This is a genomic window from Sphingomonas populi, from assembly GCF_004208535.1.
In the GTDB taxonomy this organism is placed as follows: domain Bacteria; phylum Pseudomonadota; class Alphaproteobacteria; order Sphingomonadales; family Sphingomonadaceae; genus Sphingomonas; species Sphingomonas populi.
In genome coordinates this window covers 1-57,091 of sequence record NZ_SGIS01000030.1, presented here as the reverse complement: position 1 = coordinate 57,091, position 57,091 = coordinate 1, and the positions used below count along the sequence as shown (strand labels likewise).

Sequence of the window (57,091 nt, the reverse complement as noted above, 5' to 3'; positions counted from 1 at the left end):
TGTGGTCGCGACCTACCGTGCCGGTCTCGGTGATTTCGGCAAGGCGGTGCTGACCGTGTCGGGGAACATCAACAAGACCAAGTTCACCCGGCTCGACGTACCGGCTGTACTGGCCGCGCAGGGACTGTCCCTTATCGATCGCGCGCGACAAGGCGATTTCACCAGGGGTACGCCGCGCAACAAGCAGATCGTCAACCTCTACTGGACGCTCGGCGCCGTCTCCGCAAACGTGCGCGCGACGCGCTACGGCGAGGTCACCCAGGTTGCCGCCGTCCGCGCGGCTGACGGCATCTACCATGACGATACGATCAAGCCGAAGGTGTTGTTCGATCTGGAACTCGGCTACCAATTGACCCAGGGAATCAAGCTCTCCGCCGGTGCGAACAACCTGTTCAACATCTACCCGAACAAGCTGTCGGCGGTGAACCAGGGCAATACCGGCTTCGCGCTGTACAATTCCTATTCGCCCTACGGGTTCAGCGGCGGCTTCTACTACGGAAAGATCAACCTCAGCTTCTGACGCGCGGAGTAAGAACATGACGGATCGGCATTCGCGCAATGGACTGACGCGCCGCGAAACACTGGCGGCTGGCAGCGCCGGCGCGCTGATCGCGAGTGCCGCCGCAAGCGGTGCAGGCGGCGCAGGCAGGGCTGCACCGCCGGCTGCGAAGACGGTGATCGTCGAGGACGTGACCAACGTCGCGCTCACCATGTCGCCGGACGGTGGGCATGTCGCTTTCGATCTGCTTGGCATCCTGTGGACCGTGCCGGCCGCGGGCGGCGTCCCGACCAAGCTGACCGGCGCCTATGACGATCTCGGTCAGCCTGACTGGTCACCCGATGGCAAGCGCATCGCATTCCAGTCCTATCGCACCGGCAATTTTCACATCTGGACCGTACCCGGCACCGGCGGCGCGCTCGTCCAGCATACCGATGGCAGTTGCGACGATCGCGAACCGCGCTGGTCCCCCGATGGGAAGACCATCGCCTTCTCAAGCGACCGTGCCGGTGGCCGCTACGCTATCTACCTGCTCGACGTGGCGAGCGGTACGGTAACGCCGTTCTCAACTGGAAAATCGCAGGATTCGGAACCCTGCTGGTCGCCCGATGGCAAGCGGCTCGCGTATGTCGCCGATGCCACCCGGCTGATGATGGCGGACATAGGCGGCGGCGCGGCGCAAATGGTCGCGTCGGTGCCGGTCTCGACCGATCGCTTCCACGCCTCCGAACTGCACGCGCCGAGCTTTGCGCCCGATGGCAGGCTCGCCTTCACCCGCATCGACGGCAAGGGCGCGACGCTCGTCGTCGAGGGCAAGGACGTAATCGTCGGCGAGGATCTCTACCCGTTTCGCCCCGCCTGGATTGGCGCGGACTTCCTCTACGGGTCGGGCGGCAAGATCCGGCGCTGGTCGGCTGGCGACAAGAGTGTGGTCGCGATCAAATGCGCGGTTCCGGTCTCGACGCCGCGCTACGTCAAGAAGACGCGGGATTTCTACAGCGTCAAGCCCAAGCCGGTCGTCGGTATCGTTGGGCCGCAACTGTCGCCGGATGGGCGGCAGATCGTGTTCGGCGCGCTTAACGACCTGTACCTGCTGACGATCGGGGGGGTGCCGAAGCCGCTCGTCGCCGATCGCTGGTACAAGGTCGATCCCGCTTGGTCGCCGGACGGTATGTGGCTGGCCTATGCCTGCGATCGCGGCGGCACGCTCGACATCTGGCTGCGCGACATGGCGCGCGGCGTGGAGCGGCAACTCACCAACCTTCCCGATCAGGGCGCGGTTTCGCCGAGCTGGTCGCAGGACGGCAAGACGATCGCGTTCCTCGATCAGGACGGCGCGCTTCATACGGTCGATGTAGCGAGCGGTGCGGTGCGCAAGGTGTTCGGTGCTTTGTGGGAACCGGGCCGGCCGAGTTTCGGGCCGGATGGCAAGACGATCGCCTATGCCGCCTTCAAGCCGGTCAGCGCGCGATACCGCGAAGGCCATTCCGAGATTCTCACCGTCGATGTCGCGACCGGCAAGGGCACGTACACGGCGATCGCACCGGGCAAGTCGCTGGGCGTACGTGGCCTCGACGGCCCGGTGTGGTCGCCGGACGGCAAGACGCTGGCTTATGTCTTCGCCAGCACCTTATGGACGGTCGCGGTCAATCCGAACGGCAGCTTCGTGGGCGCACCGAAGCGCATTTCCAGCGACGTTACCGACGCGCCGAGCTGGAGCGGCGATTCACGGCATCTGCTGTATCTGAGCAACGGCAGATTGCAGATCGTGCCGGCGACTGGAGGCACGCCCGTCATCGTGCCGTGCCGGCTCGCTTGGGCCAACGCCAAGCCCAAGGACCGCACGATCCTGCGCACCGCGCACCATTGGGACGGCACCAGCGCCGGTTATGCCGGACCGGCCGACATCGTGATCGATGGCAATCGGATCGTCGCGATAACCGGGGCGGGTAGCGCAAGCGACGCCAACGCGAAGATCGAGGATGCGGGCGCGCTCACGCTCATGCCCGGCCTTGTCGACATGCACACGCACCGGCAGATGCAGGGCTATAATTACGGCGATCGCATGGGCCGGATCTGGCTGGCAATGGGCGTTACCGCGACGCGGAGCCCGGGGGCGCCTGCCTATCATATGGTGGAGGACCGCGAGGCGATCCAGAGCGGCAAACGCATCGCCGCGCGCCACTTCGCCACCGGCGAGGCTGTGGATGGCTCCCGTATCTACTACAATTTCATGCGGCCGGTCACCGAGCCCGGTCAGATGGCGTTGGAAATGGCGCGCGCCAAGGCACTCGATTACGACATGGTGAAAACCTATGTCCGCATGCGCCACGACATCCAGAAGGAGGTCATCGAACAGGCGCATGCGATGGGCATGCACCTGAGTTCTCATTATCACTATCCGGCCTTGCTCAGCGGCATGGATTGCATGGAGCATCTCGGCGCGACCAACCGCTACGGCTATTCGCGCACCATCACCAGCGGCGGCGGCGGCTATCAGGACGTCAACGGCCTGTTCGCCGCCGCGCACGCCGGCCGCACGCCGACGCTGTTCGTGGCGAGCGTGTTGCTCGGTGAGGACGATGGCCTCGCGCGCGACCGTCGTATCAAGACGCTGTTCCCGCCCTGGGAATATGCCAAGCTGATGCAGCGTGTCGCGGCAATGCGGGATGGCGATCGGGACACATTCCTAACCTCGCTTCGCCGTCAGGTCGCGCAAATCCAGCAGACGATGGCGCTGGGTGGCAAGGTGATCTCGGGCACCGACGCGCCGATCGATCTGGTCGCGATCAGTCTGCATCTGAACCTGCGCGGCATGGTGAAGTTCGGGATCGCACCCGTCGATGCGCTGAAGACCGCGACGAGCAACGCCGGGGCGTTCCTCAACGAGCCGCTCGGCCGCATCGCTCCCGGAATGCTCGCGGATATGATCCTCGTCGATGGCGATCCACTCGGACGGATCGAGGATGCCGCCGAGGTCCGCAAGGTGATCGCCAATGGCTATATCCATACGCCCGAATCGCTGATGGCGCCGTTTGCCGCGCCAGCACATTCTACCGTGCGCAATCACGAACTTCCGGCACGCGACGGGCATTCGCACCAGTATTGGGAAACGGCTGCGTATGTCGAAACCGGCCGCGCTTCCTGCTGTGCGGATCACTGGCATCCTCAGCTCAACGCCTGAATGATGGACGGAGGCCTTGATGACGCTGCCTGCGGGACAGCCGTCGGGCCGGGGCGCCGTGAGCGCGCCGGAACATGCATGTAGCTATTTGGTTCGACCTGTATGATGAACGGATCAAAGATCGTTGCCGGGTTCCTGATCGCTGTTGTTGCTTCCAGTGCCCCGGCGCTGGCGCAGGTGCCACCCTCGACGCGGCTCATCGCCACGGTCGATTTCTTCGGTGCTCGCATTGGCATGAACCGGGCCGCGTTGCTGGCCCATACGCCGGCAGCGGCAATCCTGGGGAGCCGCTGTACCACGTCTCCGTCCGATGATCCCAAGCTGCTTGTTCTTGAATGCGGCCTGCACACTCTCACGGTCGATTTCACCGCTGCCGGAACGGTATGGAAGCTCCGCGCCTCGTATGATTTCACCGACACTCCACTCCCGATCGAGGATACGCGAGCGGCGCTTGTTGCCCGATATGGCAAACCGACGGGCGTAAATCCTGCCGGCGGCCTGACATGGCTACGGCCGGGCACATCCAAGGCGAAGGCCGATCTTTGCGCAGGCGGTGCCATGCTGCTGTCCGCCGCGATCGAGCAAAGCGGCACACCCGGGGCGGCAGCCGCGCCTTTGCCGTCGATCAATCCGGGCTGCATGCCGATTCGAACCGCGATTCTGGCCCAACATGCCGGCCATCGCGGCGTGATCGTCGAGGTTCAGGATGCGCGACCGCGGCTCGCAGAGCTTGCACGGCTACCAATCGAGCCTGCGCCGGGTCGACGTTGAGAGGCCGTGCCAAAGCACAAGCCCCGGATCGGATGGATCAGGGCTGCGTTCGTCACTATCGCGACGCCTGCCTGTTCATCGGACGGGGGAGATGGCCAAACCGGCGCCATGCTGCTCGCCTTCACATCCGGGGCAGCCTGACCAATCCAAACCCCACATCACCACTTCGGCATCTGGCTGTTAATTGCCCAACCAATCGGCTGTAATCTCGCCTTTATGCCCCTCCGGCGCCAGCACGGCGCGCAGCGCTTCCAGCAGAGGCGGCAGCGCCTGCGTGAAGGCGTAGGGCGGGTTGAAGATATAAAGGCCCGCGCCGTTATAGATGTCGGGCTGATCGTCATCGTACAACCAATGCTCCACCGTCAGAAATTTCGGGATGCCGAGCTTGCGTAACTGCTCCTTCCACCGCCAATGCGTGGCGCGGTCTTTCAGCGGATACCAGATCACCGTCACGCCATGCGCCCATTTGCGGTAAGCGGCGGCGAGGGTGGCTGTGATACGTGCGCGTTCGTCCGGTTGCTCGTACGGCGGGTCGACCACCACCACGCCCCGCGCGGTTCGGGTCGGCAGCAACGCCAGCCAAAGCTCGTAGGCGTCGCGCTCATGCACGGCAGCGGATGTGTCGCGCATCACGCCGCGCAAGGTATAGGCGTCATCGGGGTGCTTTTCGTTCAGGATCAGGAAATCCTGCGGGCGAAGAAGCTGCGCCAGAATTCGCGGCGACCCGGGGTAGACGTGTGGCTCGGCCCCGACATTCACCGCCTGTACGGCGGCGCGGTAGTCGTTCAGCAAGGGGTTCGGGTCGACAAAGGCCCGCAGCACGCCCTGCATGGACTCGCCGGTGCGTTGGGCGTCCTCGCCGTCAAGGTCGTACAGCCCGCAGCCGGCATGGGTGTCGATCAGGGTCAGCGCGCCCGGTTTTTGCTGCAAGGCCCGCACGAGGGCGATCAATAGGCTGTGCTTCACGACATCGGCGCTATTGCCAGCATGGAAGGAATGGCGATAATTCATTGCGATTCAAAACCCTGAGGATCTACCGTATCCGTGCTGCCGGGCGCGGGTGCCGAGCGCGAGGCGATTGAAGTAACCAAGCCGGTGCTGGTATAAAGTCGGGCCGAAACCTTCAATGCACTTCTGCGCCGGCCCTCAAGCCCGCGTTAGCGATCGACACCAGAGGCGGAGACGTGAGGCTCCGGGTGCATGGGAATGCTCGATCATCGAGAAACCGGACGCGACTGGCATTACCGCGACGCGCCCGTTCGCATGATGACAGCGGAAAGGTCATATAGCACTGAATTATCAGAACTGCGGCGTTTTGACGCCTGCGTCTGCTTATGTCAGTAACGGACTTGCACCCGCTTAATTTAGAACAACGTGGATTGGTCGGGCACGGCTCTGGTCGCCTGTCGCCGGAAGCTCGTGGGACATGTACGAACCCGCTGGCGCCGGATGGGTGCCCAGATTTGAAGTGCCGTTGACCCACGGATATCTGCGCTTTGGTTGAGCCTGCTGCTGCATAGGCGGATTATCGCGACGCCTTTCAACCAAGGAGCGTACGATGATCACCAGCATCTCTGCGACGGTTCGCCCGTGTATCCGCGCCTGTCCCAAAGATCAGTCCGCATTGCCTCTCCGCTCGCTTAGGGTGCGTATCGGCGAGGCTGGCGCCTGGACTGCGCCGCCGACGAACGGCGGGCCCTTTGCGGAGAGCGATGATGACGGGCGACTCCTACGATCTGATCGTGCTCGGCTCTGGCGCCGCCGGATTGACCGCCGGGCTCACTGCTGCCGAATACGGCGCGCACGTCCTCGTCGTGGAAAAGGGCGAGAAGGTTGGCGGCACGTCGGCATGGTCGGGCGGGCAGATCTGGATACCGTGCAATCCGCACATGAAGGCGTTCGGCAAGGAAGACAGCCGCGAAAAGGCGCTGACCTATCTGGCCAGCATGTCGAACGGCCTGATCGATCCCGCGATGGCCGAGGCGTATATCGATGGCGGGCTGGAGATGGTGGCCTTCCTGGAGGATCGCACCCCGGTCCACTTTTCCGTGGTTCCGCATTTCCCCGATTATCATCCCGAGCAGCCCGGCGCGGCCTCGCGCGGGGGGCGCACGCTGGAGTGCCCGGTCTATCCCTATGGCGAACTGGGCGCGTGGCGCGACAAGGTCGAGACGTCACCCTATTACTGGCCCAATATCTATTTCACGGTCGGCGAGACATCGTTGGCGCAGGCGGTGCCCGATCCGCTGCCGCGCGAGGAAGCGGCGCGCCGCGCCGCCAATGACGAGCGCGGGCTTGGCCACGCGCTGGTCGGGCGGCTGCTGAAGGGCTGCCTCGATCGCGGCGTGGCGTTCCTGCTCGGCACCGGCGGCAGCGATCTGGTGATGGAAGAGGGGGCGATTGCCGGCGTCCGGCTCGCCGACGGGCAGGTGTTGCGCGCGGCGAACGTCCTGTTGGCGACCGGCGGTTTCGAACACAACGAGGCGTTCAAAAAGGCCTATCTGCGCGGCCCGCTGCAAAATGCCGCGTCGATCGACACCAACACCGGCGACGGACAGAAGATGGCGATGCGCGTCGGCGCGATGATGGGGTCGATGCGCGAGGCGTGGTGGATGCCGATCGTCGAGGCACCGCTCAACGCGAAGGGCATGATGCTGTTCACGGGCGAGCGCACGCTTCCGGGCACCATCATGGTCAACCGCGAGGGGAAGAGGTTCTGCAACGAAGCCGCCAATTACAATGCCTTCGGAAGCGCGTTCCATGAGATCGACCAGAACAGCAGCAGCTACCTCAACCTGCCGTGCTGGTGTGTGTTCAATCAGGCCTTTTACGACAGATGGGGCTTCCTCGACGCGCAGTTGATCGGCACGGCGGGCAGCCACGGCAAGACGCCGGCGGACTGGATCGCACGCGGCGCGACCCTCGCCGATCTGGCGCGCGCGCTCGGCATTCCCGGCGATACACTGGAGGCTACGGTGGCGCGCTGGAACGCCAGCGTGGACAGCGGCGTGGACGAGGATTTCGGGCGCGGTGACAGCTATTACGATCTGTATTGGGGCGATCCCGCGCACAAGGGCCGCAAGGAAGCCACGCTCGGCCGGATCGACGGCGGCCCATATTATGCGGCGGAAGTGAAAAGCGGCGCGCTCGGCACCAAGGGCGGCGCGCAAACGGATACATTGGGACGCGTACTCGATCTCGATATGCGGCCGATCCCCGGCCTGTATGCCGCCGGCAACGCGATGGCGAGCATGATGGGGATGACCTATGGCGGTGGCGGCGGAACGCTCGGCCCCGGCATGGTGTTCGGATATCTCGCAGGCAAACACATCGCCGGGCGCAACACCGGCGCGCCCGCCGATCGGGCGATCGCGGCGGTGACGTGACGCGCACTACCGCCGCAGCGAAGCCGGTCGGCTTGGGCGGGATCATCTGAACAGGTGACGATACTGCGGCCGAGCCCCGGTGCGGGGGCAACGGCATCAACACGATCGCGACGAGAGAGGACAGCATGGACATCAAGGGAATGGCGGCAATCGTGACCGGCGGGGCGTCCGGCCTTGGGGGTGCGACCGCCACGCTGCTGGCCGGGGCCGGCGCCAAGGTCACGATCTTCGACGTGAATGTCGCTGTGGGCAGCGCCCATGCGGAGGCGATCGGCGGGCATTTCGTCAAGGTCGACGTGACGGACGAGGCGTCCGTCGCAGCGGGGCTCGCCGATGCGGAACACGCGCACGGCAAGGCGCGCATTCTCGTCAATTGCGCAGGGATCGCCCCGCCGGCAAAAGTGATCGGCCGCGACGGGGAGGCCGCCCCGCTCGCGGATTTCACCAAGGTCGTCACGATCAACCTGATCGGGACGTTCAACGTCCTGTCGAAATTCGCCGCGCGCATCCATGACGCAGACGCGATCGGCGAAGAGCGTGGCGTCATCATCAACACCGCCAGCGTCGCTGCGTTCGAGGGGCAGATCGGGCAGGCGGCCTATGCCGCGTCGAAGGGCGGGGTGGCCAGCATGGCCTTGCCGGTCGCGCGCGAACTCGCCCGGTACGGCATTCGCGTGATGACGATCGCGCCGGGCATCTTCTGGACGCCGATGCTCGCAGGGCTGCCGCAGGAGGCGCAAGAGTCGCTCGGCCAGCAGGTGCCATTCCCCAGCCGCCTCGGCAAACCGGAGGAATATGCACGCCTGGTCGAAAGCATCATCGCCAACCCGATGCTGAACGGGGAAACGATCCGGCTGGACGGCGCGATCCGCATGGCGCCCAGATGAGCGCCGCTGCGGCTGACGCCAATGTCGGCACCACGCCGATCCGCGAGGCGCACCGGTTCGACGAAGCGGCGCTGATCCGTTGGATGGGCGCGCATGTTGCGGGGTTCGACGGCCCCGTCGCCGTCGAGCAATTCAAGGGCGGGCAATCCAACCCGACCTACAAGCTGGTGACGCCCGGCCGATCCTATGTGCTGCGCCGCAAACCGCCCGGCCCGTTGCTGAAAGGCGCTCACGCGGTGGAACGCGAGGCGCGTATCCTAACGGCGCTCGGCAGCGTCGGCTTCCCGGTGCCGACGGTGTACGGCCTGTGCGAAGACGACAGCGTGATCGGCAGCGGATTCTACGTGATGGAGATGGTGGAGGGACGCATTTTCTGGGATGCGAGCTTCCCCGGCGTGGCCGCGCAGGAACGCCCCGCGTTCTTCGACGCGATGAACGATACGATCGCGCGGTTGCACCAGATCGATTACCGCGCGCTCGGGCTGGAGGATTACGGCAAGCCGGGGAATTATTTCGCCCGCCAGATCGGCCGCTGGTCCCGCCAGTATCTGGAGGATGCGGACGCGGGGCGGAATGCGGATATGGATGCGCTGGTGGAATGGCTGCCCGCGCACATTCCGCCGGGCGACAAGACGACGATCGTCCACGGCGATTTCCGCTGCGACAATATGATCTTCCACCCGACCGAACCGCGCGTGATCGCGGTGCTCGACTGGGAGCTGTCGACACTGGGGCATCCCCTGGCTGACTTCGCCTATCATGCGATGATGTACCAGATGCCGCCCGATATCGTTGCCGGCCTCGCCGGTGCTGATCTCGCTGCGGGGAATATTCCCAGCGAACAGGCGTATGTCGCGGCCTATTGCCGCCGAACCGGGCGCAGCGGGATTCCAGACTGGGAATTCTACATCGCGTTCAACATCTTCCGGCTCGCGGCGATCTTTCACGGCATCGCCGGGCGCGTCATCCGTGGCACTGCGGCATCCGCCCATGCCAAGGACCGTGCAGCGAATTTCCCCAGGCTGGCGCAACTGGCGCGGGCCGCGATGGAGCGGTGCGGATGAGCGATGACCCCGTTCTGCTTGCGATCGACCACGCGATTGCGACCGTCACGCTCAATCGTCCGGGTGAGGGCAATGCGATCGACCTGCGACTGGCCCGTGCGTTGCTGTCGGCGGCGATACGATGCGACACCGATCCGAATATCCGCTGCGTGGTGTTGACCGGCAACGGCAGATTGTTCTGCGCGGGTGGTGATATCGGATCGATCGCGGCGGCGGGCGATGGTGTCGCGGCGTTCGTCAGCGAGCTTGCCGGCATTCTCCATATGGCGGTGAGCCGCCTGATGCGGATGCGCAAGCCGCTACTGGTGCTGGTGAACGGGCCGGCGGCGGGCGCGGGTTACAGCCTCGCGATCGCCGGCGACATCGTGATCGCCGCGACGTCGGCGCATTTCACGCCGGCTTACGGCGCGGTCGGGCTCAGCCCGGATGGCGGCATGTCGTGGCTGCTGCCTCGCCTTGTCGGAATGCGCCGCGCGCAGGACATCCTCCTTTCGAACCGCCGGATCGGCGCAGCGGACGCGGCTGCGATCGGTCTGGTGACCCGCGTGGTCGACGACACGGCGCTGGCGGCCGAGGGCTCGGCGCAGGCCGCGCTTCTCGCCGGTGCCGCGACGCAAGCGATTGGCGCGACGCGGGCGCTGCTGCTTTCCAGTTATGGCGAATCGCTGGAAGGGCAACTCGAACAGGAAGCGCGCGGCATTGCCGTAGCCAGCGCTGGGCGGGAGGGTCGCGAGGGCGTCAGCGCCTTTCTCGCGAAACGAAAGCCCGAGTTCGACGGCTTGCCCTAGGCTCGCGGCATGTGCCGCCGACGTTTGCGAAAAGACGACATACCGGAGAGAAGACAATGTTGAACCGCCGCATCGTGCTCCGCTCGCGCCCGACGGGCATACCCGATCCCGACACATTCCGGGTCGAGGAGGTGTCGGTTCCTGAGCTTGAAGACGGCCAGGTCCTGCTCCAGAATCGCGTCTTCGCGATCGACCCGGCGGTTCGCGGCATGCTCGACGACGTCAAGAGCTACCTGCCGGCGGTGCCGATCGGCGGCCTGATCCCCACGATGGTGCTGGGACGGGTGATCCAGTCGCGCAACCCGGATTTTCGCGAGGGCGATTATGGGCGGGCGTTCGTCGGCTGGGAAACCCATTCCGTCGTTTCGCCCGGCGCGGTCGGGATCGAGAACGTGCGTATTGCCGATGATCTGCCGCTGACGGCCTATATGGGGGCGTGCGGCTGGTCCGGGATCACGGCCTACGTTGGCCTCAAGCTCTATGGCGAGATGCGCGCAGGCGACGACGTGCTGGTGAGCGCTGCGGCGGGCGCGGTCGGCTCGGTGGCGGGGCAGGTGGCGCGGCTTTCCGGGTGCCGGGTGGTCGGCACGGTCGGCACCGATGCGAAGGCGCGGATCGTCACCGATGTGCTGGGCTTCCACGGCGCGATCAATTACCGCGACTGCGACAGCCTGGATGCGGAAATCGCGCGGCAGTTTCCGAACGGCATCGATCTCTATTTCGACAACGTTGGTGGCGTCACGCTCGATACGGTGCTGCCCCGGATGAAGGCGTTCGGCAGGATTCCGGTGTGCGGGATGATTGCCAATTACAACCATCAGACCGATCCGTACCGCCTGCGCAATATCTGGCAGGTGCTGGTCAATCGCATCACCATGCGCGGTTTTCTTGCCTATGAGGCAGGCGATATGATCCACGAAGCGGAGGATGCGCTGGCCGGCTGGGTCCGTTCGGGCGAGCTGATCGCCACCGAAAACGTCTCGACCGGGCTCGAGGCGTCGGTCGACGCTTTCATCCGCCTGATGTCCGGCGATACCACGGGCAAGACGCTGGTCCGCCTCGACGACTCGGTCTCGACCCTGGCGGACTGGCAGCGCGCGGGCTAGCTGCCGGGTCGCATCAGCACGCGCCCGAAGGGATGGCTCTGCGCGACGAAGCGGTGGGCGGCAACCGCGTCTGACAAGGCGAATTCTGCGGCAACGGGCATGGTCAGCGCGCCGCGATGGACCTGCGCGACGATATCGGCGAGCAGGGCATGAACGCGCGGCGTATGCATGTCACGGCCGAACGAAATGCCGACGACGTGGAGCGCCTTACGGATCAGCTCGAAGAAGCCGAAACTGGGTAGATCGCCCGCTGCTGCGCCGATCACGGCATACCGCCCATGCGCGCGGACGGCCCGCATCAGCGCGTCCTTGCCTTTGCCGCCGGCCAGATCGAGCACCAGATCGACGCCACGCCCGCCGGTGAGCGCAAGGCAGCGTTCGCCGATGTCCTCGCGCGTGTAATCGATGCCGTGGTGCATCCCGAAGGGCGCAATCCGTGCGAGCCGCTCCGCACCGGCGGCGGTGCCGATCACCGTCGCGCCCGCGCGTGCCGCAAGCTGAACCGCCGCCAGCCCGACCCCACCCGCCGCACCTTGAACCAGCACGGTGTCGCCCGCCTTCGTTCCACCATATTCGAACAGCGCATCGTGCGCGGTGCCGAACGCGATCGGGATGGTCGCGGCCCCGCGCAAATCCATGTCGTCGGGCACGGGGTAGGCATGATGTTCGGGCACCGCGAACAACTCGGCGTGGCTCCCGTTCCAGTTGAAGCCGATCACCCGGTCGCCGGGTCGAAAGCGCGTGACGGACTCGCCGGTCGCGATCACGGTCCCGGCGGCCTGATACCCGGGCACGAACGGAATGCTGCTGGGCGGCGTCACCAGCCGGTTGAGGAGATCGCCGCCTTCGAGCGAAATCCACGCGACGGCGATCAGCACCGACTGCGGCGTCACGACCGGGTCGGGAACCTCGCCGTATTCCATCACCTCGGGTCCGCCATTGTGGCTGTAATGCACGGCTTTCATGGCGCTGTCGTCCAGATGGTCAGGCCGAAGCCCGTTTGGCGTCGCACGCGGCTGCGAATTGGGCGGGGTCGTAGTAAAAGGGCTTGATCTCGCAGCACTTCGTATCCCGGAAGCGGAACATTTCGCACAGTTCGGCGGGCGCGAGCGACGGATCGGCAAACCGCATCGTGATGACCGCGATGGCGCAGTCCGCCTCGGCCATCACGCTGGAGCGATCGAGCCCGACCACGTCGACCATGGTCATCACCTTGACGAACAGATCGTACAAGCCGGTCTTGCCCCGGTAGGCGCCGGCCATCGGCATGCTGTCGGCCTCATAAGCGACGAAATCCTCGGTCAGCATGTCGGCGGCGGCTGCCCAATCGCCCGCGCCGGTCACGGTATACAGGCGTTCGACAAAGGCGATGGTTTCCTCGCGGGACATGCTCATGATGCTGTCGGCTCCTCTCGTTCGCCGCAGTGTGGCGACCCGCGCGGAATGCCGAACCTAGCGAATCTCATAGCCCTATCCTTGGCTTGCCGCGCGCATGATCCGGTCGCTATTCGTGCTGCCATGACCGATTCCGATCCGATCTGGCAGCCGCTTTGCCCTGCGGCCGATTTCCCAGAGGCAGGGAAACTTGCCGCGCAGTTGGGCGGCTGGAGCGTACTTGTCGTACACAGCGATGATGGCTTCCACGCAGTAAACGATCGCTGCACGCATCAGGCGGCGATGCTCTCGCCCGGCAAGGTCCGTCGCGGCGCGATCATGTGCCCGCTGCACGGCGCGCGGTTCGAGGCGGGGAGCGGACGGTGCATCGGCGGCACCTACCCCGATCTGCGCCGTTTCGACATCCGCATCACCGACGGCATCATCGAAGTGGCGGTGCCCGCATCGCCCCCCGGCCCGAACGAGCGTCCGGCTCCGCCAAGCTGAAACCGGCGCGACACCCCTCTCACCTGTCGCAGGTTCGCGGGGGGCTCCGGCAGGTTAGCCTCTGTCCCAAAGCATAGGGAGAGGCGATCATGACGTTTACCGGCGGGTTCGAAGACCGTCTGGCAATCCGGGAACTGCTGGAGACCTATGCCGACGCCGTGACCCGGTGCGACGCCGCCGACTGGGGCGCCACCTGGGCGGAGGAGGCCGAATGGTCGCTGCCCGATTATCCCGAAATCGGCACGATCTCGGGCCGCGCCGCGATCGTCGCGATGTGGGTCGAGGCGATGAAAGCCTATCCCGGCATCATGTTCGAGGCGTGGCCCGGCTCCATCGAGATCGAGGGCGATCGCGCGACGATGCGCAGCTACACGTCCGAAGTCTACGACCAGAACGGCACCACCATGCGCGATCGCGGCGTGTATGAGGACGTCTGCGTGCGGATCGCGGGCCGCTGGTACTTCGCGTCCCGTTCGTTCCGCAACATCCACCGCCAGCACGCGCCGAAGGGATGCTGAGCGCGAGGGGCGGTCGAAGCGTGATGAATCGCTTCTGGCGGCTCGACCGGCACCCGGTCGGTAACGATGCGTTCGTCGAGTCGCTGAGCCTGTGCAGCGAGGAAATCGCGCCGCTGGCCGAAGGCGAGGTGCGGATCGCGGCGCAGTGGCTTTCCATGGACGCTGGCACCCGCATGTGGATGAGCCCGCGCACGGACGGGTATCAGCCGCCGCTGCCGCTCGGCAGCAAGATGACCGGGCTGGTGCTGGGCCGGGTCAGCGAGAGCCGCGATCCGGCGTTTCCGGTCGGCACGATGGTGCGTGGCTTCGGGCAGTGGGCGGAGCAATCGGTGGTCACGCCCGCGCTTGCGGCACTGGAAGCGGTCGATGACAGTATCGCCGACCCGCGCCAGCATTTCGGTGCGCTCGGCCTGAACGCTTCGACCGCATATGCGGGCGTGGCCGAAGTGCTGGGCGTGCGGGCGGGGGAGTGGCTCGCCGTTTCCGCAGCAGCGGGCGCGACCGGCAGTCTTGCGTGCCAGATCGGCCGCAACCTGGGTGCGCGCGTGATCGGCATCGCCGGTGGCCCGGCCAAATGCGCGTATCTGCGCGAGGCGCTGGGCGCGGAGATCGCGATCGATTACCGCAGTCAGGATGTCGCTGCCGAACTGGCGCGTGTGCCAGGCGGGGTACACGCCTTCTTCGACAATGTCGGTGGCGCGATCCTCGATGCGGTGCTGCCGAACATGGCGCATTATGGCCGCATCGCGATTTGCGGGCTGATCTCCGCGTACGCCAGTGACATGCCGATGGCGGGACCACGCCATTTCGACCAGATCCTGATGCGCCGCCTGCGGGTGGAAGGTTTCTTCATTCCCGATTTCCTCGACCGCGCGAGCAGTTTCCTGTCGCGTTTGCGGGCGTGGCATGATGGTGGCACGCTGGCGCTCCACATCGATGAGACGGTGGGGATCGAGAACGTGCTCACCGCTTATCGGCGGATGTTGACCGGCGGCAGTCTCGGCAAGGTCGTGGTCAGGCTCTGATACCGATCACCCCGTCACCGCGAGCGACGGGCCGTCCGCCTACGACAGCCCGCACTACCGGCACGCGATCCGCTGGACCGCGCTTCGGGCCTGAGCGGCGTCACATCGCCGTGACGCCGCCATCGACGGTGAATTCCGCGCCCGTGATATAGGCGGATTCGTCGCTTGCGAGGAACAGGTTCATGTTGGCGATGTCTATCGGCGTACCCATGCGCTGCATCGGAATGGCCGCCACGATCTGCTGGAACCCCGCTGGATTGTCGCGTCGTGCCACATCCTGCATCGACGTCTCGATCATGCCGGGGTGGACCGAATTGCAGCGGATGTTATCCGCCGCGCATTCGAGGGCGACGACCTTGCTGAACATCCGCACGCCGCCTTTCGCCGCTGCATAGGCGCCGCACATCGATACGCCGACGAGCCCGGCGATCGACGACAGGTTCACGATCGATCCGCCCTGGCCGACCTTGCGCATCAGCGCGACCGCGCGCTGCGTGCCGTAGAACACGCTGTCCAGGTTGACGCTGTTCTGCATCGCCCAGTCGGCGGCCGAGAGCATATCGAGTGGCTTCAGGATCGCGATACCGGCGTTGTTTACCAGCACGTCGAGCCGACCGTGCTGCTGCACGATCGCCGTGAAAATCGCATCCCAGCCGGCTTCGCTGGTCACGTCATGGGCATGGGCCTGCGCCGTTCCGCCGGCCGCGCGAATCTCCTGCGCGACGGCGTGCGCGCCGGCCTCGTCAAGATCGGTGAGGTGGACATGGGCGCCTTCCTCCGCGAAGCGTTTCGCGGTTGCGGCACCAAGGCCGCGTGCATTGCCCGCGCCCGTCACCAATGCGATCTTGCCGTCGAGACGTGCCATCATTCCTGCTCCTTAAAAACAAGGGGGTGCCCGCAGCGAACCGCCCGGCACCCCCGATTGCCCCGAGGGGCGGGTCACATCAGAATTTCACGCCGATCGTCGCGCCGTAGGTGCGCGGCTCCAGCGCCATGCCGAACGACCACAGGCCGGCGACCGTGAAGGCGTGGGTCGTGGTCTTCTGATCGGCCAGGTTGCGACCGAAGACACGGACATACGCATCGGTGGACGACAGCTTGAAGTTCACGGTCAGGCTGGCGTCGATCAGATCCTGCGTGGTGGTGCGTACGCGCGGGTCATTCCCGTTGACGATGACGCCCGCCTTGCCGCCGATATTGGCGGGGGTGGTGGACGCGGCCGAAAGCTGCTCGTCATAAGGGCTGATGTGGCGCCAGCTCAGCGAGGTTTGCACCTTGCCGAAGCTCGTCGGGATTTCATATTCCGCCGCCACCGAGCTGGTGAACTTCGGCGCGTAGATCAGGTTGTTGGTGGAATAGTCATACGGTCCGATGCCGCTCGCCGGTGCCAGCACGCCGCCCGGATATGCCAGCCCCGCCGGCAGCACGCCGTTCGCGATGAAATTGCGGAAGTGCGATTCCATATAGGCGGCCGAGGTCATGATCCGAAACTGCGGGGTCACGCGGAACGTGCCGTCCATCTCGATGCCTTTGATGATGGCGCCACCGGGGACGTTGCCGGTGATCGTCTGGTTGCCCGTCGGGCCGCCGGGCAGGGTCAGGTTCTGCTGCATGTTCTTGTAGTCGGAAACATAGCCCGCGAGGTTGATTTCCACCTTGCGGCGGAACAGCGCGATTTTCGTGCCGATTTCGTAGGAGTCGACCGTCTCCGGCTGGAATGGCGTGCTCGCCGTGTCCGCCGTGGCGGCGCGGGGGCTGAAGCCGCCGGACCGGTAGCCGCGCGACCAGGATGCATAGAACATCGTGTTGCTGTCGGGACGGTAGTCGACACCGACCTTCGGCGTGAACTTGTTGAAGCTCGCGTCACCGGTGCCGACCGGCACGAACTGGCTGGCGGTGGCGTTGGCCGGATCGACCAGCTTGCCGCCGGCAAAGCCATTGAACAGCTTCTTGTTGTCGTGGCTGAAACGACCACCGAACGACAGGCGGAACTTGCTTGCGAAGGCCCAGTTGAAATCGCCGAACGCGGCATAGCTGCGGGTCTTGCCCTCGACATGCTGGGCGTTCGTATCGAACTGTGTCGGCGGCGTGGTCGGCGCGAAGGCCAAGACGCGAGACCATTGTGTCAGGTCATATTTCGAATCGAAGAAATAGCCGCCGACGACATAGTCAAACCCGTCGAACAGTTTTCCAGAAGCACGCAGTTCCTGGCTCCACTGGGTATAGTGCTGGCGACGGTCCACGTAATACAGATCAACGCTGGAGCCGTCGAAATCCTGCTCCTGCTCCTCACGGGTGTGGCGCCAGCCGGTAATCGCGGTCAGCTTGATGCCGCCGATGTCGTAGTTCATTTCGAGCGTGGCGTCTGGCGCGTGATAATGGCTGTCGGCCGCCTGGCCGTAAGTGGTGTACAGGTCGGTCGTGGTGTTGCGGTTGCATTCCACCGCCGGCTCGAACGCGCAGAAGACTTCGCCCGTTTTGGCGATGTTGCTCACCACCGGGTTGAAGCTTTGCACCACGTTTTCGACGGTGAGCTGCGCATCGAAGGTCGAGCCCGCCGGACGAAACAGCACGGTTGCGCCGTACGAGTCGCCCTTGCTCCAGCCGTCAGAGGTGTTGCGGGTGACGTTGTGGTAGTAACCGTCGGTCTGGTTGTGGAAGTAGAAGCCCTTAACCCCCCAGGTTTCACCGTCGCCGTAGTTGAGGATTGCCTTGCCGGACCAGGTGTTGAAGCGGCCATAGGTGAATTCCACCTTGCCGCCCGGCTCCATCGTCGGCTTCGACCGGGTGATGCTGACGACGCCGCCGATCGTGTTGGCACCGAACAGCGTACCTTGCGGGCCGCGCAGCACTTCGATCTGGGCGACGTCGAAGGCATCCTGCAACTGGCCCGTGTTGGTGCCGATGGTGACGCCATCGACGACCACGCCGACGGTGGGCGTCTGCGACTTCTCGACGTCGGCATAGGTGAGGCCGCGGATCGAGATGTTGGCGGCCTGTGCGCCGGAGTTTTGCTGCGTGATCAGCAGGCCGGGGGCAGCACCCTGGAGGTCGCCGATGTTCACGGCCGCCTTGGCTTCCAGCATCGCGGTGTTGACCGCAGTGATCGCGACCGGCGTTTCCTGCAAGGTTTCCGAGCGGCGACGCGCCGAGACGATGATGTCGGCCGGATCGGCGGCTTGCGCGGCGGTGCCATCGGCGGTGGTGGCCGGGGCCTGCGCGAAGGCAGGGGACGCCATTTCCGTGAAAGCGGTTGTCGAGAGCGCGAGCAGAAGCGCCCCGCGCAAGCGTGCGGATTTCCTCATTGATCCTCCCCAGAGGCGTGCTCACTCACCGGCCGCCCTAACAATAACCTTATGGAACGCTTTTCGGAGAAAGCGGACCTGTCGAATTGCACAGGTGCTTGTTATCCCGTGCGGTGAAAACAGTCTGTTCACAGGAGATGGATGCCATGCCCGGAAATCGACGCTTCGTACTTCTACGCAGGCCGAGCGGTGTTCCCGTTCCCGAAGACTTCGCGCTCGTTTCCAGCGATATGCCGAAAGTGCCGCAGAACGGCTTCGTCGTCCGCAATCATTTCGCGTCGCTGGACCCGGCGCAACGCGGCTGGATGGACGATGCCGAAAGCTATCTGCCGCCGATTCCGCTCGGCGATGCGGTGCGTGCGACGACGGTGGGCGTCGTGCAGGAGAGCGACAATCCGGCCTTTCCGGTCGGGCAATGGGTGCTTGGTCTGAACGCGCTGGAGGACTATTCCGTCGCCACGCCTGGCGGGTTCACGCGATGCATCGACGTGTCGGCGGTGGCGTCGCCGTCGCACTATCTGTCCGCGCTGGGCGCGGTGGGGCTTACCGCCTATTTCGGGCTTGCCGATGTGGCGCGTCCCAAGCCGGGAGAGACGCTGCTGGTCTCCGGTGCCGCCGGTGCGGTCGGTTCGGCCGTCGGGCAGATCGGCAAGATCCTCGGCTGTCGCGTCATCGGCATCGCCGGGGGCGAGGACAAATGTCGTCGCCTGCTGGCGGATTACGGCTTCGACGTCGCGATCGATTACAAGGGCAAGGATCACGCCGCGCTCGTCGCAGCGATTGCGCAAGCGGCGCCGGCGGGTGTGGACATCGTCTTCGAGAATGTCGGCGGCCCGGTGATGGAAGCGACCGTCTTCAATCTCGCCCTGCGCGCGCGCATCGTGCTGTGCGGGCTGATCAGCGAGTATAACGCCCCGGAGAAGGTCGGCTTGCGGAACCTGTGGCAGATCATCGCGCGACGCGCGACGATCCACGGCTATCTGATCGCCGACTATGCCGATCGCTTCCCGCAGGGTGCGACGCAGATGGCGGGGTGGATGGCGGATGGCCGCTTGCGCGTCGATGAGGATGTCCAGCACGGCCTGGAGAACGCATATCCGGCGTTCATGCGTCTGTTTACCGGTGAGAATACCGGCAAGCTGATCCTGAAGATCGCATGAGCGCGCGGTTGGCGGGACGGCGCGCGATCGTCACCGGCGCAGCCTCCGGCATCGGCGCCGCTGTCGCCGCACGGCTGGCGGCGGATGGCGCGCGGGTGTTCACGGCGGACGTGAAGGGGGCTGTCGATTTCGTCGCGGACCTGACCGGGGCGGATGCCAACCAGAACCTCGTCGCGGCGGCCGTGGCGGCGATGGGCGGTGTCGACATCGTGGTGCCGTGCGCCGGGATCAGCGCGTTTCATCCGCTGGAAGGGCATGAGGACGCGTATTTTCAGCGCGTGCTGGACATCAATCTGCTCGCCGTGTTCCGGCTGGTGCGCGCGGCGGTGCCGCATCTGAAAGCACATGGGGCGGGCCGGATCGTGACGATCGGATCGACCACATCGACGTTCGGCGACGAAGGGCTGTGCGCGTATGCGGCATCGAAGCACGCGGTACTGGGCCTCACGAAGTCGATCGCAGCGGAACTGGGACCGTTCGGGGTAACCGCGACATGCGTCCAGCCCGGCGCCATCGACACGCCGATGACCGCGCCCGCCTTTACCGAAACGCCGGCGTACCGCGACTTCTGGGAAAACAAGGCGCCGTTACGCAGGCTCGGCCGCGCTGAGGACATTGCCGATGTCGTTGCGTTTCTGTGCAGCGACGATGCGCGCTTCGTCTCGGGCCACGGCCTTTGGGTGGATGGCGGCGCGATGGCGCGGCACTGATGGGCGAGGCGGCTCCAACCGAGCCGCCTCGCGATTGGGATGCCGTCAGAATTGAACGCGCTTGGTGTAGCCGCCGTCCACCACCAGATTGGTGCCGGTGGTGTAGGACGAGGCCGGGCTTGCGAGAAAGACGATGCTGCGCGCCACTTCCTCGGGGCCGCCCCATCTGCCCAGCGCAAAGGTCGCTTCGGTGGCCTGGTACAAGTCCGGCATGGCCTTGCCGATCGCTTCCCAATTGCCGCCGGGAAATTTGATCGGCCCCGGCGACACGCAGTTCACACGGATGCCGAGATGCCCGACCGCCTGGCCATATTGCCCAGAGTAGGCGATCAGCGCGGCTTTCATCGCGTTGAAGGCCTGCGGGACGATGAACGTCTCGGTGGCTGCAGTGGATGCCATGATGACGATCGCGCCCGCGCTCGATTTTTCGAGCCACGGTTGCAGGGTTTCACACCCCAGCACCGTGCCCTTGATGTCTGCGGCGAAGCAGGCCTCCCAATCGCCGGTCGCGCCGGAGCCGGATGCGCTCGCGCCCGGCACGAAGATGTCGCAGCCGCCGAGCCGTTCCGCCGCCGATTTCAGCCACGCGACATAGGCGGCGTGGTCGAGCATATCGAGCGCCTCGCCGATCACCGTGCCGCCGTGCGCGGAGAGCGACGCGACGGTTTCGGCGACCTGATCGGCATTCCGCGAGAAAAAGGCGATGTCGCACCCTTCCGCCGCGAAGATTTCCAGCGCCGCGCGGCCGATGCCGCGGCTACCGCCGGTGAGAATGACCTTCTTGCCCTTCAGTCCGAGATCCATTCCGCAATCCTCATCGCTGGCCGTGTCGCGGCGTGTGTTCTTGTGGCGTCCTTGGCGCGCAAGGCAGCCGCGTGCCGCTTTTGCCCGAGCGCCTCGGCCGCACCACTGACGTTTTGATCAGGACGGCGATGGCGGGCGCCATGATAGCGCATTGCCGATAGATAGGAGAGGCGGACATGGCGAGGCTGGATGGAAAGCGGGCCGTGATTCTCGGCGCGAGCAGCCCGGACAATATGGGCCAGCACATCGCGACGCGGTTCCTCGCGGAGGGCGCGCAGGTGCTGGTATCGGGGCGCAAAGGCGATGTGCTCGCCGATTTCGCCGGGGCGCACGGATGCGCGTGGACGACGTGCGACCTGACCGACGAGCAAAGCGTCGATGCGTTGGGCGATGCTGCCGTTGCGGAGCTGGGCGGTATCGACATTGCGGTGAATGCGACCGGCTGGGGGCTGTTGAAGCCGTTTCTCGACACCACGCATGACGAGCTGATGGCCATTACGATGCTGCAGTTTGCCGGGCCGTTCCATTTCTATCAGGCGATGGTGCGGCGGATGGTGCGGTCGGCGGGCGGGCGCGGCGGATCGATCCTCCAGATCAGTTCGGCGACCGCGACGATCATGCTCAACGATCATGCGGCGTATATGGGCACCAAGGCCGGGGCCGACCATGTCATCCGCTGCATCGCGCATGAATTCGGCGCCGAAGGCGTGCGGGCCAATTCGATTTCGCCGGGCCTCACCGAAACACCGATGACCGCCGAGGCGATGTCGGTGCCGGGGCTGTCCGAAGCGTTTCTGGCGGGCTATCCGCTCGGACGGATCGGCACGAGCGACGATATCGCCGCCGCCGCCGTGTTTCTCGCCAGCGACGAATGCTTCATGACGGGCGAGAATTTGCAGGTGAACGGCGGGCTGACGTTGCGTCGCAATCCCACCAATGCCGAGATCGCCGCCGCCGTGGCCGCCGCCGCTCAGACCTGAGCCGCTTCCATCAGGGCGCGAACATCGGCGCGGAGCTGGTCCTTGCGGACCTTTCCTGAGGCGGTGCGGGGGAAATCCTCGCGGAACTCCCAACGCTCCGGCGTCTTCTGGCGGGCGAGGCCGCTCGCGAGAACGTGATCCGCGAGCGCCTGCCTGTCCGGTAGCGCGCCGCGCGCGATGATATAGGCGCAGACACCCTCGCCAAGCCGCGCATGTGGCATCGCGACCACCGCCGCTTCGCGCACGCCGGGGTGGGTATGGAGCACGTCCTCGATTTCCTTGGCGGAGATGTTTTCGCCGCCGCGGATGATGAGATCCTTCTTGCGCCCGGTGATGGTCAGCGCGCCTTCGGCTGAACGGACGCCAAGATCGCCCGTGCGGAAATAGCCGTCGGCGGTCAGCGCCTCGCGCGTTTGCGCCGCATCCGCATACCCCAGCAGCATCGCCGGCCCGCGCGCGAGGATCTCGCCTTCCTGCCCGTCGGCCACGTCGCGATCGTCGCCATCGACGATGCGAACCGCGTAATCGACGATCTCGCCATCGGTCGTCGCTGCAAGCACGCGGTCGTCGGGCCAGCCGAACGTCACCAGCGGCACTTCGGACGCGCCGAACACCCGGAAGGCGCGGCAGTCCGCAAACGCCGCGTTGGCGGCGGGGATCAGGTCATGCGGCACCGCCGCCCCGCCACAGGCGAAGAAGCGGAAACCGGCCAGCTCGCATCCCCGCGCACGCGCTGCCGCCGCCAGCTCTACGAGGAACGGAGTCGCTGCGACGGTGCCCACGGCGCCGTGACGCTCGATCAGCGCAATCGCCTCCGCCGCGTTCCAGCTTTCCATCAGGATCGTCCGGGTGCCGCACACGAACGGCGCTTCCAGCCCGTTCGCATAGCCTGAGATGTGCGTGACGGGCGAGGGCATCAGCGTCGCTTCGCCGGGCATCAGCCGCCAGTGCGCCGCGCTCGCGCGCAGGACTCGCGCGATCGAAACATGGCTGTGCAATACGCCCTTGGGGCGCCCGGTGGTGCCGGAGGTATACAGCACCATCTTCACGCCCAGCGGATCGACGTTCGGCGCGACGAAGGGGCGCCCGCGACCGGCGGAAACCAGGGCGGCGTAATCGTCGTCACCGCTGCCGCGTACGGTGAGGATCTGGTCCAGCCCTGGCAAGCTGCTGCGGATGCGCTCGGCCATCGCCGCCAGCTCGCCGCCACGAAAAGCGGATGCGGCGAAGACCGCGCGCGCGCCGCAGTCCCCCAGCATCATCGACACTTCGTGATCGCGGTAGATCGGCACGATCGGATTGACGACCAGGCCGGAGAGCGCGGCGGCAAGGTTGATGATCATCGCCTCGTGCCAATTGGGCATCTGGAAGGCGACGACATCGCCAGCGCGAAGCCCCCGGTCGTGCAGGGACACCGCCAGCGCGCGCGCATCCGTCAGGGCCTGCATCCGGGTCACCGCGACATCGCCGTCGATCAGCGCGATAAAATCGGGATCGACCTGCGCCAGTGCCGCTGCCTGCGTGGCAAGCGTGCGCGCGTCCCACACGCCGGCATCGGCATAGCCTGCCAGATGCGCGGGCGGTGTCTTCAGCCATGCCCAGGGCGGCATTGTCCTCTCCGTCATGTCGGCTGATTGCCCGTGTCGGCGCGCGCATCCAACTGACAAAAGTATCAAGGCTTCGCGGCCCCTGCGCATCCTAGCACCTTGCGCAGCTTGCGGGCACACCTGCGAGCGTCCAGCGTCTCCGCCCAAGACGCCAGAATGCGACAACGAGGAGAAGCCAGTGGAGCGGGTGCAGCAAATCGGTGACGTCGCCGAAATCATGCTTGGCTATGTGGAGCAGGGGAAAACCCATCAGGGCGCCGGACCGCGCACCGTGCCCACCGCGAGCTATGTCGACAAAGATCAGTTCAAGGCCGAAATCGAACTGGTGTTCAAGCGCGTGCCGCTGATGCTGGCGTTCACGGCGGAATTGCCCAACCCCGGCGACTACAAGGCGATGGATGCCGTGGGCCTGCCGGTGCTGATCAACCGCGATAAAGCCGGTCAGGTCCATGCCTTCCTGAACGTGTGCTCGCATCGCGGCGCGCCGGTGGCGGAGGGCAAGGGCAATTGCGCCCGCTTCACCTGCAAATACCATGCGTGGACATACGGCACGGACGGCAGGCTGATCGGAATCGCCGAACCATCGACGTTCGGAGAGATGGACAAGGCGCAGCTCGGCCTGCGCGCATTGCCGTGCGAGGAGCGTGCGGGGATGATCTTCGTCTGCCTCACGCCCCATGCGCCGCTGGAACTCGACCGGCACTTCCGCGGCTTTCTGGAGGATTTCGAGGCGCTCGATTTCGCGGACTGGACGTATCTGGGCAACCGGACAATCGAAGGCGCGAACTGGAAAATCGCCTTCGACGGGTATCTCGAAGGCTATCATTTCAAATCGCTTCACCCCGAGACGATCTATCCGCGCACGCCGTCCAACACGACGCATTACGAAGGCTTCGGCCCGAACATGCGGATCGGATTCCCCCAGCATTCGATCGCGGATCAACTGCGCACGGTCCCGCGCGAGGCATGGGGCACGCGCGAGAACTACGGCTATGATTTCGTCCGCATCTTTTTTCCCAACGTCTCGATCTTCATCGCGCCCGAGATCACGCAGGTCGCACAGCTCTTCCCCGGCCCGACGCCGGACAGGAACCGCACCGTGCTGAATTACCTCCGGCGCCATCCGATCCGTGACGATGCCGACCGCGAAGCCGTGGAGGCGGCGATGAACTTCTTCCGTGATGTGACCTATCAGGAGGATTACGTCATCGGCCTGCAAATCCAGAAGGGCCTGGAATCGGGCGCGCACGACAATCTCGTGTTCGGGCGCAACGAGCGTGGCAACCAATTCTTCCACGAATGGCTGAACTGGTATCTGGAGGATGACCCGTCGCAGCCAGAGCCGGTGATGTGACGGGCGTTGCCGCGCCGCGCACCGCCAATCCGCTCTCGCTGGCATCGGGGGTGCTCCCGGAATTCGGCGCCGCGACCGTCATAGCCGCGGCGCGGGCGGCGGGGTTCGATGCCGCCGGCATCTGGGTGGAGCCCGGCGAATGGAGCGCGGGGGATACCCGCGAGGCGCGCGCCGCGCTTGCCGCCACGGGGCTGCCGCTGCTGGATGTCGAGGTGATCTGGATCAAGCCGGATAGCCGGATCGACGATCATCGCAAGGTGATCGACGTGGGCGCAGACCTCGGCGCCGCGAACGTGCTGTGCGTCTCGTCCGATCCAGACCCGGACGCCACGGCTGCGAAGCTTGCGGCGCTGTGCCGTCACGCCGAGGGCAGCGGGATGCGCGTCGCGCTGGAATTCGGCATCTTCACCGCAGTGAAGGATCTCGCGCAGGCCAGCGCCATCGTCGCCGCCGTGGCACACCCGCTGGCGGCGATCCTGATCGATCCGATCCACGTCGACCGATCGGGGACGAGCCTGGCGCAGATCGCAGCGCTCGACCCGAGGCTGCTGCCCTATGCGCAATTCTGCGACGCGCGCGCGACCCGGCCGGACCCTGCGGACTTCGACGCTGTCATCACCGATGCCATCGACCTGCGCGAACACTGCGGCGCGGGAAGCCTGCCGCTCGCGGCGATGCTGGCCGCGCTGCCCGCAGGCGTGCCACTGTCGATCGAGCTACGGAGCAAGGCCTTGCGCGAGGCCCATCCCGATCCGGTCGTGCGCGCCTGTGCGGTCGCTGCGGCGACCCGCGCGTGGTTCGACGCGCAGGGCGCCGGCTGACCGCGTCCGGCGCTTACCAGGCGTGCGGCTCGCCGTTCCATTTGTAGAAGTCGCCCGATCGGTCGAGCGTCCAGCCTTCCGCCAGCGCCTTGATGCCACGCGCGCTTTCCTCCGGCGTGATGTCGGCATCTGCGCCGCCGAGGTCGGTCTGCACGTAACCGGGGTGAATCAGGCCGACCACAATGCCGCGATCCTTCACGTCGATGGCGATCGACCGCATAAGGCGGTTCAGCCCGGCCTTGGCCGCGACATAGGGATAATAGCCGCCATAAGGCCAGGTCGATGCGGCAAGCTGACTCGTCAAATTCATCACTTTGGCGCCGGTGTGCATACGGGGCAGGAAAGCGACCAGAACACGCAACGGGCCTTTGAGCATGATCTCGATCGTTTCGTCGAAATCCTGCCAGTCGACCCGATCGAGTTGGGCGGGGACGGCACCGAGGACGCCGGCTACGTTATACAGAAGGTCGATCGGGTCGTGGCCGGTGGACGCCGCGCCCGCTGTCACGCTCTCGTCGCTGGTGACATCCATCCCGTGTACCGTCAGGTTTCCGCCGGCACGTTCCGCAAGGGCATTGACGGTGCTTGCCGAGGCGGGATTGCGAACGAGCGCATAGACGCGGTCGCCGGCGGCGAGATGCTGTTTCACGAGTTCCAGAGCGATGCCGCGCCCGGCTCCGGTGATTGCGACGTTCGCCATGACATCTCTCCTGCGTTTTTTATGCGTGTTTGCGCGAACTTGGACGCGCCACGATGCCGTAGCACCTGCCATTTGTGTGAGACGCTTTCGCACTGACCAAAGGGAGAGGTGGGCCGGATCGCCTCCAACCCGCATAAACCGGATGGGAGTCGGCCGCTACTGCGCCGACCCGATGACATGCCGCAACCCGCGTACGAGGTGCTGGCGGCAGGAGATGGACGACAGCGCATGGACAGGATCGCAACGGCGGAATTCGATCTCGAAGCGGAAATCCGCGACCTTGCCGCGCGTCGCGACATTACCGATGTACTGCAGCGCTATATGCGCGGGCTGGACCGGCTCGATCCCGCGCTGGTGCGAAGTGCCTTCCATGCCGACGCGCGGATCGATGTCGGTCTGATGCAGGGCGGCGCGGACGCGTATGTCGCGTTCACGCAGACCGTGCTGGGCGGGATGACGGCGACCCACCATCTCCTCGGCCAGGTGCGGATCGAGCTCGACGGGAACCGGGCGATTGCCGAATCCTATTTCCAGGCGTGGCAGGGCGTCGCAACAGACGACGGCGGCCTGCGCGACCTGTTCATCGCCGGACGGTATGTGGATGCGCTTGCCTGCCGGGATAGGCGCTGGGGCATCGTTTCGCGCACGCTGGTGACCGATTGGGTTCGCGACGAACCGGGTGGGGCGGACTTCTTTACCGCCAATCCGGCGCTCGTGCGCGGCGCCCGCCACGGCGCCGATTTCAGCCAGACCTTTCGACAGGGAATCGACCGATGAATGTACAAGCGAGCGTATCGCGCTATTCGCAGGATTTCGATCTGCCGGTGCGCGGCGATACCATCACCGCCGATCGCTACATTTCGAAGGACTGGATGGATCTCGAGACTCGCAACCTGTGGCCGAAGGTGTGGCATCTCGGCGGGGTGCTTGCCGAATTCGAGGATGCGGGCGACATCGTCCGTCACAATTTCGGCAAGGAATCGGTCCTGATGGTGCGGCAGGAGGACGGGGCGATCCGCGCCTTCTACAACACCTGCCCGCATCGCGGAAATCGTCTGATCGTCGGCGAAGCGGCAAGCGTTCCGCGTATCGTCTGCGGCTATCACAACTGGACCTTCGATATCGACGGTACGCTTGTGAAAGTGCAGGACCCCGACGATTTCGCCGGTGGCAGCCCATGCGGCAAGGTGCATCTCGCGGAATTGCGCTGCGACACATGGGGGCCGTTCGTTTTCTGGTGCATGGACGACGACGTCGCGCCGCTGCACGAATGGCTGGCCCCGTTCCCCGAACGCCTGAAGGGCTACGGCATCGACACCTGGGTCCGCGTGCTGAAGCTGTCGGTGGATTGCGACTTCAACTGGAAGATCATCCGCGACAATTTCAACGAAAGCTATCACCTGCCGACGATCCACCCGGAACTCGCGACCTTCATCAACGATGGGCTGCCGGATACCGTGTTCGAAATGTACCCCACGGGGCACAATTCGATGTGGATGAAGGGCCATCAGGCAACGACGCGCGTCGATTATCACACCACCGAAGTTCCTGCTCCGCTCGACGACGTTGCGCGCGCATGGGATATCGATCCCGAGGCGTATAACGGCCGCACCGGCGATCTTCGTCAGGCGATCATCGCGGCGAAGCGCCGGCTTGGTCCGGGCCGGGGTTTCACCAATTACGAAAGCATGACCGACCAGCAGCTCGTCGACTATTTCCACTGCACGCTGTTCCCAAATCTCACGCTGACGATGAGCCCGGAGCAGTTGCAGGTGCTGCGCACCGAGCCGCACCCCACCGACCCGGAAAAGTGCGTCTTCCAGCATTGGTGCCTGTATCCGCCAGTGGAAGGCATGAAGACGGTGATGGGGCCGGTCGGCGAACTGCCGCTGCGGCACGATGCGTTGGTGCGCCATTCGACCTATGGCGACGGCGTAAGCGTGGGGTTCGTCGCCGATCAGGATCTGTCGATCGGCACCACCCAGCAGCAGGGGCTCAATTCGCGCGGCTTCAAGGGCTGCATCCTGCCGAACCAGGAAAAGCGGGTCCAGCGCTTCCACGAACTGCTCAACGATTACGTCAAGGGGACGGAGCCGGCATGAGCGCCTGCCCGGTCGAGGATCGTCTGGCGCTACAGGATCTGGTCGTCGCACACGCGCAGGGCGTGGACAGCCTGCACGATCTGGACGGCATCTGCGCGGTCTTCACGCCCGATGCGGTGTTCGATCTGTCGGGCATCGGCTTCCCGAGCGTGAGCGGGCACGCCGGCATCCGCAGCTTTTACGCGGCAGCGTTCGAGGCGATGGCGGCGCAGGCGCATTACGTGTCGAACTTCGCCGTCACCGCCTATGGCGGCGATACCGCCTCGATCCGCAGCTACGTGACGGGCATGGGCCGGTACAAGGCTGGCGGCGGTATCACGATCCATGGGCGCTATTATTACGACGCGGTGCGGACCGGGTCGGGCTGGAAGGCCACGCGCTTCACGATGGACTTCCTGATTCCGCCTGACGCCTGAGCGGCGCCCTTCCGTCGAGACACACGCCGAAGATAGCATCGCGCGGCCCTGTTCGTCATAGACCGGCTCTACCTTGTCCGCAGCGTAGAGCATCACGCTGAAGCCGGTCAGCGTGTGCGTCTCAAGATGCGCGCGCATCGCGTGATAGGACGGGTCGCCAAAATGGCGCAGCAACACCCGTTCGTCGGCCCACTCTTCGTCCCAGTAGTTTGGGGCTGTAGCTTAGGCCCCGATCCCGCGAATATCCGGGCATGCGTGGATTTCCAGAATTTCGAAGACATTGCCGAAATAGTCCCGGCAATAGATGCCCGCGTACCCGTGCATCACGCCATTCGCATCGGTGGTGATCGCCTCCATAGCGGGCGGGGCGTGGACCGGCAGGCCTTCCGCCATGATGCGCGCGTGGACGGTGGCGAGATCTTCCACCTGCAGCGCGACATGCGTGTAGCCATATTCGTTCACGCCCCGCCACGGGTCGAGCGGAGCCTGCTTCGGCGCGCTGTATTCGAAGGCTTCGATCTGCAGGGTGCCGAGGCGACAGAAGAATTGCCGCGCCGCGCTGCCTTTCAGCCCCACGACCGCATCGATGAAGGGATTGTCCGCCCATGCGAGCGGCGGCACCTCCTCCTCCGCGCCGAGGAGATCGATGTAGAAGCGCCGCGCGAGAGCGAGATCGGGCACCGACACGCCGATATGGTGGATGCCGATCACGCCAGGCAGTGCCGTTGTCATCGTCCGCTCAGACCTGCGAGAAGCCGCCGTCCATCACCAGCTCGTCGCAGGTCATGAAGCTGGCCGCGTCGCTCGCGAGGAACACCACGCCGCCTGCCATCTCATCCGGTCTGCCGAGCCGCCCGATCGGGTGCGATTGCACGACGCCCGCCAGCGCGATCTCGCGCGACGCAAGGCCACCGAGCTCGACATAGCGGTCGATGATCGCATTCAGCATCGGCGTGTCGATGCCGCCGGGATGAACCGAATTGACCCGGATATTATACCCCAAGGCCGCGAATTCGGCGCCGAGGCATTTCGACAGCATCTTGATGGCGGCCTTGCTGACGCAATAGGCGCTGTTGAACGCCGCGCCGCGCAGGCCGCCGACGCTGGAGAAATTGATGACGGACGCGCCGCCCGTGCGCGCCTTGCCCCCCGCCTTGAGCATGTCGAGCAGGATCTGGGTGCCGATGATCGCCGAATCGACGTTGATCGCGTTGACCCGGTGAAACTCGGCGAGCGGTGTATCTTCGAAGCGCGTGACGATCGAATAGCCGGCGTTGTTCACCAGCACGTCGAGCCGCCCGTAGCGTTCGCGCACGAGGCGTTCGACCGCGCGCCAATCGCCCTCGCTCGCCACGTCATGCTTCAGATACTGGTCGGCGCCGTCGATGTCCGCCGTGTCGCGCAGGTCGGTGGCGACGACGGTCGCGCCTGCCGCCTTCATGGCCTTGACGATTTCGCGACCGATGCCGCCTGCGGCGCCGGTCACGACGGCGATGACGCCGGGAAGGGCGATGGTCATGGCGTTGTCCTGTCAGGTGCGGGATGAATGGCGATCATTGCGCGGTCCAGCCGCCGTCGATCACCAGTTCCGCGCCGGTCATGTAGGAACTGTCGCTGCTGGCGAGGAAGAAGGCGGCGCTGGCGAGTTCCGACGGATCGGCAAGCCGGCCCATCGGCGTCTTGGCGGCAACCATATCGACCAGATCCTGCGGCTTCTCCGCGATTCCCTTATCGACCCAGCGCTGGAACCCGGCGGAGAGCAGCGGCGTGACGACGAAGCCGGGGTGCAGGGAGTTGGCGCGGATCGGCATGCGCTTTTCGGCAAACTCCAGCGCGATCGACTTGGTGAACAGCCGGACGGCGCCCTTGCTCGCGTTATAGCCGGAGACTTCGCTCATCCCGACCAGCCCCATGATCGAGCTGACGTTGATGATCGAGGCGCCGCCGGCCACGCCCGCGCCGCTCTTCTCCATCAGCGGCACGAACGCCCGTGTGCCGAGGAACACGCCGTCAACGTTGATGCTCATGATCCTGCGCCAGCCCTCGAGGCTGGTGGTCGCCACCGGGCCGGTCAGGTCGATCCCGGCATTGTTGACGAGAATGTGGAGCGCACCATGCTGCTGCTCCACACGCGCCAGCAGCGTCGCCCAATCCTCTTCGCTGGTGACGTTGGCGCGAACATAGCTTGCCGCTTGCCCCAGCCGTGCCAGCGTGGCGGTGGCGAGGTCGCCGTCCGGTGCTTCGAGATCGGTCAGGACGACTTCGGCACCTTCGGCCAGGAAGCGCTCGACGCAGGCAAGCCCGATGCCGCGCAAGCCCCCGGTGACAAGCGCGATGCGACCCTGCAGCCGGTGCGAACCCAGAGACTCCATGCGCCTAAACTCCGTTCATGCCGGCGGTGCTGGCGCCGTCCATCGTGAATTCGCTGCCCGAGCAGAACCGCGCCTCGTCCGACGCGAGCCAGGCGACCATTCCGGCGATCTCCTCGACCGAGGCCATGCGGCCCATCGGCGACAGGCCTTCGTACGCGGCGCGAGTGGCGACCGGATCGCCTGATTTGTCGATGAGATTGGCGATCAACGCCGTCTCCACGACGCCGGGCAGCACCGCATTGACGCGAATCTTGTACTTGCGATTTCCGGCGTGAACCGCCGAGGATTTCACCAGCGCGACGACGGCGGCCTTGGACACCGAATAGGCCAGGAAATTGCCCATCGCACGGTGCGCGTTCATCGATGAATTGACGATGATCGACCCGGTAGGGCCGCCGGGATTCGTCGCCATCGCGCGCATGGCGTGCTGCACGGTTAGCATCACGCCCGTCAGGTTGACGCCGATCACGGTGTTCCAGCCCTCGATCGTGATCGACTCGATCGAACCGTCGCCGCTTTCGGTGCCGGCGTTGGCGAAGGCCGTGTCGAGCCGGCCGTGGCGTTCCAGGATTTCCGTCATCAGTCCGCCCCATGCGGCGGCGTCCGTCACGTCATGGCGGATGAATTCGGCGCCGGTTTCCGTGACGATGCCATCGGCGGCCGACTGGTTCGATCCGGTGAAGATCACCCGCGCACCCTCCGCGCGCAGCCGCCGGACGGTGCCCGCGCCGATGCCCGAGGTTCCACCCGTGACCAGTGCGACCTTGCCTTGCAAGCGCTGTTCCACGCCACTCTCCTTGCGGTTCTGCTTTGTCTCTTCATGGCCGATCGCGGGGGGCGGGCAAACCTATGACTTGCGCAAGGTGACATGCGCTCGCCCGTCGGCCACAACCCTGAAAAAGCGCGAAAACGCGCGCGCGGTGGAGATGATCTGACATGGCCGACCTGGACCCCAATATCGAGCCGAATCTCGGCGCGGATCGTAGCGCGGGCATTAGTTGGGCCGAATTGATGGCGATGGATTCGCGGACGCCGCCGGCGATCCTCACCGAGGAAAGCTACACCTATCGCGGATCGGGCCCGGTCCCCGCCGCGCGCTACACCAGCGAAGCCTTCGCCGCGCTAGAACGCGAGAAGATGTGGCCGTATGTCTGGCAGTTCGCCGCGCGCGAAGAAGATTTGCCGGAGCCGGGCGATTTCGTCGTCTACGAGAATGTGGGCCGTTCATATCTGGTGACGCGGCAGGATGACGGCTCGATCCGGGCGATGCACAATGTCTGCCTTCACCGCGGCCGCAAGCTGCGCACTGAAGATGGGGCGGCCGACACGTTCGCCTGCCCGTTCCACGGCTTCGCCTGGAACAAGGACGGCAGCTTCAAATCCATGCCCTGCCAGTGGGACTTCCCGCATTTGTCGCCGGCGAAGCTGTCGCTGCCCGAGGCCGAGGTCGGGCGCTGGGCCGGCTATGTCTTCATCCGCGAAGAAAAGGGCGGACCGAGCCTGGAGGCGTTTCTGGCACCGCTCCCCGAGCATTTCCGGCGCTGGCGCCACGAGGAATGCGCGACGGTCATGCGTGTCGCGAAGGAAGTGCCCGCCAATTGGAAAGTGACGATGGAGGCCTTCATGGAGGCCTGGCACACGATCGTCACGCACCCGCAACTGCTGCCGTTCACCGGCGATTCCAACGCCGCCTACTGGACGTGGGGCGACAATATCAACGTCAACCTCGTGCCCTTCGGTGTGATGAGCCCGCACATTCGGGACGGGCAGGGCGAGCAATGGATCGTCGACGAGTTCATCAAGTATAACGGCCGCTCAGCCGACAATTACGAGGATGCCGCGCACGAGAACCCGATGGCGATCACCGTGCCGGAAGGCGTGACCGCGCGCGCCGCACTCGGCGCGGCGATGCGCAAGGCCTATACCGAAAACACCGGATACGACCACGCCGACGCGACCGACGCTGAATTGCTCGATGCACTCGTCTACAACGTCTTCCCCAATTTCGCGCCGTGGGGCGGATACATGCCCAATATCGTGTATAACTGGAAGCCGGGGAAGACGCCTGACACCTGCATCATGGAAGTGCGTGTGCTCGCCCGCATGCCCAAGGGGCAGCCGATGCCACGCGGCGCGGCGCTCAAATTCCTGACGCTGGAGCAAAAGTGGACCGAAGCACCCGAGCTCGGCATCCTGGGTGACGTGTTCGAGCAGGACATGGACAATCTGCCCTATGTCCAGCAGGGGCTGCACGCGTCGAAGACCGGCCAGATTCAGCTTGGCAACTACCAGGAAATCCGCATCCGGCAGTTCCAGGACACGATGATGAAATACATCAACGGCGACCTCGGCGGCGTGCATGGCTGATCCGGCAGGCGACCCCGCCGCAAACCACCCGCGGCGTATCAACTGCGTCCTCGTCTGCGGCGGCGTCTGGCACGACATGGATTTCGCGCGACTGGAACTGCTCAAGCTGCTTGCCGACGACCCCGCCGTCCGCACGCGCGTGTTCGAGAATTACGAGACGATCGACGCGCTGCGCGGGGCCGACATCCTCATCACCTACACCTGCGACGTTACCCCCTCGCTCGCCGCGCAGGAGGCGTTGCGCGATTGGCTGGCGGCGGGCGGTCGCTGGTATGCACTGCACGGCACCAATTCGGTGCTGCGGCTGCTGGAAAGCGGCGTGTGGGACGCGCCGCGCTGGGCGCCGTTGTTCATGGATCTGCTCGGCACGCAGTTCCTGTCGCACCCGCCGATTGCGCCCTACACCGTTACCATCGCCGATCCCGATCACCCGCTGGTGGCCGGGATCGCGCCGTTCGAGACAACCGACGAACTGTACCACATGGAGCGGCACGGCGACCTGCATGTGCTGCTCGAAACAGACTGCACGCAGGAGGGCACCGGCTTCGCCGAGGCCGCTGACGCGCCGGGCAAGCACCCGGTGATGTACATCAAGCAACACGGCGCGGGCGCCGTGCTATACAATACCCTCGGGCATTGCCGCGGGCATTACGATCTGCAGCCGATGCTCGACTGGTGGCCCACGGTAGACCGGTGTGCGTGGGATCTGCCGGTGTTCCGCGACCTTCTGCTGCGCGGCATCGGCTGGCTCAAGGAGCGAGATCACACGCGATAGCGCTATCGAGGTCCACGAAGCGATCGAGCGCCGCCAGCGGCGCATCCGGCCAACGCGACAGCATCAGCATCCGCATGTGCCCGGTGCCGATCGCAAGCTCGTCGGTGACGCCCATGCCGCCGTGGAACTGGATCATCTCATGGCCCAGCGCGACGGATGCCTCGCCGATGTAGGCGCGGGCACCGTGCACGGCCCGCGCGAACGCTGCCGGCTGGGCGGATACGAGTGCGAGGTTGATAAGCGCGCGGCTCTGCTCGATTGCGGCATATTGCGCCACCATACGGTGCTGTATCGCCTGGAACGACCCGATCGGAACGTCGAACTGGGTACGCGTGCCTAGATAGTCGATCGTATCGGCGAACAGGCGGCGCATGATCCCCAACGCCTCGGCAGAGCGGGCCAGCGATGCGAGAATCTCGACCTCGGCCAAGGCGGTGAAGTCGCCGTTCAGCCGGGCGGACACCGGCACCGCCATGTCAGTAAACCGCAGCGCGGCCGCGTAGATACCGTCGATCATGGGCCATTCGGTAACGGTCAGCCCGACCGTATCGGCGGGGACCAGGAAAAACTCCACGCCATGTTGGTCGTCCGGCGTACCGCTCGACCTGGCCGAGACGATATAGGCATCGGCCCTGCTGCCGGTGACGCAAAACGCCTTTTCTCCGTCGAGGATTACGGCGTCCCCGTCATAGCGTGCTGTCGCGCGCACCCAGCATGCGTCGTCGCGAAATTCCCGTTCCGCGTGGGCCAGGGCGATACGCTTGTCGCCGCTCAGTAACGACGCGGCCCATGCGTCGCGCAAGGGTTCGTTGGCGCCGGTCAGGAACAGCCGTGCGGCGAGCACGATGGCTTCGGCCACTGGCTCGACGACGAGGCCGTACCCCAAGGCTTCGAACATCGTCGCGATCCCCGTCGCGCCGATATCGAGCCCGCCGCAATCCTGCGGCAGGGGGCCGGCCAGCAGCCCGATATCCCCCAGTGTGCGCCAGTTGGCGACCGAGAAGCCCGGAGCCCTGGCCTGAAAGCTCCGCCGGCTTTCGTGATCGTAATGGTCGCGCACGAAGCGCTCCACCAGCGCCTTCAGCATCTCCTCGTCTTCGGTGAGGTTGAAGTTCACGATCCACTCCCATTGATCGTTCTCCACTATCACCTTGCGGGCACGCCTTTCCGCTGGGCAAAGTGTTAGGCGGCAAACCGTCATCTCGGGACCAGTCCTGATTGCTCCGCGCACGCGGGGCAGGTACAAGCCTTGGCGAGAGGAATGACGTGCAACTGTTATCTCAAGAAAAGATCGATGCGGTGCGGGTCACCTCCCCGGGACACATCAAACCGGCCGCCGAGGCGTTGCACGCGATCGCGCACGAATGCGGGATGCGAGTCGCACCCGCGCATGATCTTGCCGACAAACGCACGCCTGTTGATGCCGAGGGCAATATGCTGGCGACATCGATCTTCGGATGGTCCGACGAGGATCGGGTGTGGTGGCAGAACTCGCGGATCGCACTGGATTCTCCGCTCACGACCGCCTGTCGGTTCGAAAGCCAGCCATTCTGGGCCAATGCCGAAGGCTTCCGTACCCGCGAAAACAACCCGTATCTGCGATCGATCGACGTCGCCAATTTCGAGCAGCGCGCCATGACCAAGGCGGCGATCGTGGTCCCGGTCCATCTGCCGTTCGGGCAGATCGGCGCGGTAAGCTTCAACCCGATCGACCGCACCAAGACCGATCTGACCGATGACTTCAACACCATGTCCGATGCTTTCGGGCTTTACGCGCGGACGTTCATCGCGACCTACGTGCAGATCATGGGCGCGATGCAGGCGCTGCCGTCAGGCTCGCGGCTGTCCAAGCGCGAGGTTGAATGTCTGCGCTGGGCCGCGATCGGCAAGACCGATATCGAGATCAGCCTGATCATGTCGCGCAGCCGCGCCACCGTTCGGTTCCATATCCACAACGCCGCGACCAAGCTGAACGCGGTGAACCGCAGCCAGACAGTCTTCAAGGCTGCCCAATTGGGGTATATCTCGCTGCACAATTGATGGCGCGCTCAGCCCCGGTCCTCGAGGATCATGGCCGCGCCGCGCAATCCCACCGCCATCGCCGGGGCATTGGTATTGCCGGTGACATGGCCCGGCATGATCGAGCAATCCGCGACTCGAACGCCCTGCACCCCGTTCACCCGCAGCCGAGGATCGACCACCGCAAGCGGATCGCTGCCCATGCGGCACGAACGGATCGCGTGCAGGCCGCACGTCGATAGCCGGCGGAAGCTGGCGAGAATCTGCTGGTCGGTCGCGACGTCCGGCCCCAACGTACTTTCCGTCCCGACCATTTGCCCCAGGGGGGATGCCGCCATGAACGCGCGCATCGTGCGGATGAGCGCCACAGCGGATCGGCGATCATGCTCGGTGGTCAGGAAGTTGTGCAGCACGTTCGGCAGGCTGTCCGCTGTGGGGCCGGTGGCCCGCACCGCGCTTTCGCTGGTCAGGCGCAGAAGTTGCCCGTAGATCGTGATCCCCGGACGGGGATCGATCTTGTCGAGGGGCACAGGATCGTTGTCGTCACCGATCTTGAAGGTGTAGCCGCCAAGGTAGAATTGCGCGTCGGTGCGTCCGTCGGGATGCGCCACGTTGCAGAAGGCGCCCACCTCGAACGGGCCGGTCGCCAGGATTCCGTCGCGCCTGACGAGATAGCGCAGCATCGCGAGCGCCGCGCCGACCCCGAAGAAGCTCCGGTTCGTACCCCGCCCGCGCACCAGCCGATACGGAAGCGAGATGGCGAGATGCTCGATCATTCGTTCCCCCACGTCAGGCGCGTGGTACAGCGGCGGTATTCCCGCCGCTTGCAGTCGCTCCGCGTCGCCGATGCCGGACCGCTGGAGCAGCAGCGGGCTTTCCATCGCGCCGGCACTGACGATGATCTCGCCCGCACATTCGAGCCGTCGCATGACATTTTCGACAGTCGCCTCGACACCCGTAGCGCGCGTGCCGTCGAAGATGATCCGCTGCACCGTCACGCCCGTCATCACCGTCAGGTTAGGTCGCCCGGTCGCGCGCTTCAGGTAGGTGCGCGCCGACGACTCGCGTTTCCCGTTGCGGATGTTGTGGCTGTACAGGCCGACGCGAGGGCCTGTCGTTGCGTTCAGATCATCGACCGGCCGCATCCCGAGCGCCGCGCCGCTTTCGATCATCCGGTCGGCGAGCGGATAGGTGTAGCACGCGGGATTGACCCGCACCGGGCCGCCCGCGCCACGTACGGGGGAGGGGCCAGCCGCGTGATCCTCCAGTTCCAGGAACGCTGCGGTCATGCTTGCGCCGTTCCAGCCGGTCGCACCGTGTTCCTGCTCCCACGCATCGTAATCCGCCGGTTCGCCCCGGCTCCAGATCATGCCGTTGATCGAGGACGAACCGCCCAGGCCCTTGCCGCGAATCCACACTTCGCCACCCGCTGCGCCACCGTCCTCGCGCGGCTGTGCCACCGGATACACCCACATATGCTCCGGCTTCTGCACCAGCTTCGCCACGCCCTTGGGCAGGGTGACCCAGAAGCTGTCGTTGCGGCCGCCCGCCTCCAGCAGCAGCACCTGCGATCGGCCGTCCGCGCTCAGCCGCTCGGCCAGCACGCAACCGGCTGATCCGGCGCCAACGATGATATAATCCCAGACGTTCGGCATGGTCCCATCCTCTGCCGAGACAGGTCGCATGACCTAGCAGTTTGTCCACCCTAGCGTTTTGATGAGTCACGAAGCGGGCGCGGACGCGCCTAGATCGTCCCCGGAGAAGCTGGAACCTGTATCCGGGGCGGGATTAAAGATGCGCGCGATTGCCGAAGGTCTGTTCACCGAGGAAACGCCGCCACGGCTGATCGGCGGGCGCGAGCGCGCGTCGCGCAGGATCGTGTTTCCCTGCCCCCCCGGCGACACGTTTGAACCCGTGCCGCTGGCGCGCGAGGGCACGCTTTGGTCGTGGACCGTGCAGCGCTTCCGGCCCAAGTCACCGCCTTACGCCGGGCCTGATGCGTTCGCGCCGTGGATCGTCGCCTATGTCGAGTTGCCCGGCGAAGTGATCGTGCAGGCGCGGCTTGTCGACGTGGCACCGGACGATGTCCGCATCGGCATGGCCGTGCGTTTGGCGCCGACCCTGCTCGACCCGCAAGCTGCCGACCCGTCATACATTCCCGCCTTCGCGCCGATCGGGGCGGGCGCATGAGCGACGTCTGCATCGTCGGCATCGGCATCCACCGCTTCGGCCGGACGGATGGCCTTTCCGGCCTTGAGCAGGGCGTGTTCGCTGTCAATCAGGCGCTGGGCGATGCTGGCGTGGCGTGGCAGGATATCCAGTTCGCTTATGGCAGTTCGGATGCCGCCGGAAACCCGGACACGATGGTCGATCGTCTCGGCCTCACCGGCGTCCAGTTCATCAACGTTCGAAACGGCTGCGCTGCCGGCGGATCGGCGCTGTTCAGCGCGCAGATGGCGATCAAGTCGGGCGAGTTCGACCTGGGGCTGGCGGTCGGTTTCGACAAGCATCCACGCGGCGCCTTCAACGCGCTTCCCGCCGAATATAATCTGCCCGACTGGTATGGCGAGGCGGGGTATATGGTCACGACGCAGTTCTTCGCGGCGAAGATCATGCGCTACATGCATTTGTTCGGCATCTCCCGGCAGACGCTGGGCAAGGTGGCCGAAAAGGCATTCCGCAACGGCGTTCACGCGCCGCACGCGTGGCGGCGGACGCCGGTCGCGCTCGATGACATCCTGGACGCGCCGATGGTGTCGGACCCCTATTCGAAATTCATGTTCTGCTCGCCTGCGGAGGGCGGCGTGGCGCTTGTGCTGGCGAGCGAGAAGAAGGCACGGGAACTGGGCAAGCCGCTCATCCGGCTGAAGGCGGCGGCGATGCGCACGCGCCCGCCCCACAGTTTCGAGGTGTTTGCACCCTCGATCGATGTCGTGGCGGACGATGGCGGCATGCGCGGCACCGCGACGCGCCTTGCCTCCGCCCATGCTTTCCAGACGGCCGGCATCGGGCCGGCGGATATCCATGTCGCGCAGCTTCAGGACACCGAGGCGGGTGCCGAGGTGATGCATCTCGCCGAAAACGGCTTCTGCGCCGATGGGGAGCAGGAACAATGGATCGCCGAGGGCCGCACCGAGATCGGGGGCCTGTTGCCGGTCAATACCGATGGCGGCTGCCTAGCCTGTGGCGAGCCGATCGGCGCCTCCGGGCTTCGGCAAGTCTATGAAAACGTGGTTCAACTGCGCGGCGACGGCGGCGGCAGACAAGTCCCGGACACCCCCCGCACCGCGTACAGCCACGTCTATGGCGCGCCGGGCGTCTCCGCCGTCACGATCCTGGAACGATAATGGATATTGAACTCTCGCCCGAAGACGTCGCGTTTCGCGAGGATGTCCGGCGTTTCCTTCGCGAGAATTTGCCGGAAACGGTCAAGAGCGGCGCGGCCGCCACCCCGTCGGTCTTTGTCGAGCCGGAGGTGGGCCAGGTCTGGAACGCCGTGCTGCATGCAAAAGGCTGGCTGGGTTACCAATGGCCCGTGCAACACGGCGGCACGGGATGGACGCCGTTCCAGCGCTATCTGTTCGAGAAGGAATGTGCAGCAGCGGGCGCGCCGAACCTGACCGTGCTCGGCCTGAAACTGCTGGCGCCTGTGCTGTGGACGTTTGGAACCGAGGAGCAGAAGGGCTTCTACCTGCCACGCATTCTGTCGGGAGAGGATTATTGGTGCCAGGGCTTTTCGGAACCCGGTGCGGGATCGGACCTGGCGAGTCTCAAGACCCGCGCGGTTCGGCAGGGCGACCACTACATCGTCAGCGGCTCCAAGATCTGGACGACGCACGCGCATCACGCCAACCGCATGTTCACCCTGGTACGCACCAATACCGAGGTGAAGAAGCAGGCTGGGATCTCGTTCCTGCTGATCGACCTCGACAGTCCGGGCGTTTCGGTGCGGCCGATACGCACCAGCGCGGGCGATCACGAGGTTAATCAGGTCTTCCTGGAAGATGTCGCCGTGCCTGTCGAAAACCTCGTCGGCAACGAGGGGCAAGGCTGGACCATCGCCAAATTCCTGCTGGAGAACGAACGCGGCGGATCGTGCCATGCGCCAAAGCTGATCCATGACCTCGACCGGATCGTATCCGCGTCACACGAGCAGAGCGATGGCAGGGGCGGGGTTCTCGCCGATGACACGGACTGGAAGCGACGCGTCGCGCGCGCGCGGCTGGGGGTCGAGGCGCTCGACATGATCGAATTGCGGATCATCGCCGAAATCGCCGAAGGCAACGCGCCCGGGCCGCAAACATCGCTGACCAAATTGCTCGCCTCCAATCTCCGGCAGGAGATCGACCTGCTCGCGGTGGATCTTTACGGGGTCGCTGGCCTGCAGCTCGAAAAGGCCAGGCCGCTGCATGGCGGCGACGCGCCGGTGCCGGTATGTGCGCCGGGCGCGATGATCGCATCGCCGCGCTATCTGAACAGCCGCGCGTGGACGATCTTCGGCGGCACCAACGAGGTGCAAAGCACCATCATCGCAAGATCCGTGCTCGGGCTATGACCGGACGGCGGACGAAAAGGAAGAGGATGCCCCGATGCAGATGAACCGCGAAGCGCTGACCCGCGCGTATCGGCAGATGAAGCTGATCCGCGAGTTCGAGGAACGGCTCCACGAAGAGATTCAGACCGGCGAGATCGCTGGCTTCACGCACCTCTATTGCGGGCAGGAAGCCGTTGCGGTCGGCGTGTGCGAGCATCTGAGCGAGCGCGACAAGATCGTCTCCACGCACCGCGGCCACGGCCATTGCCTGGCCAAAGGTTGCGACGTGACCGGCATGATGAAGGAAATCTGGGGCAGCCAGGAAGGGCTTTGCAACGGCAAGGGTGGGTCGATGCATATCGCCGATCTCGAAAAGGGCATGCTGGGCGCGAACGGCATCGTCGGCGCGGGCTCACCCATCGGGGTGGGCGCGGGGCTGGCGCTGAAGATCGACGGGCCTGACGGTGACGGCAAGCTCGGCGTGGCCATCACCTTCTCGGGTGACGGCGCCTGCAACCAGGGCACGACGTTCGAGGCGATGAACCTCGCGGTGGTGACGAAGGCACCGGTCATCTTTGTGTTCGAGAACAACCATTATTCGGAACACACCGGCAATTCCTATGCGGTCGGCACCGCCAACGACATCGCCAGCCGCGCGGAAGCCTTCGGCATGAAGGTGTGGCGCGCGGACGGCACCGATTTCTTCGCGGTTCACGATTGCATGCGCGAGGTGCTCGATTACGTCCGCACGCCGGGCAACGGGCCTGCGGCGGTGGAGTTCGATACCGAACGCTTCTTCGGCCATTTCGAGGGGGACCCGCAACGCTATCGCGGCCCCGGTGAGATCGACCGGCTGCGCGCGACCCGCGACTGCATCAGCAAGTTTCGCGACAGCGTGACTCAGGCGGGATTGCTGCCCGATGCCGATCTCGATGCGATCGATACCGAGACGCTCGACGTGATCGAGACCGCGGTAAAAGCCTCGCGCGCGGCACCACGCCCGACGGCCGCGAACGTGCTCGAAAACGTCTACATCACTTACTGAGCGGCGGGAGCGGACACATGGCTAAATTGATGTATCGCGACGCCATTCGCAACACGATCTTCCAGGAAATGCAGCGCGATGCGCGCGTGTGCGTGCTGGGCGAGGATGTCGTCGGCGGCATGGGGACGGCGGGCGGTCCCGAAGCGATCGGCGGCATCTGGTCCACTTCGACCGGGTTGTATGACGCCTTCGGAGCAGACCGGGTGATCGACACGCCGATCAGCGAAAGCGCGATCGTCGGCGCCGCCGCCGGCCTCGCGCTGGCGGGCAAGCGCCCGGTCGCGGAAATCATGTTCGCGGATTTCATCGGCGTCTGCATGGACCAGTTGTGGAACCAGATCGCGAAGTTCCGCTACATGTTCGGTGGCAAGTCGATCTGTCCCGCAGTCATCCGCATGCCGTGTGGCGCGGGCTACAATGCCGCAGCCCAGCACAGCCAGGTTATCCACCAGTTCGTAACCAACATGCCGGGACTGAAGGTGGTGATGCCATCCACCCCGGAGGATGCCTGTGGGCTCTTGCGCCAGGCGATCCGTGACGACGATCCGGTGATCTTCCTCGAACACAAGTTCTTGTACGGGATGAGCGGCGAGGTATCCGACGATCCCGATTTCTGCATTCCCTTCGGCCATGCCCGCCTCGCGCGCGCTGGGCTGGACGCGACCATCGTCGCTGCGGGGATGATGGTCGGCTATGCCGAAGCTGCGGCTGACGAACTGGCAAAGGACGGTATCGGCTGCGACGTGATCGACCTGCGCACCACATCGCCGCTCGACGAGGAGACGATCCTCGATTCGGTGGAGGTGACCGGGCGTTTGATCGTCGTCGACGAAGCCCCGCCGCGCTGCTCGCTGGCGACTGACATTGCCGCACTCGTCGCCAGCAAGGCCTTTGCCAGCCTGAAGGCGCCGATCGAGATGGTCACCGCGCCGCACACGCCCGTGCCCTTCGCCCGCGAGCTGGAGAGCGCCTATCTGCCAAGCCCGGCCAAGGTCGCCGCAGCCGTGCGCCAGACCCTGTCATACCGTTGAAGGAGGCAAGGACATGAGCCGTATCCGCGCCTTCACGATGCCGAAATGGGGCATCGAAATGACCGAAGGGACGATCGCCGAATGGATGGTCAAGGAAGGCGATTCGTTCACGCGCGGCGAGATCTTGTGCCTGATCGAGACCGCCAAGATCACCAACGAGGTCGAAGCCGAATATGCCGCGACGGTGCGGCGCGTCATCGTTCCCGCAGGGGGTGAGGCGCAGGCCGTCGGCGCGTTGCTCGCGGTGTTCGACGAAGGCGCGCATTCGGATGCGGAGATCGATGCGTTCGTCGCCGACTTCCGTCCCGCCGAGGGGGGGCTCGCGCTCGGCGCCGCTCGCACCGAGCCTGCGCCGGCGCCCGTATCGCAGCCCGCACCGGCGCGGATCAAGATCGAGACGAACCGCCCGATCAGCCCGGAGGCGCTGCGCCTCGCCGAGGAGGAGGGCGTCGATATCGCGGCGATTGAAGGCTCCGGGCGCGGCGGGCGTATCACGCATCAGGATGTCGTTCGTGCGTTGCGCGGACCCTTGGACTCCGTGCCGAAGGGCGTGGCGGCATTGTCAAAGGAAGACGTGGCCGTCTTCGCCTCTCCGCTCGCACGCCGGATCGCCGCGTTGCACGGCGTATCGCTTGTCGGCGTGAAGGGGAGCGGCCCGCGTGGCCGCATCTCCAAGTTCGACGTGATGGCGCTCGTGCCTGCACCGGCCGCCACCGGCACTGCGATGCCCGCATTCGTACCGGGTGAGAACACGCCCGACATCGTGCCGTTCGACCGCATTCGCAAGGTCGTCGCGCAGCGGCTGACGCAGGCCAAGCGGGAGATTCCGCATTTCTACCTGCGCATGTCCGCCTCGGCGGATGCGATGCTGGCCATGCGCAAGACCGTGAACCTGGTGCTGGGGTGCAAGGCAAGCGTCAACGACTGGATCGTGAAGGCCAGCGCCACCGCGCTGGCGCGGCACCCGGACGTGAACGTGCAGGTGCGCGACGGGGCGGTCCACCGCTTCCCGCATGCCGACATCGCGATCGCGGTCGCCAGCCCGAAGGGGCTGGTCACCCCGGTCGTCCGGCAGGCGAACCTGATGCGGATCGATCAGCTCGCAGCCGAAACCCGCCGTTTGATCGATAAGGCGCAAGGCAAGGGGCTGGCGATGGAGGATATGGAGGGCGGGACGTTTTCCGTCTCCAACCTCGGCATGTTCGGGGTGGACGGGTTCGATGCGATCATCAACCCGCCGCAAGGCGCGATCCTCGCGGTCGGCGCGGCGCAGCGCCAGCCGGTCGAAACCGCAAACGGGGGCGTCGCCTTCGAAACGCGGATCGCGCTGACGCTCTCGGTGGATCATCGCGCGATCGACGGCGCTGCCGGTGCGCAGTTCCTGCAAACGCTGAAATCGCTGGTGGAAAACCCGGAAGGCGTGTTCGCATGAAACCCGGCCCGCTCAAGGCGCTCGGCGATGTTATCCAGCTCGCCTATTTCCCGACCGATTTCGATGCAGCGCTGCGCTACTGGATCGAGACGATCGGGGTGGGGCCATTCTTCGTGCTGAACGACGTGCGGCTGGACGAGATGACCTATCGCGGCGTGCCGACCGATGCCGTGTTCACGATGGCGCTCGGCTATTGGGGTGATATCCAGATCGAACTCATCAAGACCGATAGCGACGCGCCCTCGCTCTATGCCGGCGACTATGCAGTGCGCGACCGGCTCCACCACATCTGTATCTTCGTTGAAGACATGGCGACGACGCGCGCCGCCTGCGCTGAGGCCGGGGCAGAGGTGATCGTCGCGGGCAAGGTGGGCGAGGATGGCGAAGTCATCTATGTCGACCCCGGTCAGGGGCCGGGTCACATCATCGAATTTCTCCAGCCGGTCTCGGGCAGCGTCGGCTTGTTTCAGATGATGAAGGATGCCGCCCGCGACTGGGATGGCACCGATCCGATCCGGGTATTGCAATAATGAGCGTGCTTCAGACCAACCCGTCGGTCATCTCCCCCTATGCGCGCGAAATGGCGGACAAGGTCGAAGCGTTCGTGCGCGACGTGGTGGTGCCGTATGAGAAGGACACGCGCCGAGATCATCACGGTGCCCCCACCGACGCTTTGCTGATGGATATGCGCGTCCATGCGCGCGCGGCCGGCGTTTTGACCCCGCATATCCGGCCCGACGGCACGCATCTGACGCAGCGAGAAACGGCGGTGGTCCTGATCCGGTCCGGCCTTTCCCCGCTCGGCCCGCTGGCGTGCAACACAGGCGCGCCGGACGAAGGCAATATGTACCTCATCGGGCACGTCGGCACGCCCGATCTCAAGCAACGCTTCCTCAAGCCGCTGGTCGAGGGGACCGCCCGTTCCGCGTTCTTCATGACCGAGCCCGCCGGCTGGCAGGGTGCGGGGTCCGACCCGTCGATGATGAAGACGACCTGCCGCAAGGACGGCAATCACTGGGTAGTGAACGGCCGCAAGACCTTCATCACCGGCGCGCTGGGCGCGAAAGTCGGTATCGTCATGGCGGCGTCTGCGGACGCGGAGACGAAGGGTGGCGCATGCATGTTCCTCGTCGATCTGCCCGACGATGCCATCCGCATCGATGACATCCCCAACACGATCGACAGCTCGATGCCCGGCGGCCATGCGACGCTGACGCTCGATGACCTGCGTGTCCCTGCGGACCAGATGCTCGGCCATCCCGGCGAAGGCTTCAAATATGCGCAGATCCGCCTGTCGCCCGCGCGCCTGTCGCACTGCATGCGGTGGCTCGGCTGCTGCATCCGCGCGCAGGAGATCGCGACCGATTACGCCTGCCGCCGTACCGCCTTCGGCAAGGTGCTGATCGACCATGAAGGCGTTGGCTTCATGCTCGCCGAAAACCGCATCCTCATCCAGCAATGCGACGTGATGATCGACTGGTGCGCAAGCGTGCTGGACGGCGGATCGCTGGGCACGGTGGAAAGCTCGATGGCGAAAGTCGCGGTGAGCGAAGCGCTGATGAAGATCGCCGACAATTGCGTGCAGTTGATGGGCGGCACCGGGGTGACGGGGCATACGATCGTCGAACAGGTGTTCCGCGAGATCCGCGCGTTCCGCATCTATGACGGCCCGACCGAGGTCCACAAGTGGAGCCTCGCCAAGAAGATCAAGCGCGACTGGAAGCAGGCCAACCCCGAACACGCAGCCTAGAGACGTCGCGACCCGACACCAGATCGCGTGGCGTGACGCATCATGCGCAGCCGCTATGCAACGTAAGGAAAGACCGATCATGGCCGAAGCATATATCGTCGAAAGCCTTCGCACCGCCGGCGGGCGCCGCAAGGGCGCGCTGGCGGGCGTGCATCCGGCCGATCTCGGCGCGACCATCCTCGACGCGCTGGTGGCGCGCACCGGCATCGATCCGGCCGCCGTAGAGGACGTTATTGTCGGCTGTGTCAGCCAGGCCGGCGAGCAGGCGTTCGCGGTCGGCCGCAACGTGGTGCTCGCGTCGACCTTGCCGGACAGCGTGCCTGCCGTGACGATCGATCGCCAGTGCGGCTCGTCGCAGCAGGCGATCCACTTCGCGGCACAGGCGGTCATGTCCGGGACGCAGGATATCGTTATCGCCGCTGGCGTGGAGAGCATGACCCGTGTGCCGATGGGGTCCAACTACCGCCTCCACGCGGAAGCCGGTCTCGGCGAAGGTCCGTGGTCGCGTAGCATCCTCAATCGGTATGACGTCGCGGAATTCAGCCAGTTTCACGGCGCCCAGGCGATCGCCGACAAATATGGCCTGAGCCGGGAAGCGATGGACGCCTACGCCCTGCGCAGCCACCAGCGGGCGGCGGACGCGGCCCGGCGCGGCGCGTTCCGGGCGGAGATCGTGCCCGTCACAACGGATATCGGCGACTTTGACGAGGACGAGGGCGTGCGCTTCGATGCGTCGCTGAACGCCATGTCGACGGTGAAGCCGCTGACTCCCGGCGGATCTGTCACCGCCGCAAACGCGAGCCAGATGACCGACGGCGCCTCCGGTGCGCTGATCGTAAGCGAGGCGGCGCTGAAGCGCTTCAACCTGACGCCGATGGCGAGGATCGTGAACCTCACGGTTACGGCGGGCGATCCTGTGATCATGCTCGAGGAGCCGATCCGGGCCACCGTGCGCGCGCTCGAGCGGGCAGGCATGAAGCTTTCGGACATCGACCTGTTCGAAGTGAATGAAGCGTTCGCATCTGTTCCGATGGCGTGGCTCCAGACACTCGGCGCCGATCCCGAGCGGCTCAACGTCAACGGCGGTGCGATAGCCTTGGGGCACCCGTTGGGTGCCAGCGGCACCAAATTGATGTCCACTTTGATCCATGCGCTGAAAACGCGGGGTGGCCGATATGGCCTGCAAACGATGTGCGAAGGCGGCGGCGTCGCCAACGTAACGATCGTCGAGGTGCTTTGACGCCGGCTCGGCTACGGAGCGACAACACAGACATCTTCTATCGGGCGGCAGACATAACGACTTCGGAACGTTTGACGTTGTCTGCCACCTCGGAATATCTGTTATATATTACATCGCCGGTTCGTCGCCCCTTTTTGTGATGACAACGCTTGGCCGACCCATATGATCGGGTGCTGTTTCGAGCGATAGGAACATCTTTTATAAATCAAATAATACCGTAATATGATCGATAGAAGAGTGCGCTATCGATCATCCGTTGGAACTGGCAGCAGCATCTCGATGCTGACGATCGCCAGACCCTTTCCATCGAACTCCTGGCCCAGGAAGCCGTCGACAGCTCCGCGATCGAGGGCGAGATTCTCGATCGCGCGAGCGTGCAGTCGTCCCTGGAGAAGCATCTGGGGATCAAGGCCGACCATCGCCGCGCCAATGCCGCCGAGGCGGGCGCTGCAGAACTCATGGCGAATCTCTTCCGCAGCCATCGCGAGCCAGTCAGCGATGCGACGCTGTTCCATTGGCACGCCTTGCTGATGAACGGTAGGCGGGACCTCGCCGACATAGGCCGATATCGAACCCATGCCGATCCCATGCAGATCGTCTCGGGAGCCCTGCACGCATCGAAGGTGCATTTCGAGGCTCCGCCATCGCAAGCGGTGCCGACCGAGATGAAGGCTTTCATCGCGTGGTTCAACGATAGGGACCCGCCACCTCTTCTCAGGTGAGCGCACTCGCGCGGGCCGGCATCGCCCATCTATGGTTCGAATCCATCCACCCCTTCGAAGATGGCAACGGGCGCCTTGGCCGGGCGATTGCGGAAAAGGTCTTGGCCCAGGGGCTTGACGCACCCGCGATCACAGCGCTTGCAGAGGCCATCCAGCACCATCGCAAGGACTATTACACGCAACTCCAACGCGCGAGTTTGTCGAACTGCATCGACGCATGGCTCGACTGGTTTTCCGACATCGCGCTTGCGGCCCAACAGCGCACGCTGGATCGCGTTCATTTCCTCCTCGCCAAGACGAAGATCCTTGACCGTCTCCGCAGTCAGATCAATCCTCGACAGGAGAAGGCCGTGCTCCGCATGTTCGCCGAGGGACCGGATGGCTTCAAGGGCGGGCTGAGCGCGGCGAACTACCGGACCATCACTGATGCCGCCCCGGCGACGGCCACTCGCGATCTCGCCGAACTGGTCGAGTTGGGCGCTTTGCGCAAGGAGGGGAAACTGAAGCACACACGGTATCGCCTGAACCTTGGCGAATGATGGAAGGGCGCCCTGCGCGTGGGGCATTTCCAGTCGCGTTCATCCCAGCGTTCCGTCAGGATATTGCCGCCAGCCGTTCGATGAAGCGCTGCTTCCGAGCATGCCGCTCGCGGATTTCGTGAAGCCGCCGGCCGAATTCGGCCAGCGTGCCTCGCGTCTCGGCAATGGCGCGCAGATCGAGCAGCAGGGTAGCGGCCTTGTCATAGCCGGGCGCATTGCGGCGCTCGATTTCGGCTTCCACCTCCTGCCAGACGCTCTCGCCTCGACCGGCAAGCGCGTCGATACGGACGAGGCGCGCTTTCTCGGCTTCCTCCGCTTGCCGGCGGCGGGCGGCCTCAGCCTTCTCGGCCTTCGCCCGGTCGCGAGCAAGACGGATGGCGTGTACGCGGGACCGCAACTCGCCTGCGGTCCGCGTTCCGCTGGACAAGCCGGCATAGGGCACCCCAAGCCGTTTTCGAACCAGGGCGCATAGCTCCGCCGAGATATGGGGTTCACCATCAAACAGGCGGATGAGCAGGTCCGTCTTCTCACGATCGGTCATGGCCGCAATGATCTCTCCGGCGGCATCGGGCGATGTCGCCGTCGTGGTCACGGGGTGATCGGCAGCCGCTTCCACGAGATCCGGGTCGATACCGAAAAACTCCGCGAATGCTCCGAGCGCGCCCGTCAGCGGCCCGATGCCCGCCATGGGTTCGATCTCGTCATCGCCCAGCCCTTCGCTCTCCACCGCTCCGAGCCACAATAGATAAAAGAGCCGGAGGTCGCCCGCGAGGAGATCGGCCCGGAGCGGTGCGAGAGCGGCGAGCCAGTCAGAGCCATCATCCCAATCCTCATCCGGTGCGACTTCGTCCCGCGCGACATCGAGGATCAGAGCGTCGCCAGCCGCCTGCAGCGTAGCCCAGTCGATCCCGAGCAAAAGCGGCTTGAGCAATCGCTGATCGACCAGCCTTTTGGGCAATCGGATCATCAGCCGCCGTGTTCCCCAGTTTGCCAGGTAGAGATGGAGGTCGAACCAGCGTTTCATGAAATCGGCGGGGTCGCCCTTCAGGTCGCCCCATTCGTAAGAATTGGTGAAGCTGGTCGCGGTTATCCCCGCGCGTGTCGATATCGCCCGGAGCGCCTTGCGATCCGTGTCGTCGAGCGGGCGATCGATCGCCTGGAATTCATAATATTGATATTCGCTCACGCCCGCCTCCGCCGCGCTTCCGCCATCATGAACGACGCCGATAGACACCGGTCGCCTGCAATGGAAGATCGCGTCCTGGTTGGCTCAATCCGGCTTCAATGAGGTCGCGCACCGCGCCAAGCTCGACGATCACCGCCGCGCGACCTCACAGAACCCTCCAGATTACAGCCAGGCAATGGGCGAGCGACAAACGGAATCACGCCCGCGACCACTTGTGGGTAAGAGCAAGGGCTAACGAACGGTTACGCTTGCCCACTCCAATCCGAACCGCGCCAGATATTTGCGCAGCCGATCGGCATCATTCGAACTGCGCCTGCGCGCGCGAGACGCGGCGAAGAGCGTGCGGCCAGCCTCCGACAAGGATCGGCTGCTGCGGCAAATCCGGATCGTCTCGATAAGTTGTACGCGATCAAACGGATCGATCTCTGTGAGCGCGTCGGTATCGAGCACCTCAGAAAGCATATCTTCGCCATCATCGACTTGTCCCGACCATAAGCGTTTCAAACGCCCGATTTCCGCCTCGACGCAGTCCAGGTCGATGCGGCCTTTCGGTGACAGCGTCGCCATGCGCGTCACGCTCGCGGCCAGGTCGCGGAAGTTTCCGGGCCAGCGTGCGTCCTGCGCGGTTGCGAACGACAGATAACGCTGGCGCGCTTCCTTGTTGAAGCTCGCGCGGTCGCCCTCGCGTTCGGCGAAGCGGTCGAGTTCGTAGTCGAGGTTGGGCTCGATATCCTCGCGGCGGTCGGCGAGGCCGGGGAGCGTGAAGGTCCACAGGTTGAGGCGCGCATAGAGATCGTCGCGGAATGCCCCGGCGGCAACGGCTTCGCCGAGATCGCGGTTGGTGCCGGCGATCAGTTGGAACTCGGACGCCGCTTCCTTGTCCGAGCCAACGGGAAGGAAGCGCTTGTCCTCGATCGCGCGCAGGATCATCGCTTGTTCGTCGAGGCCGAGTTCGCCGATCTCGTCGAGGAACAGCATGCCCTTGTCGGCGGCACGCAGCAGCCCCGGTCGATCGGCAACTGCGCCGGTGAAGGCGCCCTTGCGGTGGCCGAAGAGCGCTGACATCGCGCCGTCGCCCTTCAGCGTCGCGCAATTCACCTCGACGAACGGCCCGGCGACTTGATGCTTCGATTTCTTGAGCTCGTAAATCCGGCGCGCGAGCAGGCTCTTGCCCGCACCCGTCGGCCCCATCAGCAGGATCGGCGCCTTGGAGCGCAGTGCTACACGTTCGATCTCGTCGATCATGCGGTTGAAGGCGGCATTGCGCGTGTCGATGCCGGATTTGAGGAAGGACGTGCTTTCCGCACTGGCGACCGCGAAACGTGTCGCGATGCTGTCGTAGCGCGACAGATCGAGATCGATCGTGTTCCAGATACCGGCGGGATTGGCCGAGCCACGTTCCGGCTGCGTCTGTAGCAGACGCCCGGGCAAGTACCGCGCCTCGGTCAGCAGGAAGAGGCAAATCTGTGCGACGTGCGTGCCCGTCGTGATGTGGACGAGATAATCCTCGGTATCGGGGTCGAACGGCTCGGCGCGCGCGAAGTCGAGCAGTTTGCCGTACACTTCCTCGAAATCCCACGGGTCGTTGAAATCGAGCAAGCGCGGCTCGACCGACGTCTCGGGCGAGACCGAGGCGATGTCCTCCGCGACATATTCGGCGAGGCGGCGATGCGGGCTGCCGTGGATCAGGAGAAAGCGATCGACGCGTAGGTCCTCGTGCATCGTCAACCCGACGCTTGGTCGCCACTTGTTCCAGCGCGACGGGCCGAACTTGCTCGCATCGAGCGTCGATCCCAGGAACCCGATGACGGTGAGTGGCTTCATGTTTATCCCATAGGATAAATCCCTATCGAAATCGATACGATATTTGACGGGCCATTAAACTGTCTTTTCCTGTCGCACACTTTCAATCGAAGAAAATACATAATAATCATAGTGTCTTATGATTTTTATGTGGGTCGCCAAAACCAACTGGCACGCTTTCCGCATAGTGTCTTGCATCGAGCGAGGCGATATTTCGGCCTTCTCGGTAGCGGACCGGAGCACGGGGCGGCTGGAATGAGCCAGCCGCCCCCGAACGGCAGAATTCGAGGAGTTGGACAATGGCCAACAAGGGACTTTTCGCTTCGGCGATCGCAAAGTTGCTACCGGCGCCGAACGCCGTGAACCGCGAGGGCGCACCGGCCTATGCTTATGGGCCGGAGGCGAAGCTCGCGCAGTTGGCGGCGACGGGAACGCTGGCGGACACCTTCTACGGAGCGGCGGAGACGCAACTCGCCGACGTGCTGGATGCGGCCAAGGCGGTCGATCCGCATTTCGTGGCGCAGGCTGCTATCTATGCTCGGACCTCGGGCGCGATGAAGGACATGCCAGCGCTGCTGGCGGCGTACCTCACGGTCGCCGACCCGGATCTCGCGGTGCCGGTGTTCGGACGGGTAATCGACAACGGGCGGATGCTGCGCACCTTCGTGCAAATCATGCGTTCCGGGCAAGTCGGGCGGACGTCGCTCGGCACGCGGCCGAAGCGGCTGGTCCAGCGCTGGCTGGAGCGAGCGTCTATGCCGCGGTTGATGACGGCGGCAACGGGCAAGGACCCGAGCCTGGCGGACGTGGTTCGCATGGTTCACCCCAAGCCGGCGGATGCCACGCGTAAGGCTTTCTACGGCTGGTTGATCGGGCGTCCTTATGACGTTGCCGCGCTTCCTGCCGAGATCGCTGCGTTCGAAGCTTGGAAGGCAGACGCTACGCTCCCTCTGCCGCCGGTGCCGTTCGAATGGCTTACCGCGTTTCCGCTGACTGCGGAGAATTGGGCCGAGCTTGCGACGCGGATCGGGTGGCAGGCGCTGCGGATGAACCTCAACACGCTGGCGCGCAATGGTGCGTACGACGTGGCGGGGGTCACTGACGCGGTGGCGGCTCGGCTCGCTGACCGTGATGCGCTGCGGGCGGTCCGGCCCATGCCCTATCAGTTGATGGTGGCGCTGGGTCAGGTCGGCGACGGCGTGCCACTCAAGGTTCAGGCGGCGCTGGAGGAAGCGCTGGAGCTCTCGCTCCGGGGCGTGCCGAAGGTGCCGGGCCGGATCGTCGTCTGCCCCGACGTGTCGGGGTCGATGAGTTCGCCAGCGACAGGCTACCGCAAGGGTGCTTCGTCGAAGGTCCGGTGCATCGATGTCGCGGCGCTGGTCGCGGCGGCGATGCTGCGGAGCAACCGCGAAGCGCGCGTGCTGCCGTTCGAGCAGACGGTCGTGAAGTTGAAGCTTGAGGCCAATGCCCGCGTCGCCGTGAATGCGGCGAAGCTGGCAGGTGTAGGTGGGGGCGGGACCAATGTCTCGGCACCGCTGGCGATGCTGAATGCGGAACGGGCGAAGGTCGATCTGGTGGTCATCGTCTCGGACAATGAGTCCTGGGTCGATGCCAGCCGGCGCGGATCGACGGCGACGATGAAGGAGTGGGACAAGCTGAAGACCCGGAATCCGGGTGCGAAGCTCGTCTGCATCGACATCCAGCCATACGGCACCACGCAGGCGCAAGCCGGCGCGGACATTCTCAACGTCGGGGGTTTCTCCGACGCCGTGTTCGACACGATCGCGCGGTTCGCCATTGGTGAAACGCAGGATTGGGTCGAGATCATCAAGGAGGTTGAAGTATAATAAAGCAGGGTCGTGGCGAATGCAGGTGGGACTACACCTCCACACGATAGGTCCGACGAGTAAAGCGCCTTGGCTTCGGCGACGGAGTCGAGGAGATGCGGGTTCGAATCCCGTCGCTGGAACGTAGCTTAAGGACCGCCGTCTCGCTGTTCCTCGTCGCCACGACCCCAATTCGACCAACACGGCGAATGCCTGTGGAACTACACGGCCTTCAGGGTCGGCGGTTCGAATCCGCCCCCGGCTTTCAGCCGGGTAGCTCAGTTGGATAGAGCATGAAGCTGTTTCACTAAACCCTCGTCGTCGTGAACGAGATTAACATGGCGAATGCCTGACGGACTACATCGACTTCTAATCGCCAGGTCGCGGGTTCGAGTCCCGCCGGGCCTTCCATGGGTCCGTAGCTCAGTTGGTAGAGCAGGAACGTCCGTCAAACACCTTGTCGCCATGACCCATCACGCTGGCGAATGCCGGCGGGACTACATCGGTAAAGGCCGAAAGGCCGAGCGGTTCGAATCCGCCCCGGAGCAATTCGGAGATGTCCCGCCTGACCTCGTCGCCAGCACCAATCCAAGCCGGCGAATGCTGGCGAGACTACATTGGGAAAGGCTCCAGGGCCGAGCGGTTCAAGCCCGCACCGGAAGCAATTCCGGGATGTCTCGCCAAACATCGTCGCCGGCACCATGACTATGCAAAGGAGGTCGCGATGACCGAGACGATGTACGATTACCAGCACGTCGAAGGCGGTGTGCCGATCAAGATGTGGACGCGGGGCGTGCCGGTCGAAGACGGCGCGCGGGCGCAGTTGATGCGCGCCGCGCAGATGCCGTTCGTGTTCAAGCACGTCGCCGCGATGCCCGACGTGCATGTCGGCATCGGCGCGACCGTGGGTTCGGTGATCCCGACCAAGGGCGCGGTGATCCCGGCGGCGGTGGGTGTCGACATCGGCTGCGGCATGATGGCGGCGCGCACCTCGCTGGTGGCGAGTGATCTGCCCGACACTCTGGAGAGCATCCGCTCCGCGATCGAGCAGGCCGTCCCGCATGGCCGGTCGGTCGGACGCGGCAAGCGCGACACCGGCTCGTGGGGTTCGCCTCCGCCGGCGATCGTCGAGGCGTGGGCGACGCTCGTCCAGCGCTTCGAGTGGCTCACCGACAAGCATCCGCGCCTCAAGAACACGAATAACCTCGTGCATCTCGGCACGCTCGGCACCGGCAATCACTTCATCGAGCTGTGTCTCGATGAGGCGCAGCGGGTGTGGGTGATGCTGCATTCGGGATCGCGCGGCGTTGGCAATGCGATCGGCACGTTCTTCATCGAACTGGCCAAGCAGGACATGCGCAAGTGGCACATCAACCTGCCCGACGAGGATCTCGCCTATTTCCCGGAAGGGACCGATCACTTCGACGATTATGTCGAGGCGGTCGGCTGGGCGCAGGACTTCGCCGCGCTCAACCGGCGCATGATGATGACCAACGTCATCCGCGCGCTGCGGGGGCAGATTGCCAAGCCGTTCGATGCGGAGCTGGAGGCGGTGAACTGCCATCACAATTACGTGCAGCGGGAAAACCACTTCGGTGAAAACGTGCTGGTCACGCGTAAGGGCGCGGTGCGGGCTGCCAAGGGCGTGATGGGCATCATCCCGGGTTCGATGGGCGCCAAGTCGTTCATCGTGCGCGGGCTGGGCAACCCGGACTCGTTCGACAGTTGCTCGCATGGTGCCGGTCGGGTGATGAGCCGGACCGCCGCCAAGAAGCTGGTGACGCTCGACGAACATATCGCCGATACGGCGGGTGTCGAATGCCGCAAGGACGAGGGCGTGATCGACGAGACGCCCAAGGCCTATAAGCCGATCGAAGCGGTGATGGCCGCGCAGGCCGACCTGGTCGAGATCGTCCACACACTGAAGCAGGTGGTGTGCGTCAAGGGCTAGCGCCCTTGGCACGCACCACCAACCAATAGAGAAATGCCATGATCATCATCGACGGATCGGAAGGCGAAGGCGGGGGGCAGATCGTGCGCAACGCGTGCGCGCTGTCGCTCGTCACCGGCCAGCCGTTCCGCATCACCAATGTCCGCGGCAAGCGCTCGAAGCCTGGCCTGATGCGCCAGCATGTTACCGCGATCGAGGCGGCACTTGCGGTCGGTGGCGCGCATGCCGAGGGCGTTGCGGTTGGATCGTCGGAGATCAGCTTCACGCCGGGGCGCGTCGTGCCGGGCGACTATCGTTTCTCGGTTGGCACGGCAGGCAGCACCAGCCTGGTGTTCCAGACGCTGCTGATGCCGCTTCTGCTTGCAGACGCACCTTCGCGTCTCGTGCTTGAGGGCGGCACGCACAACATGCTCGCGCCGCCGTTCGAATTCATGGTGAAGGTGTTCGTGCCGGTTGTACGGCGCATGGGCGCGCGGATCGAAATGCGGCTTACCCGGCACGGCTTCTACCCGCGCGGTGGTGGCCGGATCGAAGTCGATATCGCCCCCGGCAAGCTGATGCCGATCGACTGTGTCGATCGCGGCGCGTTGCAATCGGTGTCGGCGACGGCGTTGTTCGCTGCACTGGCGTTCGACATCGCCGATCGTGAGATCAGGACCGCGCGTAAATTCCTGCCCGACTGGCCGGAAGCGGCATTCGCTGTACGCGAGCTTCCCGCCGAGCAGGGGCCGGGCAACGCGCTGCTGCTTGAGGCACAGTTCGAGCATGGATGCGAGATCGTCACAGGCTTCGGCAAGCTTGGTGTGTCGGCGGAGGCGCTGGCAAAGACGGCGGCGCAGCGGATGGCGGGCTTCCTCGCGACCGATGCGTTTGCCGGGCCGTACCTGGCGGACCAGTTACTCTTGCCGTTCGCGCTTGCGGGCGGAGGCCGTTTCACGACCGTGAAGCTCAGCCAGCACAGCTTGACGGCGGCGGACATCATCGAGCGGTTCACGGCGCGGCGCACGACGTTCGAGGTTCGGCAGGGCGAGTCTAACCTCGTGACCGTTCGCTAGTGCACTGACCCAATCGGGTGATTCACAATCGGTTGGTTTCGTGCGAGTCTGGCGGGATGTCTCAGATCGTATGTGTGATCGTAAACTCTGAAGATGCTGCGCGGTTGGCGTCGGTGGTCGCCGATCGAAACGGTTCGCTCAAGCATATCCAGCGCGCCAGGATCGTGCTGGCCTCGTCGGAGCGGCTGACGGTATTGGAGGTTGCGCGCCGGACCGGTGCCAGTCGACCAGCGGTCTGGCGCTGGCAAGCTCGCTATGCTGCGGAAGGCGTGGAAGGGTTGCTGCGCGACAAAACCCGGCCGCCTGGGAAGGCACCGATCACCACCGCAGTCATAGCCAAAATTCTGGCGCTGACCTGCGCCGAGCCGCCAGGCGA

General features: G+C 64.9%; 53 protein-coding genes and 1 tRNA gene (1 of these 54 cut by a window edge). 38 read left to right on the top strand and 16 right to left on the bottom strand.

From position 1 onward, the window contains the following. The 3 genes from EWE75_RS17485 to EWE75_RS17475 form a co-directional block, all read left to right on the top strand. A protein-coding gene (locus tag EWE75_RS17485) for a TonB-dependent receptor plug domain-containing protein (protein WP_231708427.1) crosses the window boundary here: on the top strand, positions 1-520 show its 3' portion. 2,273 nt of this gene lie to the left of the window's left edge; 520 of the gene's 2,793 nt are visible here — the last part of the coding sequence; its start codon lies beyond the left edge, outside the window; its stop codon occupies positions 518-520. A gap of 16 nt (positions 521-536) precedes the next feature. Then, positions 537-3,683 (top strand): amidohydrolase family protein, encoded by a 3,147-nt coding sequence (locus tag EWE75_RS17480; RefSeq protein ID WP_130159393.1) that lies wholly within the window; start codon positions 537-539, stop codon positions 3,681-3,683. 105 nt (positions 3,684-3,788) lie between these two features. Beyond that, on the top strand, positions 3,789-4,454 hold the full coding sequence (locus tag EWE75_RS17475; protein ID WP_130159392.1) for a hypothetical protein: 666 nt from the start codon (positions 3,789-3,791) through the stop codon (positions 4,452-4,454). 180 nt (positions 4,455-4,634) lie between these two features. Here EWE75_RS17475 and EWE75_RS17470 read toward each other — a convergent pair whose 3' ends face one another. Next, on the bottom strand, positions 4,635-5,465 hold the full coding sequence (locus EWE75_RS17470; RefSeq protein ID WP_130159391.1) for a 23S rRNA (adenine(2030)-N(6))-methyltransferase RlmJ: 831 nt from the start codon (positions 5,463-5,465) through the stop codon (positions 4,635-4,637). Positions 5,466-6,169: 704 nt separating this feature from the next. On the opposite strand from EWE75_RS17470, the gene EWE75_RS17465 reads away from it, so the two are divergent. From EWE75_RS17465 to EWE75_RS17445, 5 genes are all read left to right on the top strand, one after another. After that, a complete protein-coding gene (locus tag EWE75_RS17465) occupies positions 6,170-7,840 on the top strand; it encodes an FAD-dependent oxidoreductase (RefSeq protein ID WP_130159390.1) in 1,671 nt (556 codons plus the stop codon). A gap of 125 nt (positions 7,841-7,965) precedes the next feature. Further along, the gene (locus EWE75_RS17460) at positions 7,966-8,727 is read left to right on the top strand and encodes an SDR family NAD(P)-dependent oxidoreductase (RefSeq protein ID WP_130159389.1); all 762 of its coding nucleotides are present in this window, start codon (positions 7,966-7,968) and stop codon (positions 8,725-8,727) included. Beyond that, the gene (locus tag EWE75_RS17455; protein ID WP_130159388.1) at positions 8,724-9,791 is read left to right on the top strand and encodes a phosphotransferase; all 1,068 of its coding nucleotides are present in this window, start codon (positions 8,724-8,726) and stop codon (positions 9,789-9,791) included. Before EWE75_RS17460 ends, EWE75_RS17455 begins: the two co-directional genes overlap by 4 nt. Beyond that, on the top strand, positions 9,788-10,579 hold the full coding sequence (locus tag EWE75_RS17450) for an enoyl-CoA hydratase/isomerase family protein (RefSeq protein ID WP_130159387.1): 792 nt from the start codon (positions 9,788-9,790) through the stop codon (positions 10,577-10,579). Before EWE75_RS17455 ends, EWE75_RS17450 begins: the two co-directional genes overlap by 4 nt. Positions 10,580-10,635: 56 nt before the next feature. Continuing rightward, positions 10,636-11,685 (top strand): NADP-dependent oxidoreductase, encoded by a 1,050-nt coding sequence (locus tag EWE75_RS17445; RefSeq protein WP_130159386.1) that lies wholly within the window; start codon positions 10,636-10,638, stop codon positions 11,683-11,685. On the opposite strand, the gene EWE75_RS17440 is transcribed toward EWE75_RS17445, so the two are convergent. Next, a complete protein-coding gene (locus tag EWE75_RS17440) occupies positions 11,682-12,650 on the bottom strand; it encodes a quinone oxidoreductase family protein (RefSeq protein ID WP_130159385.1) in 969 nt (322 codons plus the stop codon). The genes EWE75_RS17445 and EWE75_RS17440 overlap by 4 nt on opposite strands. Before the next feature lie 19 nt (positions 12,651-12,669). Continuing rightward, positions 12,670-13,080: a nuclear transport factor 2 family protein gene (locus EWE75_RS17435; RefSeq protein WP_345789392.1), complete on the bottom strand. Its 411-nt coding sequence runs from the start codon at positions 13,078-13,080 to the stop codon at positions 12,670-12,672. Positions 13,081-13,203: 123 nt separating this feature from the next. On the opposite strand from EWE75_RS17435, the gene EWE75_RS17430 reads away from it, so the two are divergent. The 3 genes from EWE75_RS17430 to EWE75_RS17420 all read left to right on the top strand — a co-directional run bounded on the left by EWE75_RS17430 (position 13,204) and on the right by EWE75_RS17420 (position 15,109). Then, positions 13,204-13,566, top strand: coding sequence for a Rieske (2Fe-2S) protein (locus tag EWE75_RS17430; RefSeq protein WP_130159384.1), 363 nt, complete (start codon positions 13,204-13,206; stop codon positions 13,564-13,566). Between the two features lie 89 nt (positions 13,567-13,655). Next, positions 13,656-14,084 carry a nuclear transport factor 2 family protein gene (locus tag EWE75_RS17425; RefSeq protein ID WP_130159383.1) on the top strand — a complete coding sequence of 143 codons (429 nt, stop codon included), beginning with the start codon at positions 13,656-13,658 and terminating at the stop codon, positions 14,082-14,084. Between the two features lie 23 nt (positions 14,085-14,107). Beyond that, positions 14,108-15,109 carry an NADP-dependent oxidoreductase gene (locus EWE75_RS17420; RefSeq protein WP_130159400.1) on the top strand — a complete coding sequence of 334 codons (1,002 nt, stop codon included), beginning with the start codon at positions 14,108-14,110 and terminating at the stop codon, positions 15,107-15,109. A 100-nt stretch (positions 15,110-15,209) separates the two neighbouring features. Here EWE75_RS17420 and EWE75_RS17415 read toward each other — a convergent pair whose 3' ends face one another. Beyond that, a complete protein-coding gene (locus tag EWE75_RS17415) occupies positions 15,210-15,974 on the bottom strand; it encodes an SDR family NAD(P)-dependent oxidoreductase (protein ID WP_130159382.1) in 765 nt (254 codons plus the stop codon). Positions 15,975-16,053: 79 nt separating this feature from the next. Continuing rightward, complete coding sequence (locus tag EWE75_RS17410) at positions 16,054-18,414, bottom strand: TonB-dependent receptor (protein WP_130159381.1); 2,361 nt, start codon at positions 18,412-18,414, stop codon at positions 16,054-16,056. A gap of 146 nt (positions 18,415-18,560) precedes the next feature. Here EWE75_RS17410 and EWE75_RS17405 point away from each other — a divergent pair, with 146 nt between their 5' ends. Then, the gene (locus EWE75_RS17405; protein ID WP_130159380.1) at positions 18,561-19,574 is read left to right on the top strand and encodes an NADP-dependent oxidoreductase; all 1,014 of its coding nucleotides are present in this window, start codon (positions 18,561-18,563) and stop codon (positions 19,572-19,574) included. Further along, positions 19,571-20,284, top strand: a complete 714-nt coding sequence (locus tag EWE75_RS17400; RefSeq protein WP_130159379.1) for an SDR family NAD(P)-dependent oxidoreductase — start codon at positions 19,571-19,573, stop codon at positions 20,282-20,284. Before EWE75_RS17405 ends, EWE75_RS17400 begins: the two co-directional genes overlap by 4 nt. 45 nt (positions 20,285-20,329) lie before the next feature. On the opposite strand, the gene EWE75_RS17395 is transcribed toward EWE75_RS17400, so the two are convergent. Further along, positions 20,330-21,088: an SDR family NAD(P)-dependent oxidoreductase gene (locus EWE75_RS17395; protein WP_130159378.1), complete on the bottom strand. Its 759-nt coding sequence runs from the start codon at positions 21,086-21,088 to the stop codon at positions 20,330-20,332. A gap of 176 nt (positions 21,089-21,264) precedes the next feature. Here EWE75_RS17395 and EWE75_RS17390 point away from each other — a divergent pair, with 176 nt between their 5' ends. Then, positions 21,265-22,068: an SDR family NAD(P)-dependent oxidoreductase gene (locus EWE75_RS17390; protein WP_130159377.1), complete on the top strand. Its 804-nt coding sequence runs from the start codon at positions 21,265-21,267 to the stop codon at positions 22,066-22,068. Here the strand turns inward: EWE75_RS17390 and EWE75_RS17385 are convergent. Beyond that, positions 22,059-23,678 carry an AMP-binding protein gene (locus tag EWE75_RS17385; protein ID WP_231708426.1) on the bottom strand — a complete coding sequence of 540 codons (1,620 nt, stop codon included), beginning with the start codon at positions 23,676-23,678 and terminating at the stop codon, positions 22,059-22,061. The genes EWE75_RS17390 and EWE75_RS17385 overlap by 10 nt on opposite strands. A 175-nt stretch (positions 23,679-23,853) precedes the next feature. On the opposite strand from EWE75_RS17385, the gene EWE75_RS17380 reads away from it, so the two are divergent. Continuing rightward, positions 23,854-25,029, top strand: coding sequence for an aromatic ring-hydroxylating oxygenase subunit alpha (locus tag EWE75_RS17380; protein WP_130159375.1), 1,176 nt, complete (start codon positions 23,854-23,856; stop codon positions 25,027-25,029). Beyond that, entirely contained in the window at positions 25,026-25,850 is an 825-nt protein-coding gene (locus tag EWE75_RS17375) for a sugar phosphate isomerase/epimerase family protein (protein WP_130159374.1), read from the top strand. The genes EWE75_RS17380 and EWE75_RS17375 overlap by 4 nt, the downstream gene beginning before the upstream one ends. A 13-nt stretch (positions 25,851-25,863) precedes the next feature. Here EWE75_RS17375 and EWE75_RS17370 read toward each other — a convergent pair whose 3' ends face one another. Next, the gene (locus EWE75_RS17370) at positions 25,864-26,550 is read right to left on the bottom strand and encodes an SDR family NAD(P)-dependent oxidoreductase (protein ID WP_130159373.1); all 687 of its coding nucleotides are present in this window, start codon (positions 26,548-26,550) and stop codon (positions 25,864-25,866) included. A gap of 108 nt (positions 26,551-26,658) precedes the next feature. On the opposite strand from EWE75_RS17370, the gene EWE75_RS17365 reads away from it, so the two are divergent. The 3 genes from EWE75_RS17365 to EWE75_RS17355 are packed head-to-tail and all read left to right on the top strand — an operon-like array spanning position 26,659 to position 29,068. Beyond that, positions 26,659-27,327, top strand: a complete 669-nt coding sequence (locus EWE75_RS17365) for a nuclear transport factor 2 family protein (RefSeq protein WP_231708425.1) — start codon at positions 26,659-26,661, stop codon at positions 27,325-27,327. Beyond that, on the top strand, positions 27,324-28,652 hold the full coding sequence (locus tag EWE75_RS17360; protein WP_130159372.1) for an aromatic ring-hydroxylating oxygenase subunit alpha: 1,329 nt from the start codon (positions 27,324-27,326) through the stop codon (positions 28,650-28,652). Before EWE75_RS17365 ends, EWE75_RS17360 begins: the two co-directional genes overlap by 4 nt. Beyond that, positions 28,649-29,068: a nuclear transport factor 2 family protein gene (locus tag EWE75_RS17355; RefSeq protein ID WP_130159371.1), complete on the top strand. Its 420-nt coding sequence runs from the start codon at positions 28,649-28,651 to the stop codon at positions 29,066-29,068. The genes EWE75_RS17360 and EWE75_RS17355 overlap by 4 nt, the downstream gene beginning before the upstream one ends. Before the next feature lie 222 nt (positions 29,069-29,290). Here EWE75_RS17355 and EWE75_RS17350 read toward each other — a convergent pair whose 3' ends face one another. From EWE75_RS17350 to EWE75_RS17335, 4 genes are read right to left on the bottom strand one after another with little or no spacing between them, the layout of a single operon-like run. Next, positions 29,291-29,800, bottom strand: coding sequence for a VOC family protein (locus EWE75_RS17350; protein ID WP_130159370.1), 510 nt, complete (start codon positions 29,798-29,800; stop codon positions 29,291-29,293). Between the two features lie 7 nt (positions 29,801-29,807). Further along, positions 29,808-30,587 (bottom strand): SDR family oxidoreductase, encoded by a 780-nt coding sequence (locus EWE75_RS17345; RefSeq protein ID WP_130159369.1) that lies wholly within the window; start codon positions 30,585-30,587, stop codon positions 29,808-29,810. Between the two features lie 34 nt (positions 30,588-30,621). Next, positions 30,622-31,440 (bottom strand): SDR family NAD(P)-dependent oxidoreductase, encoded by an 819-nt coding sequence (locus EWE75_RS17340; protein WP_130159368.1) that lies wholly within the window; start codon positions 31,438-31,440, stop codon positions 30,622-30,624. A gap of 4 nt (positions 31,441-31,444) precedes the next feature. Continuing rightward, positions 31,445-32,227, bottom strand: coding sequence for an SDR family NAD(P)-dependent oxidoreductase (locus tag EWE75_RS17335; protein ID WP_130159367.1), 783 nt, complete (start codon positions 32,225-32,227; stop codon positions 31,445-31,447). 149 nt (positions 32,228-32,376) lie between these two features. Between EWE75_RS17335 and EWE75_RS17330 the strand changes: the two genes are divergently transcribed. Beyond that, positions 32,377-33,807 (top strand): aromatic ring-hydroxylating oxygenase subunit alpha, encoded by a 1,431-nt coding sequence (locus EWE75_RS17330; protein ID WP_130159366.1) that lies wholly within the window; start codon positions 32,377-32,379, stop codon positions 33,805-33,807. Next, positions 33,800-34,582: a ThuA domain-containing protein gene (locus EWE75_RS17325; RefSeq protein ID WP_130159365.1), complete on the top strand. Its 783-nt coding sequence runs from the start codon at positions 33,800-33,802 to the stop codon at positions 34,580-34,582. Before EWE75_RS17330 ends, EWE75_RS17325 begins: the two co-directional genes overlap by 8 nt. Here the strand turns inward: EWE75_RS17325 and EWE75_RS17320 are convergent. Continuing rightward, a complete protein-coding gene (locus tag EWE75_RS17320; RefSeq protein ID WP_231708424.1) occupies positions 34,557-35,828 on the bottom strand; it encodes an acyl-CoA dehydrogenase family protein in 1,272 nt (423 codons plus the stop codon). The genes EWE75_RS17325 and EWE75_RS17320 overlap by 26 nt on opposite strands. A 20-nt stretch (positions 35,829-35,848) precedes the next feature. On the opposite strand from EWE75_RS17320, the gene EWE75_RS17315 reads away from it, so the two are divergent. Next, entirely contained in the window at positions 35,849-36,622 is a 774-nt protein-coding gene (locus EWE75_RS17315) for a helix-turn-helix transcriptional regulator (RefSeq protein ID WP_130159364.1), read from the top strand. 8 nt (positions 36,623-36,630) lie between these two features. On the opposite strand, the gene EWE75_RS17310 is transcribed toward EWE75_RS17315, so the two are convergent. Further along, a complete protein-coding gene (locus EWE75_RS17310; RefSeq protein WP_130159363.1) occupies positions 36,631-38,256 on the bottom strand; it encodes a GMC family oxidoreductase in 1,626 nt (541 codons plus the stop codon). A gap of 139 nt (positions 38,257-38,395) precedes the next feature. Here EWE75_RS17310 and EWE75_RS17305 point away from each other — a divergent pair, with 139 nt between their 5' ends. The 11 genes from EWE75_RS17305 to EWE75_RS25640 all read left to right on the top strand — a co-directional run bounded on the left by EWE75_RS17305 (position 38,396) and on the right by EWE75_RS25640 (position 48,894). Next, on the top strand, positions 38,396-38,791 hold the full coding sequence (locus EWE75_RS17305) for a Zn-ribbon domain-containing OB-fold protein (RefSeq protein ID WP_130159362.1): 396 nt from the start codon (positions 38,396-38,398) through the stop codon (positions 38,789-38,791). Then, positions 38,788-39,948 (top strand): thiolase family protein, encoded by a 1,161-nt coding sequence (locus EWE75_RS17300; protein ID WP_130159361.1) that lies wholly within the window; start codon positions 38,788-38,790, stop codon positions 39,946-39,948. The genes EWE75_RS17305 and EWE75_RS17300 overlap by 4 nt, the downstream gene beginning before the upstream one ends. Further along, positions 39,948-41,156, top strand: a complete 1,209-nt coding sequence (locus EWE75_RS17295; protein WP_130159360.1) for an acyl-CoA dehydrogenase family protein — start codon at positions 39,948-39,950, stop codon at positions 41,154-41,156. The genes EWE75_RS17300 and EWE75_RS17295 overlap by 1 nt, the downstream gene beginning before the upstream one ends. 34 nt (positions 41,157-41,190) lie before the next feature. Further along, positions 41,191-42,180: a thiamine pyrophosphate-dependent dehydrogenase E1 component subunit alpha gene (locus EWE75_RS17290; RefSeq protein ID WP_130159359.1), complete on the top strand. Its 990-nt coding sequence runs from the start codon at positions 41,191-41,193 to the stop codon at positions 42,178-42,180. A gap of 17 nt (positions 42,181-42,197) precedes the next feature. Then, positions 42,198-43,211 carry an alpha-ketoacid dehydrogenase subunit beta gene (locus EWE75_RS17285; protein WP_130159358.1) on the top strand — a complete coding sequence of 338 codons (1,014 nt, stop codon included), beginning with the start codon at positions 42,198-42,200 and terminating at the stop codon, positions 43,209-43,211. Positions 43,212-43,224: 13 nt separating this feature from the next. After that, positions 43,225-44,643 carry a 2-oxo acid dehydrogenase subunit E2 gene (locus EWE75_RS17280; RefSeq protein WP_130159357.1) on the top strand — a complete coding sequence of 473 codons (1,419 nt, stop codon included), beginning with the start codon at positions 43,225-43,227 and terminating at the stop codon, positions 44,641-44,643. Beyond that, entirely contained in the window at positions 44,640-45,173 is a 534-nt protein-coding gene (locus EWE75_RS17275) for a VOC family protein (RefSeq protein ID WP_130159356.1), read from the top strand. The genes EWE75_RS17280 and EWE75_RS17275 overlap by 4 nt, the downstream gene beginning before the upstream one ends. 50 nt (positions 45,174-45,223) lie before the next feature. Then, positions 45,224-46,393, top strand: a complete 1,170-nt coding sequence (locus tag EWE75_RS17270) for an acyl-CoA dehydrogenase family protein (protein ID WP_130159397.1) — start codon at positions 45,224-45,226, stop codon at positions 46,391-46,393. A 79-nt stretch (positions 46,394-46,472) separates the two neighbouring features. Further along, a complete protein-coding gene (locus EWE75_RS17265; RefSeq protein WP_130159355.1) occupies positions 46,473-47,633 on the top strand; it encodes an acetyl-CoA C-acetyltransferase in 1,161 nt (386 codons plus the stop codon). Between the two features lie 248 nt (positions 47,634-47,881). Continuing rightward, the gene (locus EWE75_RS25645; RefSeq protein ID WP_345789393.1) at positions 47,882-48,355 is read left to right on the top strand and encodes a DUF4172 domain-containing protein; all 474 of its coding nucleotides are present in this window, start codon (positions 47,882-47,884) and stop codon (positions 48,353-48,355) included. Next, on the top strand, positions 48,352-48,894 hold the full coding sequence (locus EWE75_RS25640) for a Fic family protein (RefSeq protein ID WP_231708423.1): 543 nt from the start codon (positions 48,352-48,354) through the stop codon (positions 48,892-48,894). Before EWE75_RS25645 ends, EWE75_RS25640 begins: the two co-directional genes overlap by 4 nt. Positions 48,895-48,949: 55 nt before the next feature. On the opposite strand, the gene EWE75_RS17255 is transcribed toward EWE75_RS25640, so the two are convergent. Both EWE75_RS17255 and rtcR read right to left on the bottom strand, forming a co-directional pair. Continuing rightward, on the bottom strand, positions 48,950-49,918 hold the full coding sequence (locus tag EWE75_RS17255) for a hypothetical protein (protein WP_206364800.1): 969 nt from the start codon (positions 49,916-49,918) through the stop codon (positions 48,950-48,952). Positions 49,919-50,311: 393 nt separating this feature from the next. Further along, positions 50,312-51,904, bottom strand: a complete 1,593-nt coding sequence (rtcR, locus tag EWE75_RS17250) for an RNA repair transcriptional activator RtcR (RefSeq protein WP_130159353.1) — start codon at positions 51,902-51,904, stop codon at positions 50,312-50,314. Between the two features lie 278 nt (positions 51,905-52,182). Here rtcR and EWE75_RS17245 point away from each other — a divergent pair, with 278 nt between their 5' ends. The 5 genes from EWE75_RS17245 to EWE75_RS17230 form a co-directional block, all read left to right on the top strand. Further along, positions 52,183-53,730 (top strand): vWA domain-containing protein, encoded by a 1,548-nt coding sequence (locus EWE75_RS17245; RefSeq protein WP_130159352.1) that lies wholly within the window; start codon positions 52,183-52,185, stop codon positions 53,728-53,730. A gap of 249 nt (positions 53,731-53,979) precedes the next feature. Continuing rightward, a tRNA-OTHER gene (locus EWE75_RS25120) sits at positions 53,980-54,120 on the top strand. Between the two features lie 313 nt (positions 54,121-54,433). Continuing rightward, positions 54,434-55,660, top strand: a complete 1,227-nt coding sequence (locus tag EWE75_RS17240) for an RtcB family protein (RefSeq protein ID WP_130159351.1) — start codon at positions 54,434-54,436, stop codon at positions 55,658-55,660. 38 nt (positions 55,661-55,698) lie between these two features. Beyond that, positions 55,699-56,715: an RNA 3'-terminal phosphate cyclase gene (rtcA, locus tag EWE75_RS17235; RefSeq protein WP_130159350.1), complete on the top strand. Its 1,017-nt coding sequence runs from the start codon at positions 55,699-55,701 to the stop codon at positions 56,713-56,715. A 56-nt stretch (positions 56,716-56,771) separates the two neighbouring features. Further along, positions 56,772-57,091 (top strand): helix-turn-helix domain-containing protein (locus EWE75_RS17230; protein WP_206364799.1); only part of this gene is annotated, 320 nt, incomplete at its 3' end.

Coding starts and splice junctions, on each gene's coding strand:
- EWE75_RS17480 (WP_130159393.1), top strand. CDS start 537: ATGACGGATCGGCATTCGCGCAATGGACTGACGCGCCGCGAAACACTG.
- EWE75_RS17475 (WP_130159392.1), top strand. CDS start 3,789: ATGAACGGATCAAAGATCGTTGCCGGGTTCCTGATCGCTGTTGTTGCT.
- EWE75_RS17470 (WP_130159391.1), bottom strand. CDS start 5,465: ATGAATTATCGCCATTCCTTCCATGCTGGCAATAGCGCCGATGTCGTG.
- EWE75_RS17465 (WP_130159390.1), top strand. CDS start 6,170: ATGACGGGCGACTCCTACGATCTGATCGTGCTCGGCTCTGGCGCCGCC.
- EWE75_RS17460 (WP_130159389.1), top strand. CDS start 7,966: ATGGACATCAAGGGAATGGCGGCAATCGTGACCGGCGGGGCGTCCGGC.
- EWE75_RS17455 (WP_130159388.1), top strand. CDS start 8,724: ATGAGCGCCGCTGCGGCTGACGCCAATGTCGGCACCACGCCGATCCGC.
- EWE75_RS17450 (WP_130159387.1), top strand. CDS start 9,788: ATGAGCGATGACCCCGTTCTGCTTGCGATCGACCACGCGATTGCGACC.
- EWE75_RS17445 (WP_130159386.1), top strand. CDS start 10,636: ATGTTGAACCGCCGCATCGTGCTCCGCTCGCGCCCGACGGGCATACCC.
- EWE75_RS17440 (WP_130159385.1), bottom strand. CDS start 12,650: ATGAAAGCCGTGCATTACAGCCACAATGGCGGACCCGAGGTGATGGAA.
- EWE75_RS17435 (WP_345789392.1), bottom strand. CDS start 13,080: ATGAGCATGTCCCGCGAGGAAACCATCGCCTTTGTCGAACGCCTGTAT.
- EWE75_RS17430 (WP_130159384.1), top strand. CDS start 13,204: ATGACCGATTCCGATCCGATCTGGCAGCCGCTTTGCCCTGCGGCCGAT.
- EWE75_RS17425 (WP_130159383.1), top strand. CDS start 13,656: ATGACGTTTACCGGCGGGTTCGAAGACCGTCTGGCAATCCGGGAACTG.
- EWE75_RS17420 (WP_130159400.1), top strand. CDS start 14,108: ATGAATCGCTTCTGGCGGCTCGACCGGCACCCGGTCGGTAACGATGCG.
- EWE75_RS17415 (WP_130159382.1), bottom strand. CDS start 15,974: ATGGCACGTCTCGACGGCAAGATCGCATTGGTGACGGGCGCGGGCAAT.
- EWE75_RS17410 (WP_130159381.1), bottom strand. CDS start 18,414: ATGAGGAAATCCGCACGCTTGCGCGGGGCGCTTCTGCTCGCGCTCTCG.
- EWE75_RS17405 (WP_130159380.1), top strand. CDS start 18,561: ATGCCCGGAAATCGACGCTTCGTACTTCTACGCAGGCCGAGCGGTGTT.
- EWE75_RS17400 (WP_130159379.1), top strand. CDS start 19,571: ATGAGCGCGCGGTTGGCGGGACGGCGCGCGATCGTCACCGGCGCAGCC.
- EWE75_RS17395 (WP_130159378.1), bottom strand. CDS start 21,088: ATGGATCTCGGACTGAAGGGCAAGAAGGTCATTCTCACCGGCGGTAGC.
- EWE75_RS17390 (WP_130159377.1), top strand. CDS start 21,265: ATGGCGAGGCTGGATGGAAAGCGGGCCGTGATTCTCGGCGCGAGCAGC.
- EWE75_RS17385 (WP_231708426.1), bottom strand. CDS start 23,678: ATGCCGCCCTGGGCATGGCTGAAGACACCGCCCGCGCATCTGGCAGGC.
- EWE75_RS17370 (WP_130159373.1), bottom strand. CDS start 26,550: ATGGCGAACGTCGCAATCACCGGAGCCGGGCGCGGCATCGCTCTGGAA.
- EWE75_RS17360 (WP_130159372.1), top strand. CDS start 27,324: ATGAATGTACAAGCGAGCGTATCGCGCTATTCGCAGGATTTCGATCTG.
- EWE75_RS17355 (WP_130159371.1), top strand. CDS start 28,649: ATGAGCGCCTGCCCGGTCGAGGATCGTCTGGCGCTACAGGATCTGGTC.
- EWE75_RS17350 (WP_130159370.1), bottom strand. CDS start 29,800: ATGACAACGGCACTGCCTGGCGTGATCGGCATCCACCATATCGGCGTG.
- EWE75_RS17345 (WP_130159369.1), bottom strand. CDS start 30,587: ATGACCATCGCCCTTCCCGGCGTCATCGCCGTCGTGACCGGCGCCGCA.
- EWE75_RS17340 (WP_130159368.1), bottom strand. CDS start 31,440: ATGGAGTCTCTGGGTTCGCACCGGCTGCAGGGTCGCATCGCGCTTGTC.
- EWE75_RS17330 (WP_130159366.1), top strand. CDS start 32,377: ATGGCCGACCTGGACCCCAATATCGAGCCGAATCTCGGCGCGGATCGT.
- EWE75_RS17325 (WP_130159365.1), top strand. CDS start 33,800: ATGGCTGATCCGGCAGGCGACCCCGCCGCAAACCACCCGCGGCGTATC.
- EWE75_RS17310 (WP_130159363.1), bottom strand. CDS start 38,256: ATGCCGAACGTCTGGGATTATATCATCGTTGGCGCCGGATCAGCCGGT.
- EWE75_RS17305 (WP_130159362.1), top strand. CDS start 38,396: ATGCGCGCGATTGCCGAAGGTCTGTTCACCGAGGAAACGCCGCCACGG.
- EWE75_RS17300 (WP_130159361.1), top strand. CDS start 38,788: ATGAGCGACGTCTGCATCGTCGGCATCGGCATCCACCGCTTCGGCCGG.
- EWE75_RS17295 (WP_130159360.1), top strand. CDS start 39,948: ATGGATATTGAACTCTCGCCCGAAGACGTCGCGTTTCGCGAGGATGTC.
- EWE75_RS17290 (WP_130159359.1), top strand. CDS start 41,191: ATGCAGATGAACCGCGAAGCGCTGACCCGCGCGTATCGGCAGATGAAG.
- EWE75_RS17285 (WP_130159358.1), top strand. CDS start 42,198: ATGGCTAAATTGATGTATCGCGACGCCATTCGCAACACGATCTTCCAG.
- EWE75_RS17280 (WP_130159357.1), top strand. CDS start 43,225: ATGAGCCGTATCCGCGCCTTCACGATGCCGAAATGGGGCATCGAAATG.
- EWE75_RS17275 (WP_130159356.1), top strand. CDS start 44,640: ATGAAACCCGGCCCGCTCAAGGCGCTCGGCGATGTTATCCAGCTCGCC.
- EWE75_RS17270 (WP_130159397.1), top strand. CDS start 45,224: ATGGCGGACAAGGTCGAAGCGTTCGTGCGCGACGTGGTGGTGCCGTAT.
- EWE75_RS17265 (WP_130159355.1), top strand. CDS start 46,473: ATGGCCGAAGCATATATCGTCGAAAGCCTTCGCACCGCCGGCGGGCGC.
- EWE75_RS17255 (WP_206364800.1), bottom strand. CDS start 49,918: ATGAAACGCTGGTTCGACCTCCATCTCTACCTGGCAAACTGGGGAACA.
- rtcR (WP_130159353.1), bottom strand. CDS start 51,904: ATGAAGCCACTCACCGTCATCGGGTTCCTGGGATCGACGCTCGATGCG.
- EWE75_RS17245 (WP_130159352.1), top strand. CDS start 52,183: ATGGCCAACAAGGGACTTTTCGCTTCGGCGATCGCAAAGTTGCTACCG.
- EWE75_RS17240 (WP_130159351.1), top strand. CDS start 54,434: ATGACCGAGACGATGTACGATTACCAGCACGTCGAAGGCGGTGTGCCG.
- rtcA (WP_130159350.1), top strand. CDS start 55,699: ATGATCATCATCGACGGATCGGAAGGCGAAGGCGGGGGGCAGATCGTG.